Below are 56716 nucleotides of genomic sequence, written 5' to 3'. Positions count from 1 at the left end.
CAGGACGATCGGCTTGGGCGAGGACTTGACCTCCTCGATGACGGCCTTGAGGCGCTTCTCGAACTCGCCGCGCACGCCGGCGCCGGCCTGCATGAGGCCCATGTCGAGCTCGAGCAGCTCGACGCCCTGCAGCGCGGTCGGGACGTCGCCCTCGACGATCGCGCGCGCGAGGCCCTCGACGAGCGCGGTCTTGCCGACGCCGGGCTCGCCGACGATGATCGGGTTGTTCTTGCGCCGGCGGATCAAGATCTCCACCAGCTGGCGGATCTCCTGGTGGCGACCGAACACCGGGTCGATCTTGCCCTCGCGGGCCTTCTCCGTGTACGACGAGGTGAAGCGGCGCAGCGCCTGCTCGCCGGCGCCGACCGGCGTGGCCGCGACCGCTCCGCCGCCGCCCCCCGCGGCCGGAGCCGCGGCGGCGCGCACGGCCTCCTTCGAGCCGGCGGTGATGCCCTCGAGGTCCTTGCGCAGCGTCTCGAGGTCGATCGCCGCCAGCTCGGCCAGCGTCTCGGCGCTGTAGCGGTGGCCGCGGGCGCACCACTGCTGGATGAGGTGGCCGGTGCGGATCTCGCCGGCTCCCCACTGCAGCGAGGCGACGACCCACGCGTCCTCGAGCCACTGGAAGAGCGTCTCGGCGAACACGGGCCGGCCCGCGTTGCCGGTGCGCATCGACTCGAGCACACGCTGCACGCGCTGACGCAGGCGGGTCGCGTCCTGGTTGAAGTGCGAGAGGATCTTCGCCGCGTCGGTGTCCTCGCCGTTCAGGATGGCGGCGAGCAGGTGCTCCGGCACGATCTCGTAGTAGCGGGAGCCGGCGGCGTGGGACACCGCAGCCTCGAGCATCGAGGTGCAGGTCGGGTTGAGCCTTCGAACGATCGCTTTCGGGTCGACGCGCATGCGGGGTCTCTCGCGGGGAGGGGTGGGGAAGGAGGGGGATCGCTATAGTAGAAAGCCAGGCCGGCCAGGCGCGGAGACGAACTCACGCGCCAGGCCGTTTTATGTGCAACGAACGACGATCAACCGTCGCTGTTCGACCACGAGTCGACGAACTCGGCGCCGGTGGGGACGAAGATCCACGTGATGGTGTGGTAGACGATGCTCACCGTCTCGAGCGGCGGCGCCTTGGCCTCGGCCGGGTCGAGGGCGTTGGGCGACAAGCGCTCGATCGAGTCGACGCGGCCGTTCTCCAGCTTGACGGTGAAGAACTGCTCGGTCGTGCCGTCGCCGTTCGGGTTGGGCCGGAAGAACTTGAACTCGGCGTCAACTCTCTCGTTGCGGCACAGGGCCTTGGCGATCAGCGGCGAGCTCTTGTCGATGCGCTTCACGATCCGGATCGGGGCGTGCACGCGGCGACCGACGGCGGCGCGGCTGCCGTGCTCACGCGCCGTGCGGACGCTGTCTTGGAACTCCACGCACTCGATCGAGTTCTCGCGCCCCAGCGAGGTCTGCGAGCTCTCGCCCTGGATGTCTTGGCCATTCGCTTTCAGGTACAGATGGACGGTCTCAGCCATGCGGGACACCATATCAAAGGCCCCGCGGCCGGCTACGGGCTCAACACCGGTATTTTCGCGCCTGCGCGGGCTCCTGCGAGACTTTGGCTCGCGCGATCGCGCAGGTTCGAATCCGCGCCGGTGTCACTTTCGCGCGGGCGCGTGATGACGTCCGGAGGGCCCTTATCCACGTTACGACGGCGACATCCGCTGCGCCGTTTTTCGCGCGCGCGCGATCGCGGCGCTCGTCGCGGACCCTGGACGTCGGACGGCCCGCCGTCATATGGTCCTGGACGACGAGGCGCCGCTGTCTGGCGCACTGCGGGGACAGACGGGGCGAGGAAAACAGTAGTGTCCGCGAGGATGGTGCCTTCATGAGCAAGGGTAAAGAGGGATCGGTCGCGCCGAAGGAGCGCGTAAACATCACGTACAAGCCGGCCACGGACGGGGCGCAGGAGGACGTCGAGCTCCCGCTCAAGATCCTCATGCTGGGCGACTTCACGGGCCGACCGGACGACCGGCCGGTCGAGGAGCGCGTGCCCATCAACGTCGACAAGGACAACTTCGACAAGGTGATGGCGGCGCAGAAGCTCGAGACCTCGATCAGCGTGAGCAACAAGCTGACCGACGGCGACCAGGGCGACCTCTCGCTGAACCTGAAGTTCGATACGCTCAAGGACTTCCGCCCCGAGGGGATCGTCGAGCAGGTGCCGCAGCTCAAGGAGCTGATGGAGCTGCGCAACGCGCTCACCGCCCTCAAGGGCCCGCTGGTCGGCGGCAACGTGCCCGACTTCAAGAAGAAGCTCGTCGAGGCGCTGCGCGACCCGGACAAGCGCGCGCGGCTGATGAAGGAGCTGGGGATCGAGGACAAACCGGCGTCGTGAGACTTCACGCCACGGCTCTGCAAAAGGAGTTTTAGGACATGTCGGACACGAATTCGCAGACAGCCCCGCAGCGGCAGGCCGCCGAGGCGCAGGACTCGCTACTCGACTCGCTGCTCTCGGAGACCAAGCTCGGGCCGACCGACGGCGAGGCCTATGATCTGGTCCGCCGCGGTACCCGCAAGCTGATGGACGACCTCCTGCGCTCGACCGAGGTCGCGCCGAAGATCGACAAGAACCTCATCGACGAGATGATCGCGGACATCGACCGCCGCCTCACCGCGCAGGTCAACCAGGTCCTCCACCACCCGCAGGTCCGCCAGCTCGAGTCGTCCTGGCGCGGCCTCAAGTACCTGGTCGACCAGATCGACTTCCGCGAGAACGTCCGCCTCGAGATCGTCAACGCGACCAAGGAAGACCTGCGCATCGACTTCGAGGACGCCCCCGACATCACCAAGTCGGGCCTCTACAACACGATCTACCGCAACAACTTCGGCACGCTCGGCGGCAAGCCCTACGGCGTGATCTGCTCGACCTACGACTTCGGCACCGGCACCGAAGACGTGCAGCTGCTCAAGCAGTTCGCGGCCGTCGGCGCCATGGCCCACGCCCCGTTCCTCGGCAACGCCTCGCCGAAGATGTTCGGCGTGCAGTCGTTCACCGACCTGCCCAAGCTCAAGGACCTGCAGGCGCTGTTCGAGGGCCCGCAGTACGCCAAGTGGAACGGCCTGCGCGAGACCGAGGACGCGCGCTACCTCGGCATGTGCATGCCGCGCTTCATGCTCCGCGCCCCCTACGGCAAGCGCGAGAGCGAGCTGTCGGTCAAGGCCTTCGACTTCACCGAGGAGGTGATCGACAGCCACGACGCGTACCTGTGGGGCCCGGCCTCGCTGGCGATGGCCGCCAAGATCGCCGACAGCTTCGCCAAGTACCGCTGGTGCCCGAATATCATCGGCCCGCAGGGCGGCGGCTCGGTCTACAACCTGCCGCTCCACCAGTACGAGCAGGGCGGCGAGCTCAAGACCAAGATCCCGACCGAGGTCTCGCTCGACGACCGCCGCGAGTACGAGCTCGCCGAGCAGGGCTTCATCGGCCTGGTGTTCCGCAAGGACAGCGACAACGCGGCGTTCTTCTCCGCCAACTCGATCCAGCGGCCCAAGGTGTTCGCCAAGACCGCCGAGGGCATGGCCGCGCAGACCAACTACATGCTCGGGACGCGCCTCCCGTATATGTTCGTGATCACGCGCCTCGCCCACTACATGAAGGTCCTCCAGCGCGAGCAGATCGGCACCTGGAAGAGCCGCTCGGACCTCGACCGCGAGCTCAACAACTGGATCCGCCAGTACGTGTCCGACATGCCCGATCCGCCGGCCGCCACCCGCTCGCGCAAGCCGCTGCGCAAGGCCAAGGTGATCGTCGAGGAGGTCGAGGGGCAGGTCGGATGGTTCCGCTGCAACCTGGCCATCGAGCCGCACCTCAAGTTCGAGGGCGCCGAGTTCACCCTGTCGCTCGTCGGCAAGCTGGACAAGTCCTGACCCGGTGGCCGTCACATCGTCACATCGAGTCGGTGCCGTCGTCGGCGGCCGCTACCAGCTGCGCGAGTCCCTCGGAGGCGGGGGAGTCGGGCAGGTGTTCCGCGCCTGGGACACGCAGGGCCAGCGAGCCGTCGCGCTCAAGATCCTCGACCCTGGGCGCTCCGGCGACGAGGCGCTCGACCGCTACGCCAGGCTGATCGCCACCGTCGGGCGCGCCGGCCACTCCGGGCTCGTGCTGCCGCGCGGGCTCGGGCTGGCCTCGCGCAACCCGCCGATCGTGGTGATGGATTCGCTGACCGGCGACGACGTCGGCAAGCTGCGCGCGCGCCTCGGCCGCTTGCCGTGGATGCGCGCGCTCGAGCTGTGCGGACAGACCGCGGAGATCTTGCACGCGGTCTACGCCAGCACGAAGGCGGCGCACCGCGACCTCAAGCCGAGCAACATCTTCGTCACCGACCGCGGCGAGGTCCGGATCCTCGACTACGCGACGGCGGAGCTGGAGATCGTGTCGAGCGACAGCACCCGCGTCGACTCGGCGCTCGGCTCCGTCGACTACCGCACCCCCGAGCAGCTCGAGGGCGCGCCGACCGACGAGCGCACCGACGTGTTCGCGCTCGCGGTCGTGCTGTTCGAGCTGGTCACCGGCGCGCTGCCGTTCCAGGGCCAGTCGTACTACGAGATCGCCCGCAAGATCATGGGCGAGCCGCCGCCGCGGCTCATGGACGTTGCGCCCGACGCCGGCGTGCCGGTCGGCGTCGAGGGCCTCATCCGCCGCGCGCTCGCCAAGCGCCCGGAGGACCGCTTCTCCGACCTCAAGGCGATGGCCGACGCGATCGCCCACGTGCGCCGGTTCCCCGGGGTCACTCCCGGCGCGCCGGTGACCGCCGCGGGCACGATGATCGAGGTCCGCGGCCAGAGCAAGCCGGCCGTGTCCGCCGCGGAGGACGACGAGGACGACACGACGACCACGTTGATGTCGACGGCGCGCAAGCCGGGCCGGACCACCGGTTCGAACCTGCTGATGCAGCAGGCGGCCGTGCCGCTGAACGAGCGCACGGTGGTCGCCGGGAACATGCCCTTGAGGACAGGTCTGACGCAGTCGACCAACCTCGCGGCGCTGCGCCCGGTGAGCGCGACCGTCGTCGACCCGCAGGCGCCGGGGCGGACGATCGTGGCGCCGACGACGGGGGCGGGTCGCACGGTCGTGGCGCCGACGACGGGCGCGGCCGAGGAGGCGCCCGTCGACCGCACGGTGGTGTTCCGCACCGACAGCCACCCGGCCGTCGGCGCCGGTGGCACGATCGTGCAGGTCCAGCAGGGCGCGCCGCCGCCGAGCGAGTCGACGATGATCCTGCCGGATCCGTCGGCGCCGCCGCGGGGCGAGTCGACGATGATCCTGCCCGACCCGAGCGCGCCGGCGCGGCAGGACACGACGATGATCCTGCCCGACCCGAACATCCCACGCGGCGAGACGACCATGGCGCTGCCCGACGCGGCGGCCGTGGACTCGCGCGCGCGCCCGACCGAGGCGACGATGGCGCTCGACGGCCCGACGGCGGCCGCCGTGGCCCGGCGGCCGGCGGAGTGGTCGCTGCAGAAGACGCTGATCGTCGTCAACGTCGCCTGCGGCCTGCTCATCATGATCGGCCTGCTGGTCATGCTGCTGGCCAGCTGAGGGAGGACGCCGGTGGCCGACGGACCTGTCTTCAAGGTCATATCACCCGACGGCGACGAGCGCCGGGTCGCGTTCAAGGGCCCGGAGATGCAGGTCGGCAGCAGCGTCGACTCGAACCTCGTGCTCGGCGGCCACGGCGTGTCCGGCAAGCACTGCCGGATCTCCCTCAAGGGCGACAAGCTCGTCGTCATCGACCGCGGCTCGCGCAACGGCACCTACATCAACTCGCGCCGCTGCATCGAGCCGACCGAGTTCCGCGTCGGCGACCGCCTCAGCGTCGGCGCCTACGTGATCGAGATCGCCGACGACGAGCGCGACCGCAAGCTCGAGCAGAAGTTGAAGTTCGAGCCGGTCGCGCTGGCCCGCGGCGAGGACGAGCAGCGGGCCGCGGAGCAGCGCCGGCTGGCCCGCTACGCCCGCGAGTGGGTCGACCAGGGGCGGGCCCGGCGGATGCTGCTGCACGGGCGAGATCTGGCGCTGGCCGAGGGCTGGATGGGCGTGCCGGCCCAGCGGGCGGAGGTCGAGGCCGAGCCGCTGCTGCGCGAGTTCGTGGCCGCGAGCACGCGGGCGCTGCGGATCCGGCGGGCGCTGCAGTTCACGACCGCGGGGGTGCTGCTCGGCGCGCTGACGATCTACCTGTTCGCCGGCCCCGAGGCGCCGCCGCCCCCGCCGCCGCCGCAGCCGAGCGCGGACGAGCCGGATCGTGACGTGGTTGCAAAGACAGGTCCTTCGGGACAGTCGGCGCGCGAGGAGTGGATCGAGCACCAGGTCAGCCCGGGCGAGACGTTCGAGGACATCGCCCGCTACTACGAGGTGTCGCCGGTGCAGCTGCCGCAGTGGAACGGCGGGGTGACGACGCTGGTCCCGGACATGAAGCTCAAGGTGCGGACGACGCAGCCGCCGCGGCCGCCGCTGGTCGAGGAGTACTACACCGTCGGCGAGGGCGAGGACTGGCTGGCGGTGGCGAACCTCTACAACACGACCGAGGAGAAGCTGCGCCAGTTCAACCCCAAGGCGCCCGACCGCCTCAAGGGCGGCGAGGAGCTGCTGCTGTGGATCGAGGCCGGTCAGTTCGGGGCGAAGACGCCGAACCCCGACGACCTGCCGATCTTCATCGTTCCCGAGGGCGCCAGCTCGGTCGGCGGCGTGACCAGCGGGACGCTCGTCAACCCGGTGCAGCTGCTGCCGTCGCCGCTGGCCGACGTCCGCTGCGCCTCGCACGCCTACGCGACCAACTACACGCTGACGACGCTGCTCAGCGGGATCTCCGAGTTCCGCGCCCAAGGCTTCAGCAACCAGGTCATGATCGCCGACCTCAGCCTCAAGGACGGCGGCGGCTACGGGCGTCACAAGTCGCATCAGTCGGGCCGCGACGCCGACATCTGGCTGCTGGTCAAGCGCAAGCGGTTCAAGGAGGGCTGCAAGAACTGCAGCACCACCAGCTGCCGGCCGGAGCCCGACGAGGTCGACTGGCGGACGACGTGGCGGTTCATCCGCGCGCTCAACTCGAACAACAAGGTGCAGGAGATCTTCCTGTCACACTGGTTGCAAGAGGAGCTGTACAAGGCGGCGATCGCCGAGGGCGAGACGCCCGCGGAGTTGAAGAAGCTGATCCAGTGGCCGCGCCCGAAGGGCACGCCGGCGCTGGTGATGCACTCGGACGGGCATATCCACCACATCCACGTCCGCTTCAAGTGCGACCCCAACGACACGGCCTGCAGCAACGCCAAGTAGCGGCGGCTGCGCCGGCGCGGCGCGTCCGAGGTCGTGGTCGGCGGAGCGCGGCGACAGCGGGCGCGCGGGCCCGAGTCGACGTCGCGCGCGCGGGACGTCCTACGAGACGCCGCATGAACAGGACGAACGCGAGGACAGCGATCGTGACCGGGGCATCGCGGGGCATCGGCGCGGCGGTGGCGGCGCGGCTGGCGGCCGACGGCTTCAACGTGGTGATCAACTACTCGAGCGACGCGACGCCGGCAGAGGCGCTGGCGCGCCGGCTCGAGCACGAGGGCCGGCGGGCGCTCAGCGTCAAGGCCGACGTGCGCGACCCGCTGGCGGTGCGCTACCTGTTCGACGCCGCCGAGGCGACGTTCGGCGGCGTCGACGTGCTCGTCAACAACGCCGGCGTGATGGCGATGAAGACCATCGCCGACACCGACGACGAGACCTTCGCCCGCCAGGTCGACATCAACCTCAAGGGCACCTTCCACGCGCTGCGCGAGGCGGCCGGCCGGCTGCGCGAGGGCGGCCGGATCGTCAACTTCTCGTCGACCACCGTCGGCCTGCGGCAGCCGCTGTACGGCGTCTACGTCGCCACCAAGGCCGCCGTCGAGATGCTCACCAGCGTGCTCAGCAAGGAGCTGCGCGGCCGCTCGATCACCGTCAACGCCGTCGCCCCGGGGCCGACCGCGACCGACCTGTTCTTCGCCGGCAAGTCGCAGGAGATGATCGACCGCATGGTCGCGATGTCGCCGCTCGAGCGGCTGGGCCAGCCCGACGACATCGCCGCGGCGGTGTCGTTCCTGGTCGGGCCCGACGGCGCGTGGGTCGACGGCCAGACGCTGCGCGTCAACGGCGGGATCGTGTGACGGGCGAATGTGCGACCCTCGCGAGTCCGCACATTCGCGGGCGGGCGCCTCAGCGGCCCTCGCACAGCGGCTCGATCGGCTCGCCGGAGTAGAGCGTGCTCCACTCCTCGTCGCTGAGGTCGCGGCCGACGGTGCGGCACGCCAGCGCGAGCAGCAGGTCGTGCTTGAGCGGCCACACGCGGATCGCCCCGTCGGCGCCGGCGCTGGCGAGCAGGCGGCCGCCGCCGTCGACGCGCACGGAGGTGACGGGGCCGGCGTGACCGGTGAGGGGGATCGATCGCACCTCGCCGCCGCGGTCGAGGTCGTCGACGAGCCACAGCCGCAGCGTCTTGTCGGCGCTGGCGGACACGAGCAGCTCGCTGCCTGGCTCGAAGGCCAGGGAGGTGATCGCCGTCTCGTGACCCTTGAGCTTGCGGGTCTCGGTGGTCTTCTTGAGGTCCGTCATGTTGATGACGCCGTCGTCGCTGCCGGTGGCCAGCCAGCGCTTGTCGGGGCTGAAGGCCGCGGCCCGCACGCGCGAGTCGTGGGCGACCGCCGAGCGCTCGGGCAGCTCCGAGGTCTTGCCCTTGTCGACCGCGCGGAGGATCGCGCGCGCGTCGTCGCTGGTCGAGACCAGGAAGTCGCCGCCGCCGCTGAACGCCAGCGACAGCACGGTCTTGTCGTGCTGGAACACCAGGTGCTCGCCTGTGTTGCCGCTCATCGGCCACAAGGTGACGCGGTTGTCGGCCGCGCCGACGGCGAAGTAGCTGTTGGGCGCGAGCGCCAGGGCGCTGACCGAGCGGCCGAGCGCGATGCTGCGGGCCGGGCTGTCCTCGGGGCCATCCTGTCTCATCGACCAGGTGTAGATCGCGCCCGAGAAGTCGGCGGTGACCAGCCAGCGGTTGTCGGGGCTGAAGGCGACGTGGCTGATGTTGTCGTCGTGCTGGTTGCGCTCGATCGGCTTGGGCTCGCGGTCGCCGGCGCCGAGGCCGTAGACGAGCAGCTGGCGCTCGACGCCGACGGCCGCCCACGCGCCGTCGGGGCTGACCGCGAGCGCCTGCGGGGCGACCTCGAAGGCGCGCTCGAGGATCCGCCGCGGAGCGCCGCGCGCATCGAGACGCCAGGCGCGCAGCGCCTTGTCCTGGCCGAGCGAGGCCAGCCGCCCGCCGTCGCTGCTGAGGCCCAGGCCGGTGACGGGGCCGCGGTGATCGCTGAGGACCGCGAGGGCGCCGCCGGCGTCGGCGTTCTGCAGCGGCCACAGACGCACCGTGCCGTCGGCCGAGGCCGACAGCAGCGAGTTGCCGTCGAAGCTCGGCAGCATGGTCTCGATCTCGTCGGTGTGCTCGTCGAACACGACCACCGGCTGCGCCGATGTGTGGCGCTGCACGGCGTCCCACACGTAGATCTTGTTGTCGCGCGCGGCGACGGCGATCCGCCGGCCGGTGGGGTCGGCGGCCAGCTTCTCGGGCTCGGCCGCGAGGCCGCGCAGGCCGACGCGCAGCGGCTCGCTACCCTGGCGCATCATCTGATCGAGCTCGGTGACGATCAATTGCTTGTCTGCCCCGAGGGACAGGACGGCGCGCGCGCCCGGGAGGAACGCCAGATCGAGGACGGGGCCGTTGTGACTGGCGAGCGCGTCCTGCTGCGCGCGCGCGAGGGTGCGGACACGCCAGCGCACGACCTGGCCGATGCTGTCGCCGACCACGACCTCGTCGCCCTCGCCGTTGACCGCGAATGCGGTGGCGTCACCGCCGATGGCGAGGGTGATGTGCTTGCCCTTCTTGCGCCCGTCCTGCAGGTCGGTGGCGATCGCCTGCTTGCCGCCGAACGAGTACAGGCGCGTCCCGCCGTCGCGGAACACCAGCTGCTCGATCGCCCCGGTGTGCAGCCGCAGCTCGCCGAGCTTGCCCCCGGCGTCCGCGCCGCGCATGTCCCACACGGTGATGTTGCCGCGGCGGTCGCCGGTGGCGAAGAACCGACCGTCCTCGCTGAAGGCGATCGAGGTGACGGGGTCGCGGTGGCTCTCGAGCTGGCGCGTCAGCTTGGGCGCGCTGCGCTCCTTGAGGTCCCACAGATCGACCACGCCCTTGGCTGTCCCGACGACCAGCCAGCGACCCTCGGGCCCGAGCGCCGCAACCTTGCCCGCCCCCGAGCTCGACGGCATCTGCCGCGGCTGGCTGGTACCGGTGCGGTCGTAGAGGGTGACGGTGCCGGTGTCGTCGACGGTGACGACGTCGCGCTCGTCGCGGCCGACGTCGGCGTTGCGGATCGGCGAGGGGCCGCGCCCGAGGACGCGGCTGCGCTGGCGCGAGAGGGCGATCCGCAGCGCCCGCTCGGCGTCGGCCTGGCGCGCGCACGGGCCGTCGGCGGCGCTGACGGCCCGCACGCCGGCGAGGATCGCCAGCTCGAGGTCGGTCTGCTCGCTGGCTTTCTCGGCCAGCTGGTTGGCGCGCTGCACCGTCGGATGATCGGGCGTGCACTGGCCCGCGCCGGCCTCTCGACCGGCCGCCGCGTCCTTGAGCACGAGGTCGTCGTGGAGGACGTGGGCGGCGACGTTGCCGCCGACGAGCGCGACGGTCAGCGCCCCGGCGCGCAGGCCGAGGTCGCGGATCCGGTGGCGCCGGTCGCCGCGGCTGGCGTAGATGAACTCGCGGTGCAGCTCGCTCGGCCGCGGCCGCAGCTTGCGGTCGCTGGCGGCCCACGCCAGCCCTCGCTTGAGCAGGGGGCCGGTCAGCAGCAGGCTCTCCGGCTTGCCGAGGTCGCGCCACCGCCGGGCCAGCGGATCGATCTGGCTGCGACACGACTCGTTCTCGTCGTTGACCGGCCCGGTCGGCTTGCCCTCCGGCTCGGCGACGGGCGCCGGCTCGGGTTCGGACTGGCGCAGGTTGACCTTGATGCTGCTGTCCGGAAGGCCAGCTTCGGGCTCGGCCGCCGGCCGCGAGGCCCTGGTCGCCGGCCTGGCCGGCTCCGGCGCGGGCCTGGCCTTGGGGGCAGGTTCGGGCGCGGCCGCCCTGGCCCTGGGGGCAGGTTCGGGCGCGGCCGCCTTCGGCCTGGCAGCCGGCCTGGCGGTCGCCTGCATGGTGATCTGGTCGTCCTCGCCGGCCGGCCGCACGCGCGCCGTCCCGCGGCTGCCGGCGCCTGCCTGATCGACCAGGTGGATCTTGACCTTGCCGACCTCGATCTCGTCGCCGGGCTTGATCGCGGTCTTGGCGGCGATCCGCTTGCCGTTGACCTTGGTGCCGTTGCGCGACCCGAGGTCCTCGACGTAGTGCTGGCCGCGCTCGTTGCTCAGCCGGGCGTGCTGGCGCGAGGCGCCGTCTTCGAAGTTGAGCTGGAGGTCGTGCTCGGCCTCGCGGCCGACGACGACCACGTCCTTGGCGAAGCGGAGCTCTTTGCGCGGCTGTCCCTCGCGTTCGACGGCGATATGAAGCATGGAACGGCCAGGAGGATATCACTGCGGGCCGTCGAGCCCGCGGGCGCGAATGCACGCACCCGCCGCACGCGCATGCCGGGCCCGTGCGCGATGTTGCTCTGCTATGTTTCCGCGCATGCGCCGGTCGGCCCCGAAGAGCTCGCGCGAGGTCGCCGCGCTGCTGGCCGCGCGCTGTGTGGCCCTGCGCGAGGCGGTGCTGGCGGCCCTCGCCGCGCCGACGTCGCAGCTGCGCAAGCTCGCGGGCGAGTGGTCGCCGGCGGGGTGCGGCGGCGAAGCGGAGTTCGCCGACGCGTTCGCGCAGACGATCGCGTACGGGCTGTGGATCGATCGCCTCGATCACCCCGCGGCGACGTCGACGGTCGTGGGCGCGGGCCTGCACGGTGCGGCGACGCCGGGGCCGCTGGCGCGCGCGCTGACTGCGGCGGCGCAGCACCGGGGAGAGATCGCGGAGGCGCTGACGCAGCTCGAGACGGCGGTGGCCGCGAGCGCGACCGCGGCGCTGGGCGAGCACGGCGGGCTGTATCTGTACGAGGAATTTCTGGCCGCCTACGACGGACGGCTGCGCCGCGAGGCCGGGGCCTACTACACGCCGGCCGAGGTGGTGCACGCGCAAATCGTGGCAGTGCAGCAGCTGCTCGCCGCCGAGTTCGCGGCGCCGCTCGGCTTCGCGGCGCCGGAGGTCGTGACGATCGATCCGGCGTGCGGCACCGGGGTGTATCCGCTGGCGATCGTGGCCCACGCGCTGCAGCGCGCGCGGGAGTCGAAGGAGGACCTTGCGACGTGCGCGAGCGACCTGGCCGCCAACCTCACGGCGCACGAGTTGCTCGCCGGTCCGCTCGCGGTGGCGCACGCCCGCGTCACTCGAGCGCTGCTCGCCGCGGGAGCGCGTCTGCCTGCGGGCGGCGTGCGGGTGGTGCAGCGCGACACGCTGGCGCGACCGGAGCGCGGCGAGGACGACGGGCGACGGATCGTCGTGTGTATCGGCAATCCGCCCTACGACCGCCGCGAGCTGGCGGAGACCGACCGCGGCGGGTGGATCCGCCACGGCGATCGCGAGCACGGCGAGCGGGCGCTCCTCGCCGACTTCTTGCCCGACGCGGCGATCGGCAAGCACGCCAAGAATGTCTACAATGAGTACGTCTATTTCTGGCGCTGGGCGCTGTGGCGGGCCTGCGAGCAGGCGGAGCGCGGGATCGTCTGCCTGATCACGCCGTCGAGCTTCCTGCGCGGCCCGGGCTTCGCGGCCCTCCGTCGCCACATGCGCGCGGTGCTCGACGCATTGTGGATCGTCGACCTCGGCGGCGACGCCCTCGGGCCGCGACCGTCCGCCAATGTTTTTAAGAATGTTCGCACGCCGGTGTGCATTGCGGTCGGCGTGCGGCGGGGAGAGACAGTCGGAGCGCGGGCGGCGGCGGTGTGGTACGCGCGACTGCCCGAGACGGACAGCCGCGAGGCGAAGCTGCGGCGGCTCGGGGCGTTGCAATCGCTGGACGAGTTCGCGTGGGCGCGCGCCTCCGACGATTGGGAGGCGCCCTTCGTCCCCGCGACATCAGGAGACTATAGTGATTGGCCGCGACTCGTCGACCTGTTCCCCTGGCAGCACGCCGGCGCGCAGTGGAAGCGCACGTGGCCGATCGCGGTGACGCGTGAATTGGCAGAGAGACGCTGGCGCGCGCTGCTGCACGCGGACGATCGCGCGGCGGCGTTCCGCGAGACGGAGGCGTGGACGATCACCCGCGAGGGGATCGACCTGTTCGAGGGGTCGCCGCTGCCCGCGCTCGCATCGCTGCCCGCGGAAGCACCGACGCCGCGCATCGAGCGGATCGCCTGGCGCTCGCTCGACCGCCGCTGGTGCCTGGCCGACGCCCGTCTCGGCGATCGCCTGCGTCCGGCGCTGTGGCGCGCCCACGGTCCGTCGCAGCGCTACATGACGACGCTGCTGTCGAGCGGGCTGTCGCGCGGGCCGGCGGCGATGGCCTGCGCGGAGGTGCCGGACCTGCACCATTTTCGCGGATCGTTCGGCGACAAGGGGGTGATCCCGCTGTGGCGCGACCGCGCGGCGACCGAGGCCAACGTGACGCGTGGGGTGCTCGATGTTCTGAGAGACATGTTTAATAGGGCAGTGACGGCGGAGCAGCTATTTTCGTACGTGTACGGCTGCCTGGCGCACCCGGGCTATACGCGGATGCTGGCGGAGGAGCTGGCGGAGCCGGGGCCGCGGGTACCGATCACGCGCGACGCCGAGCTGTTCGCCCGCTGCGCGGCTCTCGGGGAAGAACTGCTCGGGCTGCACTCGTTTCGCGGCGGGGTGGTCGAGGGGCGGGCACGCTGCGTGGCGCCCGTGAGCGAGCAGCCGCGCGCGTTCGAGTACGAGGACGGGGTCCTCGTGGTCGGGAGCGGGCGATTCGCACCGGTGGCGCCGGCTGTCTGGGCGTACGAGGTGTCGGGATTGAAGGTGGTGCAGTCCTGGCTGGCGGGTCGGATGCTGCAGCCGCGCGGGCGCACGTCGTCGCCGCTCGACGCGCTGCGGCCCGAGGGGTGGACGGAGGCGCTGACGCAGGAGCTGCTCGAGCTGCTGTGGGTGCTCGAGCGCTCGCTGGCGCTGCACGACGTGCAGGCGGAGGTGTTCGCGCAGATCGTCGTTGGCGAGCTGGTGGCGGCGAGCGCTTTGCCGCCGCCGACGCCGGAGGAGCGGCGCGAGGCGAGATTTCCGATGCCGTGAGTCGCTGCCCGGCATCCATACGTTGAGCACGGTGACGGCGGGGATGCCGTTGCTGCCGGTGGTGACATGGGTCTTCGGGGGATTGACGGAGATGCTGGACATCGAGACCTCGTCACGCGGTGATTCGAGGGAGCGGTTAGGGAGTGAGGCGAGTTCGTCGACGGCGAGCGGCCCAGCACGTGAAGGTGTCGACTCGGTAGCGGCGATGGCGCGCGATGGAACAGGGTTGCGGTGGGCGAGGACCGCTTCCATTCTGGGCCGGTGCAGCTCTTCTTCGCGGCCACTTCGCCCTTCGCCCGCAAGGCTCGTATCGTCGCGCACGAACTCGGTCTGGTGGAGCGGATTGCGATGATCGAGATCGATCCCTGGACGGACCAGCGGCTGCGCTCGCTCAACCCCCTGGCCAAGGTGCCGACGCTGATCCGCGACGGCGGCGAACCGCTCTACGACAGCGCGGTGATCTGCGATTATCTTGATGCGCTCGCGGGGCGGCGGCTGATCCCGCAGGAGGGCGAGCGGCGCTGGCGCGCGCTGCGGTTGCAGGCGCTCGCTGCTGACACGTGCACTGCCGCCGGGCGGCTGTTCGCGGGAGAACGGCGCGGGGGGGAGGACCCGATGCGCGAGCGGCTCTTGGCGGCGGTCGAGGGGGCGCTCGACGCTCTCGAGCGCGAGCCGCTCGACGATGTGGCGCCGGACCTCGGGGACATCTGCGCGGCGGTGCTGCCGGGGTACTGTGATTTCCGCTGGCCCGATCGAAATTGGCGGCAGGGTCGGCCGCGACTGGCTGCCTTCAGCGCGGCGATGGAATTGCGAGCGTCATTTGTCGCCACGCTTCATCGCGTGGCGGATAGACGCCTTTGACGACCACCGGGCAAGCTTTATGAAGGCCTCAAACGTGGTCGTGGACGATGTGCGCTTCTGTCAGTTCTGAATGCAGTAGAGGTGGTGAGGCGTATTGCAGTCGACCTTGGATTGTGAATGTGTCCACATCTCGTTTATTGCGTTTGGATCTCCTGTGTTGCCGAAGCCGGTGTTCGAATCCCAGTTGTTGCAATGAGCGTCGAGCGAAAGAATTTTACCTTCGAGGTCAGTGTTGGTCCACACGAGGGCCTCGGCGGCGATGGGATTGCCGAATTCGTCTCGATTGACCGGGTGCAGCAACATGCCCGAGGTCAGACCCGCCCAGCCACGGGCGACGAGTACTGGCTCAGGGCCGGGTAGGACGTACCAGCCATTAAAGGTGGTATCCATGCGGGAGGTCGGAGATTCGGCACTGTCACTGAGCCATGCCTTCCATTTTGCAATGAGCGGAATGCTGGCGCTGTCGGCCGCAGCCGCACACTTAATGTCCGAGCCGCTGAACTTGTTCAAGTCGCCCTTGAACGTCAAAGATGTCACGAAGATGTATCGGTAAGGCGTCGCTATGCAGTTGTTGCAGAGGTCGTCACCGTCGGGGGTGCTGTCGTCGCACTGCTCGCCTTCGGCCTCCTGGACCACGCCGTCGCCGCACCGCGGGCCGAGCTCGCACTGGGTGGTGCAGCCGTCGTAGGCGCTGTCGCTGTTCTGCTCGCCGTTGTCGCAAGCCTCGACACCCATCTGGACGTGGGCGTCACCGCAGCTGGCGGCCCTGCAGGTCGACAGGCACTCGTCGGTGTCGTCGTCGTTGCCGTCGTCGCACTCCTCGTCGCCGCTGATCAGGCCGTCGCCGCAGCTGGCGCTGACGGTCTCGGTGCAGTTGTTCTCGCAGCCGTCCATGGCGACCTTGTTGCCGTCGTCGCACTCCTCGCCGGGATCGAGTATGCCGTCGCCGCAGTCGGTACCCGGCGTGGCTGTGCAGTCGTTCTCGCAGCCGTCGCCGGCGACGTCATTGCCGTCGTCGCACTGCTCGGCGCCTTCGGTCTTGCCATCGCCGCATACGGCTGTGCCGTCAGTCGTCGAGGTCGGTTCGCTGGCGGCGGTGGTGTCGGTCGTGATCGCTTCAGTGGTGCCGGCGGAGTGGGGAACTTCCGGATTGTAGAAGCATGCCGGCACGATGGCCGTGAGCAACAGGACCGTCGTGAAACGTGTATTCATGGGTGACGGAAACCGTTGGAGTGCTGAAGGCCGGTACCTGTTCGCTCCGGCTTCGCGTGGAACGTAAGAGTACGTCAAGGAAGGGGGCTGTTTTGGAAACAATAGAGGTGGAACGAATTCGCGCAGCCGACGGGATTGTCCATCAGAGCATCGCTCCATCCGCCGTCCATCGCGTTGACAGCGCCATGGCGCCCCTTGGTGGCCAGGGCGGCGGACGACCATCCGGAACAATCGTCGTTCCCCGCGCTCAGTCCTGCCGGGGTCGTATTCGACCACACGGCAAAGGGCTCCTCCTCGAGCGGCGCGCCGGTCTCGTCGAAATTGATCGGGTGCAACAGTGAGCCGTCGGTGAGGTCGCTCCAGCCGTGAGCGATGACGGTGCCGTTCGTCAGCTTGTAGTAACCCGTGAACGAAGTGTCCATGCGGCCCGGAGACGCGGGGGAGAGCGTGTCGTCGCTGATCCAGGCGAGCCAGTTCACGGTCTCGGGGAGCGGTGCGTCTGCTGCCGCTTGCGCGCACGTGGCATCGGCGATGAGAAGTCCACCCAGGTTCCCCTTGAAGTCGCCATGTGTGACGAACACCATTCTCGGGGCCCTGCAATCGTTGGAGCAGTCATCGTCGTCGATGTTGTTGGCGTCGTCGCACTCCTCGACTCCTGCTTGGACGAAGCCGTCCCCACAAGAGGCCGTCTTGCAGGAAACGCAAGGGTCCGCGTCGTCGAAGTTCTCGTCGTCGCAGTCCTCGACGCCGGCCTGCACCAGGCCGTCACCGCATACTGCATTCTTGCAGGTGTTGGTGCAAGCGTCGGTGTTGTCCTTGTTGCCGTCGTCGCACTCCTCGCCGGGGTCGAGCATGCCGTCGCCGCAGTCAGCGCCCGGCGTCGTGGTGCAGTCGCTCTCACAGCCGTCGCCGTCGACACCGTTGCCGTCGTCGCACTGCTCGGTGCCCTCGGTCTTGCCGTCGCCGCATGTGGATGGTGCACCCGTCGTCGTCGGGGTTGTTGACTGGTCCGTAGTGTCGATGGTGGTACCGGCTTCGGTGAGAGCCGTTACTTTCGGAGCGTAGAAGCACGCCTCCATGGCGAGGGCGAGAAGCACGGGGGCCGGGGAATGCAACCGCATGATCTGAGCAGTTTCTGGGATACGTCGTGGACGCGGCGCGACGCATTTTCGGTGGTGTCCTGTGCTTGTTACGGTGGAGGCGCGCTCTGGAAACAGTAGAGGTGAAATGAATTGGAGCATCCAGCGGGGTTATCTGCGGGAGCATCGCTCCAGCTTGCGTCGTTCGCAGACACTTCGCCGAAGCGACCCTTGGTGCTGAACATGGCCGACGTCCAATTATTGCAATGAGCACTGCCGGCGCTCGTGCCATCCGGAAGTGTATTGGACCACGCCTGGAGGGGATCGACGACCGCGTTGCCGTTCTCGTCGAGTTTGATGGCGGTACCGAGTGGCGGAGCGATCAGGGCAGCAAAGCCATGAGCAAGAATGGTCCCGTCTGCGAGCTTGTAGTAGCCAGCGTAGCCAGTCTCCATCCTGCCCGCAGACGAGGGGAATTTCGACTCGTCGCTGATCCACGCGACCCAGCTGAGACCGCTGGGGAGTTGCGAACCTTCGGCGGCCTGAACGCATTTTGCGTCGGCGCCGACGACGCCGCCGAGGTTGCCCGTGAAGCCGGTTGCGGTGGCGAAAACGAACCTGGGAGCGATGCAATCGTTCGAGCAATCGTCGTCGTCGACTTGATTGGCGTCGTCGCACTCTTCGGGGCCGTTGCGGGTGCCGTCGCCGCAGTTCTCGCCGGGGCCGCTGCACTCGGTGTTGCAGTGCCCGTACGTCCCGTTCATCGCGGCTTCGTCGCACATCTCCATTCCGGCCCAGACGATCCCGTCGCCGCAGGAGGCCGGGACACAGGAGGAGAGGCATGCGTCGTCGTCATCGGTGTTCCCATCGTCACACTGCTCGCCGGGACCCTGGATCCCGTCGCCGCACTTGGGGGTGTTGGTGCAGTTGCTCTCGCAGCCATCGCCGCTCATCGTGTTGCCGTCGTCGCACTGCTCGCCCGGGTTGAGCTCGCCGTCTCCGCACTCCATGGTGACGGGAAGCCGGCAGTTCGCCTCGCAGCCGTCGCCGTCGATGTTGTTGCCGTCGTCGCAGTCCTCGTCGGGATCCTTGGTGCCGTCGCCGCACTTCTTTCCAGGGGTCGTCGTGCAGTTGTTCTCGCAGCCGTCTCCGGCCACGTCGTTGCCGTCGTCGCACTGTTCGCCCGGATTGAGGTCGCCGTCGCCGCACACGGGGGTGGCGTCGGTCGTCGAGGTCGGATCGCTGGTGGCGGTGGTGTCGGTGGGCGCGCTGCTGGTGCCGTCGCTGGCCATCTCGACCTGGGTGAGGTCCTTGAGGCAGCCGGCGGAGAGGAAGGCGAGGGCGACGAGCGAGGAGCGGGCGAGCATGGCGGGTGCGCTTGGGGTGATGGTCGACGGTGGCGCCGCGGAGCGCAAGGGCGAGCCGGGTCGCGCGGACAGATCTCGCAGGAGGCGGCCCAGAAAGCTGCTGGACGGGGTTGCGGGCGTGTCAGGCGTTTTGGCTCGGGGCGGCCCGGCGGGTGTCACGGGGAGGTCGCATGGCGAGCGAGACCGGAGTATCCGGTGTTCAGGGGCGGGCTCGGTCGAGCGCGCGAGACTGGCCGTTGGAGCAGGTCGCGCGATCGGGCGCGAGCCACGGCGCGCCGGGCGTCACTTGGCCCGCGGGCCGGTGGGGCCTATACTCGCGGCCCGGCCGAGGAACGAGGGCGAATGCTGATCGTGCAAGGTGTCGCGCTGGCGATGGCGATGGTGACGGCGGATGCGCCCGCGGGGGCGGCTTCGTCGAAGGACGAGCGGGTCGCGGCGGCGTACCGGCAGTTCGAGAAGCAGCGGCACGTCGAGGCGGCGCTCGAGTTCGAGGGGCTGTGGCGCGACTTCAAGGAGCCGCGCTTCTTGTTCAACGCGGCGGTGACCCGCTACACGGCGCGGCACTACGCGCACGCGGTGGCGTACCTCAACGAGTACCTGGCGCTGGCGGAGGTCAAGGGGGCCGACCGCGACGAGGCGAAGGCGCAGCTCGAGGTGGCCCGCCGCGAGGTGACGAGCGTGCAGGTCCGCGTGCAGGCCGAAGGGGTCGGCGGCGAGCCGACGGTGACGGCGCGATGGGTCAGCGAGTTCGCGTCCGACATCCGCCCCGAGCTGCCGGTGCCGCTGGCGCCCAGCGGGACGGCGCAGGGCGGGGTGATCCAGCTCGACCCGGGGACGTGGGTGCTGCGCGCGCAGGCGCCAGGCGCCGAGCCGGCCGAGGTCCAGATCAAGGTGACGGCCGGCGCGGCGGTGACGGCCGAGCTGGCCTTGAAGCCAGTGCCCGCAGAGACAGGTCCGAAAGGACAGACGGGACCGGACGCCGGCAAGCCGCTCGACGGGCGCAAGATCGGGCTGGCGACGGTGGGGGTCGGGGCGGGGCTGTCGGTGATCGGGGTCGCGCTGACGGCGGTCGGCCAGGCGAAGGGGTTCGGGCCGGCGCTGAAGGCCGACGCGATGGCCTGCGCCGATTGGTCGGATCTGCAGGGCTGCTCGTCGGATCTGCGCGCGGGGGCGACGCTGCGCGCGGCCGGCACGGGCGTGCTCGGAGCGGGGCTCGGGCTGGTCGGCAGCGGGGCGATCTGGTTCATCCGCAAGGAGAAGTCGCGGCGGCTGGCGTGGTACGTCGAGGCCGGCGTCGGCGGGGCGGCGCTGATCGGCGGGATCGTCGGGCTGGTCGTCGGCGGGGGCAACTTCAACGAGGCCAACACGTCGCCCGAGGCGAGCTGGGCGACGCTGCCGGGCGAGGTGAAGGGGCCGGCGGCGATCTTCGCGGCGTCGTCGGCGGTCGCGGGGCTGGGCATCGGCCTGGCCGCCGGCGCCGGGCTCGGGCTCGGGCTGTCGCGCGGCAAGAGCTCGCAGTACGCGAAGGCGCTGCGGCTCGGCGGCGGGCCCGGGCGCACGGCGCTGGGGCTGACGCTCAGCGGCCGGTTCTGACGGCCCCGGCGAGGGGCGCTGCGACAGGCGCAGGCGCGTCCGCCTGGTCGCGGACCGGTGCCTGGCGTTCTGGCTGCGCCTCCGTGTGCGCCCGGAGGCGCGACGACGGCCGGATGCCGGCATCGGACCGGTGCCTGGCGTTCTGACTGCGCCTCGGTGTGCGCCCGGAGGCGCGACGACGGCCGGATGCCGGCGCTGGGGCGGATGTTCAGCGGGCGGTTCTGCCGAGGTCGGGGGCACGGCACGGGCCTCGAGAGGCTCGGAGCGGTGAAGAGCATGACTGTCGAGTCATGCCCTTTCGAGCATGATGTTTAAAACATGCTCAGAGGGGCATGCCCTCTCGAACATGCCTCTCGAGCCAGGCGCTACTTGAGGCCCTTGGCCTGGCAGGTGTGGCGGTCGCTGGCGTCGAGCTTGCAGACGAGCGGGGCCTCGCAGGCGCAGTCCTGGCAGCAGGTCTGGCTGCTCTCGCCGCGGGCGGGCTCGCACACGCCGTTGCCGCAGGTCTTGGGGCCCTGGGGCTTCTCGGGCTTGGTGACGACGGGGGCGCCCTTGAGGCGGGCGACGCAGCGGCCGTCGGCGGTGCGGATCTGGCCGGCGGCGCAGGTCGGGTCGGCGGGCTGCTCGGGCGGGAGGACGGGGGCCTCGACGGCGGGGCCGCGCTTCTTGAGCTCGCCGCAGTCCTCGGGGCTGTGGTGGGCGGCGGTGTTCTCCTTGCCCTCGCAGCGGCCGTTGCCGGGCCACGGCTTCTTACACCAGGCGTCGGGCGAGTCGTCGGCGAGCTCGGCGTGGAGCTGGTCGAGGTGGCGCTCGAGGTCCTCGAAGTCGGCCTCGGTGAGCTGCTCGAACTTGGCCCAGCGGACGCGGCGGTTGCAGTCGAGGACGAAGGTGACGGGCAGGTTGCCGCGGAACAGCTGGCGCTGCTCCTCGGCCTCGAGCACCTTGACGAACTTCTCGTCGTAGGTGCGGTCGGCCAGCTTGACGGCGGCGGGCGGCATGACGTCGGCGAAGTCCTGGTACGACTTGCGCGGGTCGGTGTTGTCCTTGAGCTGGACCGGGACGAAGCGGACGTCGCCGCCCCACGCCTCGGCCTTGCGCTCGAACATGGCCTTGAAGTCAGGCATCTCGGCCTTGCACGGGCCGCACCAGGTCGCCCACAGGTTGACGAGGTGGATGTGCTGCGACGGCAAGACCTCCTGCGCGCCGAAGCGGACCTCGACGGCCGGCTTGCTGGTGTCGCGGATCGCCTCGAGCTTGACCAGCATCGCCGGCGAGATCTGGGTCCCGAACCGGCCGACGTAGCCGCTGCGCGGCCGATCCTGCGGCGGCGCGACCTCCTCGGGGTCGACGATCAGCGCGGTCTTGGTCTCGAGCACCCGCGTGGTGTCGACGCAGCCCTGCTTCTCGCGCTGGAGGACGCGCGCGAGCTGCTTGCGCACGTCGTTCTCCTTGAGCCAGATCAGCAGGGCGAGGCCGCAGGCGAGGGTGGTCAGGAAGACGTTGACGACCGCCCACCGGACGTACAGCCGCGCCTTGGCCCGCGCGGGGTCGGTGTCCTTGAGGTCGAGGCGGGTCGGCTCGGACATGGTCTTCGGGTCAGGTCTTGGGCGTGTTGACCGGCATGTTGACCGGGGCGTTGACCGGCGGCACGACGGGCGCGGGCGGCGTCGGGGCCAGGGCCTCGTGGCAGCACGGGCAGGCCTGCAGCTTGCCCTGCAGCAGGTCGCGGGTCCTGTCGACGCGCATCATGAGCATGACGGCGACCAGCAGGCTGACGCCGGCGATGAAGGTCGTCAGGATGGCGACCAGCTTGTAGGCGAGCAGGGGGGGCGGCTGCGGGGCGCTGGACATGGCGGGGCTCGCTCAGCCGGCGGACTCGTCGAGGGCGGTCTTGGGGGGCTTGTACTCGGTGCCGTCGCAGGGGATCGGGACGACGAGGACGACGCGGTTGATGGCGTTGAACAGCTCGTTCCAGTCGCGCGAGCTCTGGTCCTTGAGGTCGATGGCGCCGTCGAGCAGGACCTGCATGCGCCGCTGGTTGACCTCGTCCCACGCGACCACCGGCGACGGGGTCTTCTTGTCGGGCTCGACGTCGAGGTAGCTCTTCTTGAACCGCTCGGGGTTCAGCGGCTTGGCGTCGCGCATGGCGAACGGCTGGATCGGGATCTGCTTGCGCTCGGTCTCGGCGAGGCCCTCGTTGACGACCTCGCCGATGATCTGGGTGACCATGTCCATGCGCCGCACGGCGAGGTCGTGGTTCTCCTTGCGGTCGCCGTCGGGCGAGGCGCGGCCGATCACGAACACCTGCTTGGCCTTGCCCAGCTGGTCCCTGAAGCGCCGGATCTGCGCCTTGTAGTGCTCGCGCACCTGCTTGGTCGGCCAGTTGGTGCCCTTCTTCGGCAGGCCGGTCGGGTAGTGGACCGAGAAGCGGCCGGGGAAGGCGGCGAGGATCAGGTCGAACTGCGGGTCGTCGATCGCCAGCTGCTCCCAGTCGGACGGGGTGCACGAGCGGGTCGAGACGAGGTCGCCGAGGCTCTTGTCGCGGCTGGCGCACTTGTTCTGCAGGTTGCGGACGGCCTTGGCCAGCTCCTCGTTGCGGGCGCACTCGAGCGGGGCCCGCTCGAGCTGGGCGGGGTCCTGGCAGCGCATCTGGTGGCAGACGAGCGGCATCTCGCAGTCGCAGTCGCGGCAGCTGTCGCCCTCGCCGCAGATGGCGAGGTCGTCGATCGGGGCGCACTTGTCGTGCAGGCAGTACTGGCCCGGCGGGCACTTGGCCGAGCCCTCGGGCGTGCTGGCGTCGCAGTCGGCGGCGGCGACGACGGCGACCGGCTGGGCCGCCTCACCGCCGGCCTGCGCGAGCAAGGGGTCCTCGGTGCGGAAGATCGCCACGTAGGCGATGAGCAGCACCATGAGGGCCATGAAGCCGGTCAGCACCAGCAGGAGCTTGGTCGTCGTGTCGAACTCGGAGGCCATGAGTGCCGGCTCGGATCAGGGGCTCTTGATGCTGCCGCGGATGATGTTGATGATCGCGCGGGCGGTGTAGTCGGACTGCAGGTAGCTGACGGCGTCGAGGCGCGGGGCGCCGCCCTCGATCGGGAACACGTAGCCGGTCGGCACCTTGTAGTCCTGCTCGACGGCGTACTTCTGGTGGGCGGTGATCCGCACGATCCCGTCCTTGTCGTTGTTGATGCACTGAAACAGCTCGTTGTCGACGTCGTCGGGGTCGATCTCGAGGCCGATGTCGACGGCCTTGCTGGCGACGCGCACGGGGCTGAACAGCGGGCCGCCGGCCGGGTCGGGGTCGGCCTGCAGCGCGAACAGGGCGGAGATCATGTCGAAGCCGGCGCCGGGGCGCAGCTTCTCGACGCACTCGGCGGCCCTGGCGGCCAGGCACGCGCCGCCGTTGAAGGCGTCGGCGTGGTGCTTGGGGTAGCCCGCCGGGAAGGCGTCGGGGTCGCAGGCGGCGCGCGGGGTGTGGAACACGTAGACGCGCGTGGGCACGTCGAGCTCCTTGCCGCGGACGGCCCGGCCGACGTTGCGGAACTCGTTGAAGCAGTGCGGGCAGCTGAGGTCGAGGAACAGGGCGATGCCGACCTTGGCGTCGGCGGGGCCGGTGACGATCGCGGTGGTCGGCAGGGCCACGGTCGGCGCGGCGCAGCCGGTCTGGGCGTCGACGAACCGGCGCGTGGCCTGGTAGCCGACCGACTGCACGCCGAGGCCGACGATGAACACGGCGCAGGCGACGAACACGGCGTCGAGCAGGTCGGCCTGGCGGCGCGTGGCCAGCCGCTTCCACAGGCCGCGCGGGGCGCCGTGGACGGCGAACAGGGCGCACATCAGGAACAGCGCGCTGATGACGTAGAGCGACAGGCAGTAGGGGCAGGGCGCCTTGAGGATGAGGAAGGCGTAGCTGCCGTAGACGGCGCTGACGGCCACGTCGAACAGGGCCAGGCCGAGCAGCAGCGGGCGGGCCGCGCCGCGCAGGAATTCGGGGCGCAGCAGGAAGCCGCCGGCGACCACCGCGGCGACCAAATAGAACGCCGAGCCCCACAGCGAGATCGGCAGGCCGAACAGGGTCGACCAACTGCTCTGCAGCGCGTCCTCGCACGACATGCCGCCGATCGCACACGCACCCTTGGTCGAGGCGCACGGCGTGAACGTCATGCGGAACTTGAGCACCGTGAGGTACAGGCCGACGCCGGCGCCGAGCAGGCTGAGCAGCAGCGCCGCGCCGGCGCCGAAGCGGGCGATGCCCGGCGGCTTGTCGTTTGGTGTCGTGGAGGACATGTCCCGAAGACCTAGTTGGAAGGGTTCGACAGCGGCAGCCGCTCGAAGGTCGCCTTGCCGTTGCTGTAGCTGTACGAGAAGGCGCCGCCGCGGGGGCTCGAGTCGAACGGGAACTGCTCGAACAGGCCGCGCACGCACGCGCGCACGGCCGCGTTGCTCGAGATGACCTTGATCTTGTGCGGCGGCATGCCCGACTTGCGGACCTCGATGGTGAACTTGAGCTTGGACGTGCTCTGGCCGGCGTCGTCGAGGCAGGTCTGGAAGAACTTGTGCTGGCTGCGCAGCTCCTTCTCGGCGTTGCGGTAGCCGAAGTCGGGGTCGGGCTGGCCGGCGGCCGGCGGGGCGGCCGGGGTCGGCTCGGGCGCCTTGGTGTCCTCGGGGACAGGTGGCGGCGCCTCGACCTTGGTCGGCTCGGGCGGCGGGACCTCGACCTTGGTGTCGGCGACCACGGGCGGGGCGTCGGTCTTGGTGTCCTCGGGGACAGGCGGCGCGTCGACGTTGGTCGGCTCGGGCGGCGGCTCCTCGACCCGGGTCGGCTCGACGGCGGCTGCGGTGCTGTCCGAAAGGGCAGGTGGCGGCTCGTTCGGCGGCGAGGCCGGCTCCTCGGGCTTGACCGGCTCGGGCTCGGGGTCGTCGGCGGCGGCCGCAGCGGCGGCGGCGTCGGCCGGCGAGGGCGCGGGCGCGGCCACCCACGAGGCGAGGCCGAACACCAGCGCGAGCGACAGCAGGGTGCCGCCGCGCGCGGCGACGTCCTTGCCGGTGATCGGGCGCGGGGCGACGGTGTCGTACTGCTGCGAGCGCGACACCTCGTCGCGCACGGCCGGCTCGCCCGAGTGGGTCGCCCCCTCGGCGTCGTCGAGCGTCGGCGTGCCGAGCGGCGTGGCGCCGGGCCGCGGCGTGCCGCCCTGCGGGGTCGGGTTCGGGGCCGGCGTGCCGATCGGCGTCGTGCCGGGCCGCGACCGCTCGGGGATCGCCACCAGGAACGGCTGGCTCCGGTGGCGCACGACCGGGCCGCCGACGACGGCGTCGAGCGACTCGAGCAGCGCCTGGCCGAACTCGTCGGCGGTCTGGTAGCGCTTGTCCGGGTCCTTCTCGAGCGTGCGCAGGAGGATCTGGTCGGCGATCGGCGGGATGCCGCGCTCGGGCGCCCGCTTGCTCGGGGCCTCGGGCGCGGTGTGCTTTTGATGGTAGAGCAGGTCGAGGACGTTCTTGCTCGAGAACGGCGGCGTGCCGGTGATGAGCTTGTAGAGCGTCGCGCCGACGGCGTAGATGTCGGAGCGGGCGTCGGGCGTCGCGTTGGTGGCGATCAGCTCCGGCGCCATGTACTCCGGCGTGCCGAGCAGCACGCCGTCCTGCGTCAGCTCCTGGCCGCTGTTGGTGTCCTTGGCGATGCCGAAGTCGATCAGCTTGACGTGGTCGGGGTTGCGATCGAGGGTGACGCGGAAGCAGTTCTGCGGCTTGATGTCGCGGTGGTAGGTGCCCTTGGCGTGGGCGGAGCTGAGGCCGCTGCAGATCTGGACCGCCATGTTGGCCAGCCGGTGCCACGGCAGCGGGCCCTCGCGCTGGAGCAGGTGATCGAGGTCCTCGCCCTCGAGGTACTCCATGACGATGTACACCTGCCCCGAGGGGGTCTGGCCGACGTCGTAGGCGCGCACGACGTGGTTGCTCGAGATGTCCATCATGGCCCGCGCCTCGGCGAGGCAGCGCTGCTGCATGTCGGCCTTGCCCGACAGGCGCGGGTCGAGCAGCTTGATCGCCAGCTTGCCGCCGGTGCGCGCGTGGGTGCCCCGGTACACCGTCGACATGCCACCTGACCCGAGGGGCTGCTCGAGCTTGTAGCGGCCGTCGATCACCGAGCCGGGGCCGATCGGCGCCGGCGGCTTGGCCGGGGCCGGTCGCGCCGCCGCAGCTCCCGTCGACGTCACGGGCCGCGCCGCCGCCGGGGTCGCGCCGGTCAGGGACGCTGTTCCGGACCGCGTCGGCGAGCGCGCCCGGCCGGGGGCGGGCTTGGCAGGCTCGCCGCCCAGCGACGCCGGCTGCTTGCTGCGCATCTCGCCGGTGGTGGCGCCGGGCGGCTTGACGGGCGCCCTCATCTCGCCGGTGCTGCCCGGCGGCTTGACGGGCGCCCTCATCTCGCCGGTGCTGCCCGGCTTGGCGGGTGCCCTCATCTCGCCGGTGCTGGCAGGACGGGGCCGCGGCGCCGGTTTCGCAGGCGGCCTGGGATCGTTGGGCGGCATATCAGGGGGTTCATCTTACAGGACACCGAGGCGCGACGGCGACAACGCGGCGAAGAGTTGTGTGCGCCGCGCCGGCAAGATGTCCGAAGGGTCATGCCGCGCGGCGCGATCACGCCCGCCCGGCGATCGCAGAGGCGAGCGCGATCGCGCGACATGAGATGTCCTTCGGGACAGATGAACGGCGCTCGCCGCGATCCGCGGCACAACGGACGGGGACGCGCGGGAACTGATGGGGCCCGGCCCGAGGGCCGGTTCGCGCACGCTTGATCGCGCGCGCCCGTGCGGCGGCGCCGGGCGAATCTTTCGCGGCGAGATCCCGGCTCCGGCGCCGTCGCGCCCCGTCGGCGCCGGTGCGCGGGCGGCGGCGCGTCCTCGTGGATGTCCCGGAGGGCAGGTGCAGACGCTCGCTCGGCGCGCGTGAGAGGGCCGTGTGGCGGCGATCGGGGGACGAGGTTCGCCGAACCGGCGGTCGTCGATCGCGAGAGATCGTCCTGGCGCGGCGGCGGGCGGCGCCGGCGTGGATGTCTGAAGAGACAGGTGATCGCGGGCGCAGTCGGCCGTCCGGCGCGGATGTCCGAACGGACATGTCACGCGAGGCGCCGCGCTGACCTGCGGGCGTGCGAGCGCCGCCCGCAGGTCAGCCGGGGATCGGGTCCTCGTCGTCGGGGATCAGGCAGGCCGACAGCTCGAAGAACATGAACACGAGCGCCTTCTCCTGCGGCGACAGGTCCGCTGTCTCGCAGCCGGTGGGGAACGGCTCGCCGATGCTGTCGCCGGAGGAGACGTGGATGTCGCTGTCGACCACGCGGCCGCACTGCTGCTCGGCCGGCGCGCCGACGGGAGCGTTGAAGGTGAAGTACTGCACCGTGTCCTCGGGCGAGTCGGTGTAGACCCACCGCGTCGAGGTCATCTCGTTGACCGAGTCGACGGTGTACTGCGCCTCCTTGATCTGCATCTCGCCGGGGACCATCGAGCCGCCGACGTTGATCATCCAGTCGGCCAGCGCCTGTCCCTTGGGGAAGGTGGTGTCGATCTTGGCGGTGACGGGGTTGGGCAGGTCGGGCTCGCTGACGAAGTCGGCGGTGCTCGGCCAGGGATCGGGCCCGCCCTCGATCCAGATGTTGTGCCAGTGCGACAGGAAGATCCGGCCGCCGAGGCCGGCGTAGTCGACCAGGTTCTGGCGCATCGCCGCCGACTTGGAGCCGCCGTTCTGGCCGCCCTCGCAGGCCATCAGGACCATGTCGTACTTCTTGTAGTTGTCGAGGCTGCCCCACAGCGTGCCGGCGCCGGTGAAGTCCGCGCCGCCGTTGAGGCTGTCGTCGTACTGGTCGGCCCCGCCGTTGCCCTCGTAGAGGTTGACGCGGCCGTCGCCGGCCTCGGGCGTGAACTCGCTGTCCTCGAGGCCGATCTTGCGCAGCAGGCACTCGAGCGGGTCGGCGCCGCCGGTGACGAGGGCGATCTTGGGGATGTGGCCCTCGCTCTGGTTCTTCGGCAGGCGCGTGAGGTCGTAGGGCGCGAGGTTGTCGGCGCACGGGACGATCTCGGGCAGGACGATCTCGCGGCGCCACTTGCCGACGCTGACCACCAGCGGGATGTTCTGCCCCGAAGGCACGCCGGTGAGCTTGAACTCGCCCTTGGTGTCGGTGAGAGCGGCGACGATCGGGTCGCCGGGCAGGCCGTCGCCGCAGGTGTCGCAGGTGACGCCCTCGACCACCGGCTCGAGCGGCCCCCCGGGCACGTACACGGTGATGTTGTAGAGCGGCAGCGTGCCCTCGGGCGCGTACACGATGCCCGACAGCGTGGTCATGTCGGGGTTGCCGTTGCACTGATCGATCTGGCACTCGAGGCCGACGCACGGCGGGCTGGTCGTGCTCGTGTCGGTGGCCGTCGGGTCGGTGGTGGTCGTCGTCGACGTCGGCGGGTTCGTGGTCGTCGTGGTGGTGCCCGCGGTCGGCTCTTCCGTGGTCTCGGCGTCGGTGGTGCCGGTCGATGTCCCGGTGGCGGTGATCGGGTCGGTCGTGAGCGTGGTGGGCGAGGTCGAGGTCTCGGTGCCGGTGGCCTGGGACGGGTCGCCGCAGGCGGCGAGGTCGGCCACGAAGGTGGATGCAAGGCAGGCGAAGGCGATGCGCTCGGCGCGATGTGCCATGGGGCTCTCCTATGCCGGCGATGCTACGCGATCTGCTTCTCCGGTGGCCACGCGCGCGGGCGATCGGGTAGAAATCTGGCGATGCGGAGGAGCGCGTTGATCGTGACGATCGTGTGCGGGTGCGCCCGCGCGCACGGGTCTGCGGTCGTCATGCCTCCGCGTCAGCCCCCAGCTGCTCGCGCGGCGGTCAGCGAGCGCGGCGACGTCGAGATCGGGCTCGGCGCGGTGACGGCCGCGGTCGCGGGGGCGCTGGTCGGCGTGGGCAGCTACGAGGCCTACCGCGCGGTGCGGACCCGGAACTACTGCACGCTCCAGAACTGGTTGCGGGACCCCGAGTACTCGACGCACTGCATGGGTCCGCTGGGCGGCGACCCGTTCGTCGCCGCTGTGGTGTCGAGCTCGCTGTCGTTCGCGTTCGCGGTGCCGATCGCGGTCGCCAGCGGGTTCCTCCTGCGCCGCGGGATCGTCACGCGACGCGCGTGGAAGGCCGCGCGACCGGCGAATAAGATGTCTTTTCGGCCATGGTCGAACGGTCAGACGACGTTCGGACTGACGTTCGGCCTGGCGTTCTAGCGCGCGGCGATCGCGAGGAGGTCGCTCAGGGCATGGTGGCGGGGACGACGGCCAGCGGGGGGACGTCGCTCGCCTCTTCGGGCGCGGGCTCGGGGGCGGGCGCGGCGGGGACGGCCCCGGCGGGCACGGTCGGGTCCGGTTGCGGGGCCTCGCGGGCGAGCAGGGGGTCGCCGCCGGGGGCCGGGCTGCCGCCGTCGAAGTCGAACATCAGGGCGTCGGTGAGGGCCATGCCCATGCGGGTGTAGCCGCGGCGGTTGAGGTGGAGGTGATCGGACATCGCCATGGCGGGCTGGGCGGTGGCCCAGTAGGCCATCGAGCCCTCGCCGCCCATGAACTGGACGGCGTCCCAGAAGGCGCAGCCGGCCTCGCGGGCGAGCTCGCGCTGGGCGGTGACGATGTCGGCGACGCGCGGGCGCGGGCCGAGCGAGTTGTCGGGGCGCTTGAGCGGGAAGTCGCCGGGGCCGACGAGCACGCAGCTGGTCTCGGGCGAGGCGCGGCGCAGGCGGGCGAGGACCTCGCGCAGGTTGTTCTTGTACACGCCGATCGGCTGGTCCTCGTCGACGGACTCGTTGGAGCCGTAGGCGAGGATGACGAGGTCGGGGGCGCGGCGCTTGTAATTGTCGGCCCACACGAACTCGTCCCACTTGAGGTGGTTCGAGGCCCGCGTGCCGCCGATGCCGAGCGTGTCGACGACCACGCCCCTGGCGTCGTTCTCGACGGTGACGCCGAACAGGCGCACCTCGCCGTCGCCGACCGGGCGGATCTCGATCGTCTCCGGCGGGCCGGGGCGCTCGAAGGTGTGGTAGCCGGGGCCGGGCTGCTTGGCCTTGGTGTCGACGGTGAACGCCTTCTTGCCGGCGAACAGCACCTGGAACTTGCCGCCGCCGGGCTGGCGCAAGAAGTAGAGGTCGTAGCGGCTGAGGGCCGGCGGCTCGGCCTTGCGGTCGAGCGGCGGATTAAAGGAGACCCGCGTCACCTCGCGCTTCTTGCTGGTCGACGCGCTGGCGCCGAGGAGGCCGAAGTAGCCGTCGGCACGCGACTCGGAGCGCTGGGCGTGCTCGATCTTCCAGCCGCGCGAGTTCTCGATCGTGCACGCGAAGGGCCGGGTGAACTTGCTCGGCTTGACGAGCGGGTAGAAGCCGAGGCCGCCGTCGCCGAAGCGCTTCTGCAGGTAGGCGCGCAGGTAGGTCGGGTAGATGTCGGCCGCTGTGTGCGAGGCGCCGTACACCAGCACGCGGACCTTGCCGTCGTCGTCGAGGCCCTGGTCGAGGCGGCGCAGGGCCTCGTGGAAGTGCTGCAGCGGATCGTCGGCGCCGCGCTGGAGGAGGATGAACTGGCCGAGCGCGTTGCCGTTGATCGCGGGAGCGACGCCGGTGCCGCCCGGGCCGACGCCCTCGGAGCCGGGCAGGGCGTCGAGGTTACCGGGGCCCGCGCCGGGCATGAGCGCGGCCTGGAGGTCGCCGCCGGCTGCGATCGGGATCACAGGGAAGGGTTGCCCGGCGCTGTCTTCCAGCAAGGCCGCGCGCTCGCCGAGGATCGCTCGCTGGGCCCACAGCCGGGCGTCCCGCGCGGCGTCGGTGAGCGCGGGGGTCGGGCCGGGCGGCGGTACTTGCACCTGCACCGGCGCGGGACCGGTGGTCGGACCGGGCGCGGGATCGGAAGGGGGGACCGCCTGTGCTGGTTGCGCAGGGCCCGGCGTGACGCAGCCAGGCCCGCAGGCGAGACCCACAGATGCGACGACGGCTGCCGCGAGGAGCCGCATGTTCACCGGCCTCACCCGAGGAACATTGGCCGCTCGCGCCGAGGGAGTCAAATTTGCCGGAAACGGGCTCCTGGAGGGGGCTGGGAGGGGTCTGCGCGATATCGCGCGGGCCGCTCGGCCGTGGGCTTGCACGGAGGACAGGACCCGAGGGGCAGGTGAGCGTGCGGCCTCGCCGTGGGCCACGTGAGGCCGGTGAGGCCTGTCGCGCACGGGATTTCACGGGGCCCGCACGGTCTGCGCCTGACGAGAATTTTGTTGCGCGCGAGACCCGGTCCACGGTTAAAAGGCACGAGGGAGCATGCCTGCAGCGCATCACAAACCGGGGAGGCGGCCGTGTTGAGCCGGTCGGTCCGCTGGTTTGAAGCGTGCGCTGCGTTCGTCGAATTTCTGTGTGTCGTGTTGCGTTGTCTGGTGACGGGTCCGCGTTACCTGCGTGAAACGTTGCGAGTGATGGACCTCCTGGTCCGGCGCTGCCTGATCCCGGTCGGGTTGGCGGTCGCGCCGGTGGGCGCGGTGATCTCGCTGCAGGGCGCGGGGCTGTTCCGCATGTTCGGCGCCGAGAGCCTGCTGTCGTCGCTGCTGGCGACCGCGATCTTCCGCGAGTACAGCCCGGCGCTGGCGTCGGTGATGGTGGCGGCGCAGGCGGGCTCGTCGATCGCGGCGCGGATCGGGACGATGAAGGTGCGCGGGCAGATCGACGCGCTGGCGGTGATGTCGGTCGACCCGGTCCGCTACGTGGTGGTGCCGGGGCTCATCGCCTGCGTGATCGTGACGCCGCTGCTCAGCGTGCTGACGACGCTGCTCGGGCTCGTCAGCGGGTGGTTCTTCGCCGTGCCGGTGATGGGCGTCGACCACGGGTCGTTCCTCGCCAACCTCTACGCGCAGGTGTCGCTCGTCGACCTGTGGGTCGGGCTCGGCAAGTGCATGGCCTTCGGGACAGCCGTGGGCCTGATCGCCGGCTTCCTCGGGCTGCGCACCACCGGCGGCGCGACCGGGGTCGGCAAGGCGGCCAACGACACGGTGACGATGACGATCGTGCTGATCCTCGTCGCGGACTACTTCGTCAGCATGCTGCTGCTGAGTTTGGGGGTGTAGGCGTGGAGTTCCTGCACTTCGTCCGTCGCGCGTTCGTCGCCCAGTTCAGCGGGCCGCCGCCGCGCGACGAGTTCGTGCGCCACGCGCTCGACGCGGGGGTCGGCAGCCTGCCGCTGCTGACGCTGCTGACGATCTTCGCCGGCATGAACCTGTCGGTGCAGGCCTACGGCACGTTCGTCCGCTTCGGCGGGCAGGACCTGCTCGGGCTGTTCTGCGGGGTCGGCGGGATCCGCGAGCTGTACCCGGTGATGGCGGCGGTGATCTGCGGCGCGCGCATCGGCGCGACGCTGGCCGCCAGCCTGGCCAACATGCAGATCAGCGAGCAGGTCGAGGCGCTCGAGGTGATGGCGGTCGACCCGATGCGCCTGCTGGTCGCGCCGCGGCTGTGGGCGGTGACGCTGATGCTGCCGCTCTTGTGCGGCTACGCCGACGTCGTCGGCCTCGCGGCCAGCTACTACGCGGCGACCGAGCAGATGGGGGTCAACGGCGGGACCTTCATGGAGCAGGTCCGCGACATCGTGCACCTCAGCGACCTGGCCGCCGGGGTGTTCAAGGGCGTGGTGTTCGGCTGGCTGGTGGCGATCGTGTCCTGCTACCACGGCTACCGCGCGCTCAAGCGCGACGGCGCCGAGGGCGTCGGGGTGGCGACCAACCGCGCGATCGTCCACTCGGCGGTGCTGTGCATCGTCCTCAACATGTTCCTGTCGGCGCTGCTGTACGTGAGGTGATCATGGCCGAGCAACAACCAGCGATCACGCTCGAGAGGGTCTGCAAGTCGTTCGGGACCAATCACGTGCTGCGCGACGTGTCGCTGGTGCTGCCGGCCGGGAAGATCCTGGTGGTGCTCGGGCCCTCGGGCACCGGCAAGTCGGTGCTGCTGCGCTGCCTGGTCGGCCTGATGAAGCCGGACTCGGGCCGGATCTTCGTCGAGGGCCAGGACATCACCGCGCTCGACGAGCGCCGCTCGGCCGACCGCGAGCAGATGTTCGCGCTGCGCCGCAAGTTCGGCATGCTGTTCCAGGACGGCGCGCTGTTCGACGACATGTGCGTCGGCGACAACGTGGCGTTCCCGCTGCGCCAGCACGAGAAGATGTCGGAGAAGGCGATCGCGGCGCGGGTCGACGAGTACCTGTGCGCGGTCGGGCTGGCGGGGGTGCAGCGCAAGATGCCGTCGGAGCTGAGCGGCGGGATGCGCAAGCGGGTGGCGTTCGCGCGGGCGATCGCGCTGCGGCCGAAGATCGTGCTGTGCGACGAGCCGTCGTCGGGCCTCGACCCGGTGATGTCGGCGACGCTCGACGAGCTGATCCTCGACCTGCACCGCAAGTTCGGCATGACCTTCGTGGTCATCAGCCACGACACCGCCGAGGCGCGCACGATCGCCGACTACATCGGACTCCTCTACAAGGGCGAGCTGCAAGAGTACGGGCCCAAGGAGCAGGTGCTCCGCTCGAGCCGCCGGGCCATCAATCAGTTCTTCGACCGATCCACGGACGGGCCGATCCAGGTCCTGTGAGGTGAAGCCATGAACACGCGCTACCTATCCCTCGCCATCTTCGTCTCGGTGACGCTGGCCGCGCTGGCCGCGTTGGCGTGGACGCTCGGCGCGTTACCCAAGGCCGGCACGCACTATCGCCTCCACCTCGACGACGCCGGCGGGCTGGTCGAGGGCAACGCGGTCCGCATCGCGGGGGTGCAGATCGGGCAGATCAAGAAGATCGGGATCGACGGCAACCAGGCGCTGCTCGAGCTGCGCATCGACCCGGAGGTGCAGCTCTTCGCCGAGACGTGCGCGTCGCCGCAGATGAAGGGCCTGCTCGGCGAGAAGTTCCTGCACCTGCGCCAGCCGACCGTCGGGACGCCGCTGCCCCCCGGCTCCGCCATCCCCTGCGTCGACCCGAGCGTCGACATCGGCGAGGCGCTCAACGCGATGAACGGGGTGGTCGAGGGCGACGAGGCGCTCTACGGCCACGTGGTCCGCATCGTCAAGCGCATGGACACGCTGACCAAGGCGCTCGACGAGGGCGGCCTGCCGAGCGAGCGCCTCGACCGCATGCTCGGCGAGGTCGAGACGATGCTGACCAGCACGAAGGAGATGCTGGCCGAGAACCGCGAAGACCTGCGCGCGATCGTCAAGGCGACGCGGGCCCACCTCGAGAACCCGAACGTCGGGCGCATCATCGACCGCGGCGGGTCGATCCTCACTGTGCTCGACCAAAAGCTGCCGGGGCTGCTCGACAGCGGCAAGAAGCTGCTCGGCGACGGCGAAGAGGCGCTGGCGAAGGTCGAGAAGCTGGTCGACGCGGTCGACGCCGGCAAGGTCGAGGCGATGCTGGCCGACGGCGGCGCGGCGGTGAAGAACCTGCGCAAGCTCAGCGAGGAGTTCCAGGGCGTCGGCAAGTCGATGATGCCGATGCTCAAGGACCTGGCGACGATCGCCCACCGCGGCGCGGCCATCAACGAGAAGCTGATCCGCGACTTCTTCCAGATCGAGGGCTTCCGCGTGCGCCTGGCGGTGCCGTACGGGGTGCGCGGGAAGGTCGAGAAGCTCGAGGAGTAGGTCCGCTCGCCGGCTGGGGCGACGATCACGGGAGGGCCGGAGCTCGTCGAGCTGCGGCCCTCGACGCGTACGGCGGGCGGTGTGAGCAGCGCGGGGGCGAAACGATGGTGGCGCCCCGAGCATCGGGACTTTGAGACATGCGCTTACGACCATGTTCGAGCGAACATGCGTGCAAGGGCATGCCCTCTCGGGCATGCCCTCGCGGACAGGAGTACGCGCTTCAGCGCGGGCGCAGGCCGGCGCAGGCGGGGCCGGGGCCGAGGCGGGCGAGGGCGCCCTCGACCTCGTCCGCGAGCTGCTCCTTGGCGGGGTAGCGCTCGAGGTAGAGCGCGTAGGCGCAGCGGGCCTCGTCGGTGCGGGCGGCGGCCTTGAGGAGGCGGGCGAGGTCGAGCAAGGCGGCGCGGGCCGGCGGGCTGTCGGGGTGGTCGGAGACGAGGCGGTCGAGCACGCGGATGGCGGCGTCGCGGCGGCCGGCGGCGAGCAGGGCGTCGGCGTGGCGGGCCAGCTCGGACGGGCCGGCCGCGGGGTCGATCGCGTCGTCGTCCGCGGCCGGGGCGACGGCGAGCGGGGTGCGGGCGCCGTCGGGGGCGATCCAGGTGGCGACGCCGGTGCGCAGCTCGGCCTCGGTGCGGGTGCCGGCGACGACGATGAGGACGCGGCCCTGGGCGATCTCGACGGTGCCGCCGGGCGTCTCGACCTGGAGCAGCTCGGGGCCGGCGTGGGCGGCGACGGTGACGTCGTAGCGGCCCTCGGTCAGCTCGACCTGCCACGGCCCGCGCACCACCGTCGGCGGGCCCTCCTCGGCGACCACCCGGACGCTGGCGGCCAGCGCCGGCGGGGCGGTGTGGGCCGCCTCGACCGTGGTCGCTGCGACAGGTTCAAAAGTACCTGTCTTGGAGGACATGAACGAAGGGCGGGCCCACAGCAGCGCCACGGCGGCCGCGGCGGCCAGGCCGACGCCGACGTAGAGGCGGCGAGAGTCGCGGCGGCGGGCCTGGAAGCCGGCGAACACGGCGTCCGAGCTGACCTTGAGGACAGGTGCCGGCGCGGTCCGGGCGGCCTGCACCAGGCGCAGCAGCTCGGGCGAGCGCACGGCGGGCTCGTCGGGGTCGGGGGGGCGAAGATCGATGCTCATTCGTCCCTCCAGGGGATCCCCAGGGCTGCGCAGAGGAGCTGCTCGGCGCGGCGGGTGCGGTAAGAGACGGTGCTGATCGGGACGCCGAGGGCGGCCGAGGCCTCGTGCAGGTTCATGCCCTCGATCGCGCGGGCGACGAAGGACTCGCGGAGCTTGTCGGGCAGCTCGCCGAGCGCGCGGTAGAGCCGCTCGCGCTGCTGGGTGGCCTCGAAGTCGGCCTCGGGGGTGGCGACCACGTCGCCGGCGGCGTGCGACGAGGCGATGTCCTCGCGGCGACGGCGGCGGCGCTGGGAGTCCCACCAGTTGCGCACGCGGTTGGCGGCGATGGTGTAGAGCCAGGTGCCGAGCTGGGCGTCGCCGCGGAAGCGCCCGAGCGCGGAGAAGGCGGAGATGAAGACCTCCTGGACCAGGTCGTCGACCGACGAGGCGTCGCCGGTCATGCGGAAGACCTGGCGGGCGACCCTCTCCTTGTAGGCCTCGAAGATCGCCGCCTGGGCTGCCCGGTCGCCGTCCTGCGCGGCTGCCAGGACGGCAGCGCTCTCCACGTCCCTGACTGCGGCCCGGGTCGTCATGGCCGGCCAGAGTGTAGCGGAGGTGAGCACGGAGCTATAGACCGTGCGGGCCGTCGCGATTACAAGCCCGCGCTAATTGAACGCGACGCCGATCACCAGGCCCAGCATCCACTGCGCCGGACCGCGGCGGAACCGCGCTCCGTGGCGGGGGACCGTCCGCGAAGGCAGCACGAGATCGATCCCGGTGCGGGCGCCGAGGAACAGGCGCCGACCGCGGTATTGCACCGTCGCGCCGATCTCCGTCGCAGACATCCAGTCGACCACGAAGCGGTCGAGGTCGCGGGCGCGGGACCTCAACACGTGGGCAATCACATGTCCTCCGAGCCAGATGCGCCGATCGGGCAGGGCTGCGCCCGCGGCGATGCCGCCGCCGAAACGGAGGTGAAACAGCGACACGTGTCCGGGCGCGGCGCCCCCGAGCGAGAGGCTGGCGATCGGCTGCAGGTGCTCGCGCAGGAGCCACGCGCCGCCCATCACGTCGACGCCGCCCTCGACCAACTTCGGACCGACCTCGATGCGCGGGCCGAGGCCGAGCCAGCCGGACACCGGCGCCGGGCGCGGGGCTGGAGGAGCGATCGCGGGCCTGCCGGAGCGTGGGGGGCTCGGGGCCTCGTCCATGAGGAGCGCGAGGCTGGCGGCGAGCTCGCGGCTGCGGTCGTCCCGGTTGGCGCCAGAGAGCGCGACGCGGCGCTGGCGCGTGGTGCCGTCGGGGGCGCGCAGGTGGACGTCGACCTGGTCGGCGGTGGGACCGGGGTGGACGCTGATCGTCCAGGCGTCGAGGTCGTCGCCGACGCGGGTGCGCAGGCCGGACTCGGTGCGCCGGGGGTCGACGGCGTCGGTGTGCAGCTCGAGCGGGGGCGACAGGAGCATCAGCGAGGCGAGCAGCGCGAGCTGAGGCGCGAGGGCCACGGGCCGCAGTGGTGCCAAAAATCGCGGCGTTTGGCCAGCGATGATGCAGTTCGCGGGCGAGGGGTGCGCGGCACGCCCGTGAAGTCGTGAAGGAAGGAGGCGGTCGAGCGCTGCCCGGGGCGTGGACAGCCGCGGATCGCCGCGGCACGCTCGCGCCGTGCCCGTCGACCGCGACCGCTGGAACGCCTGCCGCTTCGATCCGACCGCGAGGGTCGGGCACTACGAGAGCTACTTTCAGCGGGCCAACCATCCGACGCGGCCGCTGGCGTGGTGGATCCGCTACACCGTGTTCTGTCCCAAGGGACAGCCGGAGCGCGCGGTCGGTGAGCTGTGGGCGATCTGGTTCGACGGCGAGCGCGGCACCATCGCCGCGGCCAAGCAGGTGGTGCCGTGGCCCGACTGCGCGTTCGCCCGCGATCGCCTGGCGGTGCGCGTCGGCGCGGCGACGCTCGACGATCGCGGCCTGCGGGGGGCGGCGACCGGCGCGGCCCACTCCTTCGCGTGGGAGCTGGCGTACACCAGCCCGGAGCCGCCGCTGCTGCTGCTGCCCGCCAACCTGTACGCGGGCGGGTTCCCGAAGGCCAAGGCGTTGGTCGGTTCGCCGAACGCGGCGTTCACCGGGACGATCACGGTCGACGGCGAGGCGCACGCGATCGACGGGTGGGTCGGCAGCCAGTGTCACAACTGGGGCTCGCGCCACACCGACCGCTACGCGTGGGGCCAGGTGGCCGGCTTCGACGGGGCGCCGGACAGTTTTTTCGAGTGCGCGACGGCGCGGCTGAAGTTCGGGCCGCTGTGGACGCCGCCGATGACGCTGCTGGTGCTGCGCGTCGAGGGCGAGCAGATCGCGCTCAACTCGCTGGGGCAGGCGGCGCGCGCGAGCGGGCGGGTGGCGATCGGCGGGCCCGAGTTCACGTGGGAGCTGCGCTCGCGGCGGGCCGGGGTCGAGGTCGAGGCGCGGATCTTCGCCCCGCGCGAGGCCTTCGTCGGGCTCGCGTACGGCAACCCGCCCGGCGGGGTCAAGACCTGCCTCAACAGCAAGATCGCCGGCTGCGAGCTGCGCCTGCGCCGGCCCGGGCGCCCCGAGCTGGTGCTGCGCAGCGGTCGCGCGGCCTTCGAGGTCCTGACCGACGAGACCGGCCACGGGGTGCCGGTCGTGGCCTGAGGGACATGTTATGAAAGACATGCTCGAAGGGGCATGTTCTTGCGAACATGCCCCTTCTTGCAGGAGGTTACGGGCGCGGGGACGGGGTCACTCGCCGCGGGCGGCGGCGCGGCGGGCGAGGACCTGGTCCATCTTGGCCGGGTTGAAGATGTTGGCCCGCTTGTGGTGGTTGGCGTGCATGTAGAGGCCGAACCAGATGCGGTTGCCGAGCCAGTAGAGGCCGTGGTCGAGGTTGACGGGCTTGTAGTCGCCGGCCGGCGAGAGGGCGTTGTGGGTGACCCAGTTGAAGTGGGCGACGTGGACCCAGCCGACGGCTTGGGCGGGCAGCCACAGGCAGAAGAACGCCTCGGGGCCGAGCAGCAGCCAGAACGCGAGGTTGAGCGGGATCATGACCGAGAAGCTGAGCACGCTGCGCAGCTGCTCGCGCCGGCGCATCTCGGGGGTGTCGCCGAACTGGTCGTAGGCCTGGTTCTGCAGCTGCTTCTCGACGTTGACGAGCATCGTGCGGGCGAGGAAGCGCCAGAAGCTCGGCATCACGTGGTGCGGGTCGCGCTCGGGGTCGTCGGAGTAGCGGTGGTGACGCTGGTGGATGATCTCCCACGAGGCGTAGCGGGTGATCACGAGGACGCCGGCGATCTCGCCGATCAGGCGGTTGACGGCCCGCGGGAAGTTGCCGTGGCAGCAGTTGTGGATGAAGACGTTGAGCAGGATGTGGACGTAGATGACGACCGGCAGCAGCGCGAGGTACCACCACTGCCACTCGACCAGCGGGGCCTGGCCGGTGGCCAGGATCCACGCGTCGAGGGCGAGGAAGGCGGCCAGGTACGCCCCGTCGTAGAGGAAGTAGAACCACTCGTTCCTGCGGTACTGGACCGAGGGCTGGGCGGTGAGCCAATACGAGAGGGAGTTGGCGAGGCCGGTGTGAGCGGTCACGGTGCAGACGGGCGCGGACGGGCGCGGGGGCAGGGATATCACGCGGGCCGGGGGCCGTCGAGATTGTCCCCACGCGCGTGAAGATTGAGGCGGCCCGGCCCCCGCAGTATGGTGCCGCGGCGATGGCCTCTCAGGGCGAGTTCGCCGGTGCGAAGCCGGCTGCGCAGGCGCGGGAGCGCGAGCGCGAGACCTGGCTCGTGCGCCATCCGGCGGAGTGGCGCCAGGTCGGGATCGTCGGCGCGTACCTGGGCCTGCTGGCGCTGATGTTCTTCGCGCCGGCGTGGCGCCACCCGCTGCCGTTCGTGCTGGCGTGCCTGCTGAGCTTCCTCAACGCGGTGGTGATCCACAATCACATGCACCGCGGGATCTTCCACTCGCACCGGCTCAACCTGATCTGGCGCGGCGTGCTGTCGTTCGGCGCGCTGTACCCGGCGTCGGCCAACGTGCCGGCGCACAACCTGGTGCACCACCACTTCGCCGACGACGGTCAGCCCGACTGGGCCGACCCGTCGCACGTGGCGTTCCGCTGGCACCTGCTCAACCTGATCCACTTCCCCAACATCGCCGGGCCCAACACGTTCGCCGGGGTCGGCCGCTGGGCCCAGGTGACGAAGCAGCAGGGCTTCGTCCGCCAGTACGTGACCGAGCTCGTGGTCGCGTTCGGGCTGACCGGCGCGGCGCTGCTGTACGACTTCTGGGGCGCGCTGCTGTTCATCGTCCTGCCGCAGCTGTACGGGGCGCGCTGCATCCTCCGCATCAACCTGATCCAGCACGACGCGACCGACCCGTCGAGCGAGTGGAACCACTCGCGCAACTTCGTCGGCCGGTGGTTCAACTGGATCATGTGCAACAACGGCTACCACACGATCCACCACAACCGCGCCGGGCTGCACTGGACCGAGCTGGCCGAGGCCCACCGCCGCGAGGTCGCGCCGCACATCGAGCCGCGCCTCGACGAGCCGAGCATGGTGCTGTACCTGCTGCGCACGTTCGTGCTGCGCCCGCGCCGGCCGGTGATGCGCGCCCGCGCCGGCGGCGAGGCCGAGCTGCTGGCGCGGACCGAGCGGCGCGCGGCGGCGGAGAAGCAGGCGGCGCGCGAGCAGGCCGGGCCGGAAGGAGCGGCGGCGTGAGCGGGTTCCCGGCGGCGCTGGCGTACGCGGCGCTGGCGATCTTCTGGCTCAACACGCTGCTCGTCATGGCCGCGGGCTGGGGCGAGTGCGCCCGCCTGCTGCGCCGCTGGGGCGCGCGGGCGCGGCCGGGCGTGGTGGTCGAAGGGACAGGTCCCGAAGGACAGATCGCGATCCACCGCGTGCGCCAGGTCGGGCGCTCGAAGGGCGACGCGAACATCTGGTTCCACGACCGGGCCCACGAGGGCGAGGTGCTCGGCGGGGTGGTCGCGGTCGGGGCCGAGCGGCGAGCGCTCGCCGACGCGACGGTGTGGGTCAGCCAGGCGCGCCAGCGGGCGGCGGCGGCCTGCCCGGACGCGCAGGCGTTCGCGGCCGCGAAGCCGCCGGCGACCCGCGCGGCCGGCTGGGCGCGCGCGGTCGAGGTGTCCCTCGGGACAGGCGATCGCGTGTGGCTGTCCGAAGGGCCAGATGGCCTGTTGCTCGCGGACGCCGACCCGGCGCGGTGGCGGCGGAAGGTCGCGGGGTTGACGGTCGCGCTGGTGCTCGGCCTCGGGCTCGCCGGCGCGCTGTGCACGGCGCTGTGCCTGTGGCCGCCGGTGTTCGGGACGGTCAGCAAGCTGGGAGCGCTGGCGTCCCTGGTGGTGTTCAACCTGTTCCAGCTGTTCGGCAAGCTGCACCACGAGGCGATCCAGCCGCCGGGCAACCTGGCGCTGCGGGGCGTCTGGCGCGCGCCGGGGTAGCGGCGCGACCGGGCCACGTCGAGCGGGCCTCGCCGGGTCGCGGCGCCGCTATCGAGCGCGCGGCGGCGCGCGAGGCGGAGTCGATCCGCGGCGGCGAGGTCGAGTAAGGTGAGGGCGATGCGAGCGTTCGCGCAGGTCCTGATCTTCGTCGGTGCGTCGGGTTGTTTCTCGCCGGCGGGCACCAGCTCCGCGACGACAGAGGGCGGCCCGGGCAGCGCGTCGGAGACCGAGGGGATGAATTCGACGTCGCCGACGAGCACGAGCACGAGCACGAGCACGAGCACGAGCACGAGCACGACCGGCGAACCGACGACGGGCCCGGCGGCGACGGTGACGGCGACCAGCCTCCCGACCGACGCGACCACCGCGGTGATGACAGACCCGAGCGAGGGGACGACCGACGCGACCGGCATGACCGGCGAGCCGGTCTGCGGCGACGGCGTCACCCTGGCCCCCGAGGAGTGCGACGACGGCAACCTGAACGACGGCGACGACTGCCTGAACAGCTGCATGTTCGCGTCCTGCGGCGACGGCGTGATCCACGAGGGCGTGGAGCAGTGCGACGACGGCAACCTGTCCGAGGGCGACGGCTGCGATGCGCTGTGCGGACAGGAGGAGCCGCCGCTGACGCCGCGCTACGTGTTCGTCACCAGCAAGAAGTACACCGCGGCGAAAGTGGGGAGCCTGGACCATGCCGACATGGAGTGCGAGGCGCTGGCCGGGGCCGTCGGGGCCTCACCCTCGCTGGCGGGCCGTAACTTCAAGGCCTGGCTGTCGGACACCGACGAGACCGCGCAGCAGCGGATCGGCGACTGGCTCGGCGCGTACGTGCTGCCCGACGAGTCGCTGGTGGTGATCGGCTCGGCGGGGTTGGCCGCCGGCGTGCTGATGAACCCGATCGGCGTCGACGAGCACGGCACGTCGTTGCCGACCGAGATGGAGTCGTGTGAGAGCAGCAGCGAGGGCGTGTGGACCGGGACCACGGCGCTCGGTCTGACCGCGGAGACGTGTGGCGACTGGACGGCGGACGCCGGCCTCGGGCTCATCGGCAGCTTCGCGGCCAAGGACAGCACGTGGACGGAATGCGCGTCGCGCCAGTGCGCGCTGCCGTTCCGCCTGTACTGCATCGAGGTCGAGTGATCGCGTGACTGCGGGGCTCCGGTACCGGCGAGTTCAAGGCGGTTGCCGGGGGGCGAAATCGCACTGAACACCCGTGGATCTTGGCGCGCGTCCGCGCGCAGGTAGCCTGTGCAGAAATGCGCATCGGCCGAGCCGCGGGCTCCGGACAGGACATGTGGGGGGTGCTGCCGGGCTACGGGCTGGTGCTGTGGGTGCTGGCGGCGCTCGCGTGCGCGCTGCTGCCGCTGCCGCGCTGGCTGGTCGACCTGCTGCTCACGGCGAGCCTGGCGGGCTCGATCATCGCCCTGGTCGCGAGCGTGACGGCGCGACGCAGCGCGGAGCTCCTGGGGTTCCCGCGGCTGTTGCTGCTGATGACGCTGACGCGGATGGCGCTCAACATCACGACGACGCGGCTGATCCTGCGCGACGCCGACGCGGGCGAGGTGATCGCGGCGTTCTCGACGCTGGTGATCGAGGACGACCTGCTGGTCGGGGCGGTGGTGTTCGCGATCGTGACGGTCGTGCAATTCGTGGTGGTGGCCCGCGGCGGCGAGCGCATCGCCGAGGTCGCGGCGCGCTTCGCCCTCGACGGTCTGCCGGGGCACCAGGCGGCGATCGAGGCCGATCTGCGGGCCGGGGCGATCTCGCCGGCGGAGGCGTCGCGGCTGCGGGCGCGGCTGCGCGAGCGCTCGAACTTCTACGGGGCGATGGACGGCGCCGCGAAGTTCATCCGCGGCGACGCGATCCTCGGGCTGGTGCTCACGAGCATCAACGTGATCGGCGGCCTGGCCGTGGGGCTGCGCGACGGGCTCGGGCTGGCGGCGTCGCTCGAGCTGTACGGGCGCCTGGCGATCGGCGACGGCTTGCTGGCGCAGGTGCCGGCGCTGCTGGTCGGGCTGGCGGGGGCGCTGCTGATCGCCCGGGTCGACCGCGAGGAGCCGGCGACGCGCCGCGCGTCCTGGTGGACCCCGGGGGTCGTGGCGGCGCCGGCGGGGCTGCTGGCCGGGCTGGCGCTGGCGCCGGGGATGCCGGCCGCGGCGTTCTTGACGACGGCGGCCGGGCTGGCGGCGCTGGCGTGGGGGCTGCGCGGGCGGGCGCCGGGGCGGCGCATCATCGTCTGTCTTCCGGGACATGACGCGAGGGACATCCAGGCGTTGCAGCGGCCGCTGGCGGAGCTGCGCCGCCGCTGCGCGGTCGCGCTGGGGGTCGAGGTGCCGCCGATCGTGGCCGCGCCGGGGCCGGCGTTCGCGGTGCGGCTCGGGGAGCTGGCGCTGGCGGGGCCGGAGGACCTGCCGGGGCCGGCGCGGGCGCTGAGCGTGCTGCCGGATCCGGGCGAGCGCGGCGGGGATTCGCAAGATGATTCTTCGGACAGGGTCGATAGGTCCTGGTCTTCAGGGCATGCCGCGACGGACAGGATCGTGATGGCGACGTTCCGGGCGGTGATGCGGGGGGCGGAGGCGCTGGTCGACCTGCGGACGATCGCGGCGGCGCTGGAGCAGGCGCGTGGGCGGGAGCCGGCGGTCACGCGCGAGGCGCTGGCGGCGATCGGGCCGGCCGACCTGCTGGGGCTGGTGCGCGGGCTGGTGCGCGAGCGGGTCCCGCTGCCGCCGTTCACGGCGCTGCTCGAGGCGGTCGCGTCGGAGCCGCTGCTCCGCCAGGCGAGCGAGCGCGGGCGCTGGCTGGAGGCGCTGCGCGAGCGGCTGGCGCCGCAGTGGGTGCGCGAGGTGGTGGCGGCGCACGCACGCCTGGGGCCGGTGACGTGGGCGCGACCGGAGGCCGACGCGGAGGCGGCGCTGCTGTCACGGGCGGTCCACGGGGAGCGCGGGCTGCGGCTGGCGATCGACGGGCGGGCGCGGCAGGCGTGGCGGTCGCGCGTGACGCTGCAGAACGTTGTCGCGAGCGGTGAAACCGAGGAGAGGCCGCCGCCGATCGTGGTCTGTTCGCCGCGGGCGCGACCGGTGTTCGCGCTGTTGCTGGCCCGCGGAGCGCCGCACGTGACGGTGCTGAGCACGGCGGAGCTGCAGGAGGTCGACCTGCCGCTGCCGGGCGAGCCGGACGGGCCGGCGGTGCGGTGGTTCGAGGCGCCGGCGCACGCGGGCGGCGCCTCACGCGGGCGGGCGTTGCCGGGCGAGCGCGACACGGCGTAGCTTTCGCGGCCTATGGGCGGCAAGGCGACGCTTTACTGGGATTACATCAAGCTCGAGGAGCTGCTCGCGCTGCAGACGGGCGTCGAGCCCGACGAGTCGGAGCTCGAGAACGACGAGGTGATGTTCATCGTCATCCACCAGATCGACGAGCTGTGGTTCAAGCTGGCCATCCGCGAGCTGGTCCGGGTCCGCAACCTGTTCGCCCAGGAGAAGGTGCGCGAGCAGTCGCTGTCCGACGCGGTCCGCGGGATCCGCCGCACCGCCTTGCTGTTCGACCAGGTGGCGCATCACTTCCGCCTGATGGAGACGATGACGACGCGCGACTACCTCGGCTTCCGCGACAAGCTGAGCCCGGCGAGCGGGTTCCAGTCGGCGCAGCTGCGGGAGATCGAGATCATCATGGGACTCCAGGTGAACGACCGGATCCCGCTCGGCCACGACAACGACTACCTGCGGGCGCTCCGCTACCCCGACGGGCGCGTGTCGCCGGCGTCGAAGCGGGTCGAGGCGCGGCTCAAGGACGTGCCGACGCTGCTCGAGGCGATCAACGAGTGGCTGCACCGCACGCCGATCCAGGGCTCGACGCCGGAGCAGGACGGCGACACCGAGAACGTGCGCCGGTTCGTCGAGAACTACCTCAAGGCGCAGGCGATCGAGGCCGAGGAGGCGATGATCCTGGTGCGCGACTCGGCGCCGGGCGAGGCCGACCGGCGCCGCATCGAGGAGCGCTACCACAAGGAGCGGATCAAGGCGCGCGAGTTCTTGCTGGCCGAGGAGGTGCCGGAGGAGGACCGGCCGCGGGTGGCGCGGGTGCGGGCGGCGCTGCTGTTCATCGAGAGCTACCGCGAGCTGCCGCTGCTGGCCTGGCCGCGCGAGGTGCTCGACGGGCTGGTGGAGCTCGAGCAGGCGTTCGTGATCTTCCGCCAGCGGCACGCGCGGATGGTCGAGCGGGTGATCGGGCGCCGCACCGGCACCGGCGGCTCGGCGGGGGTCGACTACCTCGAGCAGACGGCGCTGCGGTACCGGGTGTTCCGCGAGCTGTGGGCGGTGCGCACGTTGATGATCCGCAAGACGGCCCTGCCGCCGCTGCGCGGGCCCGACGTCTACGGCTTCGTCGCCAAGGAATAAGGCATGGCGCGCGGTCCGAAGGTCATCGTCATCGGCGGCGGCACGATGGGCTCGGCGACGGCTTGGGCGCTGGCGGCCCGCGGCGCCGCGGTCACGGTGCTCGAGCGCTTCTCGCACGTGCACGAGTACGGCAGCCACTCCGGCTTCACCCGCATCACCCGCGAGTCGTACCACGAGGGGGCCGGCTACGTGCCGCTGGTCCGCCGCGCCGACGCGCTGTGGCAGGCGCTCGGCGAGCGGGTCGGCGAGCGCCTGCTGGTGCGCACGGGCATGGTCGAGTTCGGGCCGGAGAGCGACCCCGAGTACGCGGGGGCGATCGCGGCCTGCCGCGCGGCGGCGGTCGCCCACGAGCTGATGGACGCCGCCGAGGCGCGCCGGCGCTTCCCGATCGCGGTGCCGGACGGGTGGACGGCCTGCTTCACCCCGTCGGGCGGTTACCTGCGCGTTGGGCCATGTCTCGAAGCGCTAAAACGAGAGGCCATATCCCTCGGGGCAGATTGGCGCACGGGCGCGCGGGTCCGCGAGGTCGCGCTCGGCGAGCGGCCGCGGGTGCTGCTCGACGAGGGGACGCTGCTGCCGGCCGACCAGGTGGTGGTGACGGCGGGGGCGTACCTGCCGGGGCTGCTGCCCGGGTTCTTGCCCGGCAGGCTCAAGGTGCTGCGGCGGGTGCTGGCGTGGACGCGCCCGGACCCGCTCGAGGTGCCGCGGCTGGCGGCGATGCCGGTGTGGGCCGGGTTCACGCCGCAAGGCTTCATGTACGGGTTCCCGCACGGCGACGAGGGCGTGACCGGCTTCAAGCTGGCCTGTCACGCGCCGACCGCGGACCCGTCGGAGGCGGCGGTCGATCCGGAGCGCGTCGACCGATCGATCCACCCGGCCGACCTGGCGCCGCTGGCGGGCTTCCTCGACGCGTATCTGCCGGCCGGGCGCGGCGAGTTCGTGCACGCGACGGTGTGCCTGTACACCTGCACGCCGTCGACGGACTTCGTGATCGATCGTGTCCCCGGGGACAGGCGCGTGTGGGTGGCCGGCGGGTTCTCGGGCCACGGCTTCAAGTTCGCGCCGGCGATCGGCGAGCTGGTGGCCGAGGCGGTGGTCACCGGCGAGGCGCCCGAGGCCCTGCGAGCGTTCGCGCGCGCGCGCCACGGGGGGTGATCGGCAGTCGGCGCCGACGACGCGGGGGCGAGGCGGGCGTCTGCGGTCGCTCGCTTGCAGTGCTCGCGCGTGGTGGTACTCCCGCGGCGGTATGCGATTCAGGTACGGGGTGTCGATCGTGGCAGCGATGCTGATCGCCGATGTCGCCGCGGCGGCCGAGGAGACGGTGCACGCAGTCGCGGCGTGTGCCGTCGAATCGACGGGGGCCGACGAGAAGCCGCTCGAGTGCGAGGCGACGGTGTGCGTCGCGGCCGAGCCCGGGCATTACCTCGACGATCCGAGCATCGTCACCGAACTGTACTGGGGCAGCGGGAATGGTTGTGGTGCGCCCTACGTCGCGGAGACCAGCGGCGACCTGGCGACGAAGATCTGCGCCGACATGCACGCGCAGGGCGTGGACGGTCGGGTCCGCTGCGCCCTGTACGCGAGGCAGCGCCCGCGGCCGTGATGATTGCGAGCGGCCCGGCGATCGACGCGGCCGGGCGGGGCCGGCCATACTCGCTGCATGCACGCGCCGGCGATGAAGCTGTTCCCCATGCTGTCGGCGACCGACTTCGAGCGGTCGCTGGCGTTCTATGCCACGTACCTGGGCGGCCGGCAGACGTATCGGTTCCCCGCCGACGGTGAGCCGATGTTCGTGACGCTGCAGTTCGCGGCGGGCTCGGAGCTCGGCATCGGGCGGATCGTCGCCGGCGCGACGGCGCTGCACGGGCAGGCGCTGCGGCCGGCCAGCGGGCACCGGATCGAGCTGTGCGTGTACGTCGACGACGTCGACGCCACCGCGGCGAGGCTGGAGGCCGCGGGCGCGCCGATCGTCCTCGCGCCGACGGACACTCCGTGGGGCGAGCGCGTGGCCTACGTCGCCGACCCCGACGGCAACCTGGTGATGTTGACGCGCGAAGCCTCGGCCTGAGCCGGGCGAGTCACGATTGCGCGGCGCCGCGAGCATTTCGCGCGGTCCTCCGACGACTTCGGGCGCGCGGGGGCGCGGGACGGGCAAGGCATCGAGAGGCGCCGCTCCCCCGCTCCGATCAAATTTTTCTGCCGGCGGCGCGATCGAAACGAGAGGCCGCGACACAGAAGACATGCCCGGAGTCGAACGCAGATTACCCGGAGAACATGATGAGAAAGATCAACCTACGGTCCTCACTGATTTGTGCCGCGCTGGTAGGCGGCTGCTCGCCCACGTCGAGCTCGACCGCCGACGCGCTGACGGCGGATTCGCCCAGTTCGTCGAGCTCCGACGCGAGCGGCGATGCGCCGACGAGCAGCGGCACGACGACCGACGGCGGCACGACGGCGGAGCCGACGGGCGGCGACATCGGGATGTGCGATCCGTGGATGCAGGATTGTCCCGACGGTTACAAGTGCATGGCCTTCGCCGAGGAGGGCGAGCCGGCGTTCACGGGGACGAAGTGCACGCCGGTGGTCCAGAACCCGGGCCAGGTCGGCGATCCCTGCAAGGTCGACGGCGGCTGGTGGACGGGCGTCGACGACTGCGATCACGGCCAGGCCTGCTGGAACATCAACCACGACGACAACACCGGTCAGTGCGTGGCGCTGTGCACCGGCACGGAGGATGCGTACAGCTGCCCCGGCGCGGCCGACATCTGCGTGTTCTGGGTCCCCGGCCTGGCCCACGTGTGCCTGCAGGGCTGCGACCCGCTGCTGCAGGACTGCCCGGACGGCCAGGGCTGCTTGCCGGACTGGGCCAGCAACGGCCAGCGGTTCGTGTGCCTCGCCGAGTACTCGTTCGACCAGGGCCAGGAGTTCGACCCGTGCGAGTTCAGCAACACGTGCGATCCGGGCCTCATGTGCTGGAATCCAGAGTCGGCGGTGGAGTGCGACCAGAGCGCCGGCGGTTGCTGCATCGCGTTCTGCGACATCAACGATCCGCAGTGCACCGGCGACGGAGCGCAGTGCACGTCCTTCCACGGCGAGGTCGGCGAGGAGGCGCCGCCGCCGTTCGCCGACGTCGGGATCTGCGTGATCCCGGGGTGATGGCATTCGTCCGGATCGGCGGGTACATCGATTGCGCCCGCTGGCCGGCGAGGTCGATTCACATGACTCGCGTCGATGCGATCGCGGGTCGCATGCGATGATCTTCGCCGCATGAGTCCGGTCCTCGAAGCACGCCTGACGGATCCGCTCGCACATGGAGCGACGTGCGGATGCGCCCGTCTGCGTGCGCGTTGCCGCGCGCGGCTGTTGTGTAAGATGTCCGGGTCGATGTCCGAGCCAGAAGTCAGCGGGATCCCCGAGGCCCTGGTGGCGGCCGCCCGTGCGGTCGACGTGCCGCACGATCTCCGGACGCTCTTCGAGCGGCTCGCCGTGCCGCTCGCGCTCGAGGTCGAGGCGCCGGCCGAGGGGGCGCCGACGCTGGCCCTGCAGCTGTTGCGGCTCGCGAGCCACGGGTCGTCGCTGCGGCTCACAGGGGCCCGTACGGGGGCCGCGAGCCCGAAGGTGCGCTTGGTTCATGGCTCGAAGGACCTGGTCCTCGGGACAGCCGAGTTGGCCGAGGGGATCCCCGCGCTGGCGCGGCGGATCGCGCAGACGCTGCTCGACATCGGCGAGGTCGCCGGGGCGATTGAGCGCTTCGCGCGCGAGTCGCCGCGGCAGGACGCGCTGCGGCAGCTGACGCGGGCGATGCTCGAGACCGGCAGCATCGACCGGCTGCGGACGATCCTGTTGTTCGGACTGACCTCGGGGCTGGCCCTGGGGTTCAGCCGCGCGGCGCTGTTCGTGTACGACGAGGACGGGCGGGCGCTGGTCGGCGAGTCGGCGATCGGGCCGGCGGACGTGGGCGAGGCGGCGCGGGCGGAGGGTCTCGCGGCGCTCGGGCTCGAGCAGCGGATGGCGGCCGTGGCCGCGTTCGAGCCGCGCTTCGAGAATTTCGTGCGGACGATCGCGGTCGACGTGACGACCGACCCGCGCGACGAGATCGGGGAGGCGCTGGGGGCGAGCGGGCCGCTGTTGTTCTCGCGCGATCGGCCGGTCAACCCGGCGCTGGCGGCCCTCGAGCCGCCGCGCGAGTTCCTGGTGGCGGCGATCCGCCTGCGCGACAAGCCGATCGGGATCGTGGTCGCCGACGATCCTTACGGGCCGGCGCCGATCGACCCGGACTGCCGCGAGTTCGTCGGCTTCCTGCTCGACACCGCGGCGCTGGCGTCGGAGAACCTGCGCCTGGTCGAGAGCGTGGAGACGCTGGCCCGCCACGACGCGCTGACCGGGTTGTTCAACCGCCGCGAGTTCGAGTCGCGCATGGCCGACGAGCAGTCGCGGGCCCAGCGGCTCGGCTCGCAGTGCGCGCTGCTGCTGTTCGACGTCGACCGCCTGCGGCAGGTCAACGAGTCGCGCGGGCACAAGGCCGGCGACGAGCTGCTGCAGTCGGTCGGGGTGCTGCTGCGTTCGACGCTGCGCTCGCACGACATCGTCGCGCGCCTCGCCGGCGACGCGTTCGCGGTGCTCGTGACCGACACCAACCACGAGCAGGTGCTGGCGATCGTCCGCCGGGTCGGGGCGCTGGCGCTGGGGATGGGGGTCTCGCTCAGCGCCGGCGGCTCGCTGTGGCCGCGCGACAACCACGAGCAGTCGGTGCTGTTCTCGGAGGCCGAGGCGGCGCTGATCGAGGCCAAGCGCGGCGGCCGGGGCCGCGCGGTCATCGACGGGGCCGACGAGCCGATGGTGTTCGCGGCGCCGGGCGACGACGACTCGCCGGCGTGAGCCCGGGGGGCTGGACATGTCCCGAGGGGCAGGTGGCGCGGTGAACCTCGCGCCGCGGCGGTCGTCGCGGCCGGCGAGCGCGGATCATGAGGTGGCGAGACGGACATGTCCGCCGGGACATGACTGAAGCGAGGCGAGCGCGGCGCGGTGCATGGGTTGTCTCGAAGGACATGTCTCCGGGAGCATCTCTGCGCGAGGCGAGCGCGGCGCGCCGGACGGCCGGCGGGCGGAGCGAGGCGAGCGCGATGAATGCCTCGAAGGACATGTCCCATGAAGCTGGCTCACGCGAGGCGAGCGCGGCGCGCCAGGGAGGCTACCAGTCGGCATGGCGAGGAAGACATGTCTGAACGGTCATGATCTGTCCGCGAGGCGAGCGCGCCGCGCCCGAGGACGCGCTCCCGGGTAGCATGGCGATGAGGGCATGTCCGAACGGTCATGTGCCGGCAGCGAGGCGAGCGGCGCGCCAAAGCGAGACGGACATGCCCGCGGGACAGATGCGAGCGAGCCGAGGGCGGGCCGCCGGAGCTGCTCCCGGCGCGCGTTGGAGCGGGGTGGCGATGCGGACATGTCCTTTGGAACAGGACGCGAGCGAGGCGAGCGCGGCGCGAGCGAGCGGTCGATCGCCGCGGCGCGACGGCCTGCGGCGAGCGAGCGGTCGATCGCCCGCGAGGCGAGCGCGACGCCTGACCGAATGGACAGGTCGCGGGGCGGCCGGTCGCGCCGCCTGGGTCGCGGGCGCGGCGCTTTCGTCCCTCGGGACATGCCCCGAGGGTCATGTCCCCTTCATTAAAAAAGATGGAAGAAGGCGAGCCGCCTCAGGCGTCGCAGCACTTCTTGTACTTCTTGCCGCTGCCGCACGGGCACGGGTCGTTGCGGCCGATCTTCGGGGCGGCGCGGACGTAGGGCGCGGGGCCGTGGTCGTGGTCGCAGTCGGGCCCGTGGACGTGGCCGTGGTCGTGATCGTGGTCGCAGTCGGGGCCGTGGACGTGCTCGTGGCCGGGCATGGGAGGGACTATGCGCGAGCGGGCCGGCGGGCGGCAAGGCGCGCGAGAGGGGGCGTGCGAGCGCCCGCCCGCGTGTGGCCTTTCGCATAGTTCGACGCCGCGGCGGCGATCCGGACGCCGGGCCGTGACCCCGGCGGGGCTAGCGGCCGAGGGTTTTGACGTCGAGCCAGCCGTTGGCGTGGGCGGCGAGCACGACCGTCCCGTCCCACCCGGTCGCATAGATCGCGCGGTCGATCGTGCGGCGCTGGAAGATCTCCGTCACCTTGTCCTGGAATGCGCCGCGGAAGCCGACCATCACCGGGATGGGGGCGCGGCGGCCGCGGACGCCGTAGTCAGGGTGCACGAGGTGCTCGAGCGCGACGATGTGCGGGTGGCCGTACTTGCGGGCGGTCCACGGGATGTTGCGTTCGTAGGGGCCCATCGAGATGACGGCCACGCGCGGGCTCATCATCGCCATCTGGTAGTGGATGGTGGCGTTCTTGCTGCCGTGGTGGCCGACCTGATAGATGTCGACGTCGAGCAGCTCGGGCCGCTTCTCGTAGCGGTCGGCGAGGCGGGACAGGCCGATGAGCTCGAGGTCGCCGGTGAAGAGGGCGCTGCTCTCGCCGTAGTCGACGCGGACGACGACGCTGTGGTTGTTGGGGTTGTCGCCGTAGGTCGCGAGGTCGTGCGTGACGGTGCCCCACAGCGCGGTGAGCTTGGGGTCGGTGGGCGCGCGGGCGCAGCCGGCGATCGGGTCGAGGATGGGCCCGGTGAGGCCGCCTTCAGGCACGTCGCCGGCGCCGACGGCGAGGTAGTTGACGCCCTTGTCGGGGTGCTCCTGCAGCCACGCGTGCACCTTCATCTGCTGCGTCGCGCCCGGGTCCTCGGTGCCGTCGTTGTGGCTGTGCGGGGCGTCGGCGCCGTTGTCGACCACGTTCTTGACGGTGTAGCGCTCGAGCACGCCGAGGGCGCCGCGGTTGTGGTCGATGTGCGGGTGGGTGACGAGCAGCAGGTCGAGGGTGCGATTCAGGTCGGTGCGGCGGGCGAAGAAGGCGTCGAGGTAGGCGTAGAGCGCGGCCTCGCCGTCGAACAGGTCGTTCTTCTCGCCGCCGGTGTCGATCAGCGCCGCGCCGCACGGGAACTCGAGCAGGGTCGCGTCGCCCTGGCCGATGTCGATAAAGTGCAGCGTCATCGCGTCGGCCGGGTCGGTGCCGGACGGGCGCGAGGTCGGGTCGCGGTCGCGGGCGATCCGCGGCAGGACGAGCCCGGGGTCGGCCTTCACCTCGATCGGCGGCGCCTCGTCACGCGGGCCGCAGCTGCAGGCGAGCAAGGCGAGGGCGCACACGCGGAGTCGCACGCGCGCATGATAGCAGCGCGGCGCAGCCACGAACTCGTGAGCTGCGCCGCGGTCGGAGGTGGAGTTGCCCGGTGGGCTCGGGGTCCAGACGGCCAGGGAGAGCGTCCGGTGGTGCTTGGGGACAGGTCAGGCGACCTGTCGGAAGAGACACGTCAGACGTGATCGCCGCTCGAGAGGCGAATCGTTCCAGGTGCGCCCATCACGCACTCCGAGCGGAGGCGCGCGCCGAGGCACGCGCAGGTGGGGTCCAGCAGGCCCAATGGGCCCCTGTCAGGCCGCCTCCGGTCGATCGAGCGGCGGCGTCTCGGAAGTGCCGCCCTGCGGCGCCTCGGCCGGCGTCTGCGGCGGTCGCGCGGTCGTGACCGGGCCGCGCTCCTTCTTGGCCAGGCGACGGATCATGCGCCGGAGCGACTTGGCGATCGCGTGCCCGGTGGGCAGCACGACGGCGACGGTGTCGCCGTGCTCCTTCTGGATGATGACCGTGTGCTGGCCGATGACGAGGCGGATGGTGTCCTCCCCGGTCTGGCCGAACAGCTGCAGCGAGGCGTCGAGGACGGGCGACCAGCTGTCGACGCCGCGGAAGCCGCGTGGATGGTTGGGTGAATCGATCGTGACGGCGACGACGCCCGGGGCGGCCGCCAGGTGTTCGATGTTGGCAAAGAGGCTCATGGCTGTGTCTCCTGAAGGTCGAGCCGCGCTGGGCTGCGGGCGCCGCGCTCGACGTCTGGTCAACCATGGTCCGGCTTGGGGGACGGTGCCACCGGCGCCCCGCGGGCATGCATCACACTGAAGGTTTGTAGAGGGTCGTCCGGACATCGTTCCAGACCCCCCCTGCACCCCGTATGGCCTACCTACGGGGGGTCGCCCAGGGGTCCCCAGGGGGTGGGGTCTGAAAACACCAACCCAAGTGGAGCATGCTCACCGAGCTCATGCGGATGCGAGACTTCGCACGATCTCGAGGGCCTCGGCCACGTGTTTCTTGGGCCGGACCTGGGACGAGAACACGTGCCGCACCACGCCGCCGCGGTCGATGATGAAGGTGACGCGGCCGTCGATGAGGCCGAGCGTCTTCTTCACCCCGTAGCTCGCGCGCACCGCTCCGCCGCGATCGCTGAGGAGGCGGAACGGGAGGTTGTACTTGTCGGCGAAGGCCTTGTGCGCGGCCACGCCGTCGCTGCTGATGCCGAGGACCTCGGCGCCGGCGTCGGAGAAGACGGTGTAGGCGTCGCGGAAGCTGCAGGCCTCGACGGTGCAGCCGGGCGTGTCGTCCTTGGGATAGAAGTAGAGGACGACGCAGCGCTCCTTGAGCAGATCGGCGAGGGCGACGGTGCGGCCCTCCTGATCCTGCAGGCTGAAGTCGGGGGCGACGTCGCCGACGGCGATCTGGGTGCTGCGACTCATGCGCGGCGAGTGTACCGCCGGCCACGGGAGGCCGGAAGGGTCTGTCTTCGGTGCGGTTTTTACCGTATCAGTGAAGGTCTCCATGCGCCTCGTTCGCCTGTCGCCGCTGTACTTCGTCGCCACCACGGCGGCGCTGGTGTGGCCGCTGTATCCGCTGCTGGGCGACCACATCGAACCGCGTGTGCTCGGGATGCCGTGGTCGCTGGCGTACGTGCTGCTGATCATCCTCGCCAACACGGCGGTGCTGGTGGGGCTGTACCTGAGCCGGGCGGTCGACGCCGTCGAGGCAGAGGACGACGGCCGTGGCTGACATGGGCGCCGTCGCGCCGTACGCCGTGTTCGCCTACCTGGCGGCTTCGCTCGCCCTCGGCCTCGTCGCCGGGCGGCGCGGCAGCGGCGGTACCGACGACTTCGTCACCGGCGAGCGCTCGTTCGGGCCGGTGCTGATGTACTTCGTCATGGGGGCGATGATCTTCAGCGCGTACGCGCTGCTCGGCACGCCGCAGCGGGTCATCAGCAAGGGCTCGGACGCGTTCTACATGCTGGCCTACGGGGCCGCGGCGTTCGTGCCGGTGTTCTACTTCGGGGCCCGCGTGCGGCGCATGGGCGCGCGCCTCGGGCTGGTGACGCAGGCGGAGCTGATCGGGGCCCGCTACGACAGCCGGCGCGTGACGACGGTGATGGGCGCGGCGTCGCTGCTGGCGTTCATCCCGTACCTGGCGATCCAGTTCAAGGGCGCGGGCATCGTCATGAGCCTGGCGCTCGGCTGGTCGCCGCTGCTCGGCGCGGCCACGGTGTACGCGGTGGTCGCGACCTACGTGATGTTCGGCGGCATGCGCGGGGTCGGCTGGACCAACGTGCTGCAGGGCGTGGCGATGCTGGCGGTGGTGTGGTGGCTCGGGCTGGCGATCCCCGGGCAGCTGTTCGGCGGGGTCGCGCCGATGTTCGACCGCGTGATCGCCGAGCACCCGGAGTACCTGACGCTGCCCGGGCCGCCGCCGGGCACCAGCTCGTTCCAGTACACGGCCGAGATCGTGATGTCGACGCTCGGCTTCGCGATGTGGCCGCAGGTGTTCATGAAGTGCTTCACCGGCCGCAGCGCGCGGGCGGTGCAGTACGCGGCGGTGACGTACCCGAGCTTCCTGGTGTTCCTGGTGCCGCTGCTGTTCCTCGGCTACGCGGCGCTGCTGCTGCCCGGGGCGCCGCGCGACGAGAGCGTGCTGCTGTGGCTCGTCAGCCGGCCCGAGATCGGCGGGCCGTGGGTGTTCGCGGCGTTCTGCACCGCGGTGCTGGCGGCGTCGATGTCGACCGGCGACGCGCTGCTGCACGGCGGGGCGTCGATCTTCGTCCGCGACGTGCTCGTCTCGGGGCTCGGCGTGCCGCTGTCGGAGCGGGCCCAGACGCGGCTGATGCGAGGGGGCGTGGTCGTGCTGTTCGGGCTCGGGCTGGTGATGCTGGTCGTCGCCAGCAAGGTGTCGATCGTCGACCTGCTGCTGCTCGCGTACGCGGTGCCGGTGCAGTTCCTGCCGCCGGTGATGCTCGGGCTGTACTGGCGGCGGGCCAACCGCGTGGCCGCCGAGGCCGGCCTGTTCGTCGGGCTCGGGGTCGCGTTCGCGCTGTTCCTGGCCAAGATCCTGGCGCCGTCGCTGTACGCGTGGTGTAACCCGCTCGACCTGCAGATCGGCGCGGTCGGGCTGGTGCTCAACGCGGCGACCATGTTCGTGCTGTCGCTGGCGACCCCGCCCATGCCACAGTCCCACCTGCAACACTTCGAGTTCCGCCAGCCATGACCACCCGCGTGCTCCTCGTCGTTTCCCTGGGTCTCGTCGCCTGCGAGGCCACGAGCCGCCGCTACGCCGCGCTCGACGCCCCGCCGCCCGCGCCGGTGCCGGTCGGCGACGCGCGGCCGCTGACGGAGCTGACGAAGGTGACCGAGCTGTCGGAGGCCGAGAAGGCCAAGGCGGCCAAGGAGAAGCCGGCGTGCGGGCGCGGCAGCGGGCGCGACATCCACGGCGAGTGCGTGCCGCTCGCGCTGTGGGACACCGAA

General features: G+C 71.3%; 50 protein-coding genes (2 of these 50 cut by a window edge). 27 read left to right on the top strand and 23 right to left on the bottom strand.

The annotated features are described in order from the left end of the window. On the bottom strand, positions 1–897 hold the 5' end (the start) of the coding sequence (gene tssH / locus K7C98_RS17920; protein WP_224192901.1) for a type VI secretion system ATPase TssH. 1737 nt of this gene lie to the left of the window's left edge; only the first 897 of its 2634 coding nucleotides appear in the window; it begins with the start codon at positions 895–897; its stop codon lies beyond the left edge, outside the window. A gap of 119 nt (positions 898–1016) precedes the next feature. After that, positions 1017–1511, bottom strand: a complete 495-nt coding sequence (gene tssD / locus K7C98_RS17915) for a type VI secretion system tube protein TssD (RefSeq protein WP_224192900.1) — start codon at positions 1509–1511, stop codon at positions 1017–1019. Positions 1512–1864: 353 nt separating this feature from the next. On the opposite strand from tssD, the gene tssB reads away from it, so the two are divergent. From tssB to K7C98_RS17890, 5 genes are all read left to right on the top strand, one after another. Then, complete coding sequence (gene tssB / locus K7C98_RS17910) at positions 1865–2374, top strand: type VI secretion system contractile sheath small subunit (protein ID WP_224192899.1); 510 nt, start codon at positions 1865–1867, stop codon at positions 2372–2374. Between the two features lie 38 nt (positions 2375–2412). After that, entirely contained in the window at positions 2413–3906 is a 1494-nt protein-coding gene (gene tssC, locus K7C98_RS17905) for a type VI secretion system contractile sheath large subunit (protein ID WP_224192898.1), read from the top strand. Positions 3907–3910: 4 nt separating this feature from the next. Beyond that, complete coding sequence (locus K7C98_RS17900) at positions 3911–5581, top strand: serine/threonine protein kinase (protein WP_224192897.1); 1671 nt, start codon at positions 3911–3913, stop codon at positions 5579–5581. 12 nt (positions 5582–5593) lie between these two features. After that, complete coding sequence (locus K7C98_RS17895) at positions 5594–7315, top strand: penicillin-insensitive murein endopeptidase (protein WP_224192896.1); 1722 nt, start codon at positions 5594–5596, stop codon at positions 7313–7315. Between the two features lie 113 nt (positions 7316–7428). Then, positions 7429–8169 (top strand): SDR family oxidoreductase, encoded by a 741-nt coding sequence (locus K7C98_RS17890; RefSeq protein ID WP_224192895.1) that lies wholly within the window; start codon positions 7429–7431, stop codon positions 8167–8169. A 49-nt stretch (positions 8170–8218) separates the two neighbouring features. Here the strand turns inward: K7C98_RS17890 and K7C98_RS17885 are convergent, their stop codons facing one another. Continuing rightward, positions 8219–11581, bottom strand: a complete 3363-nt coding sequence (locus K7C98_RS17885; protein WP_224192894.1) for an FHA domain-containing protein — start codon at positions 11579–11581, stop codon at positions 8219–8221. 49 nt (positions 11582–11630) lie between these two features. Here K7C98_RS17885 and K7C98_RS17880 point away from each other — a divergent pair, with 49 nt between their 5' ends. Beyond that, positions 11631–14303 (top strand): type ISP restriction/modification enzyme, encoded by a 2673-nt coding sequence (locus tag K7C98_RS17880; RefSeq protein WP_224192893.1) that lies wholly within the window; start codon positions 11631–11633, stop codon positions 14301–14303. A 261-nt stretch (positions 14304–14564) separates the two neighbouring features. Continuing rightward, a complete protein-coding gene (locus tag K7C98_RS17875) occupies positions 14565–15164 on the top strand; it encodes a glutathione S-transferase (RefSeq protein WP_346660292.1) in 600 nt (199 codons plus the stop codon). A 60-nt stretch (positions 15165–15224) separates the two neighbouring features. Here K7C98_RS17875 and K7C98_RS17870 read toward each other — a convergent pair whose 3' ends face one another. The 3 genes from K7C98_RS17870 to K7C98_RS17860 form a co-directional block, all read right to left on the bottom strand. Further along, positions 15225–16376, bottom strand: a complete 1152-nt coding sequence (locus tag K7C98_RS17870) for a DUF4215 domain-containing protein (protein ID WP_224192891.1) — start codon at positions 16374–16376, stop codon at positions 15225–15227. Positions 16377–16450: 74 nt separating this feature from the next. Beyond that, positions 16451–17473: a DUF4215 domain-containing protein gene (locus K7C98_RS17865; RefSeq protein WP_224192890.1), complete on the bottom strand. Its 1023-nt coding sequence runs from the start codon at positions 17471–17473 to the stop codon at positions 16451–16453. A gap of 92 nt (positions 17474–17565) precedes the next feature. Beyond that, positions 17566–18822: a DUF4215 domain-containing protein gene (locus K7C98_RS17860; RefSeq protein ID WP_224192889.1), complete on the bottom strand. Its 1257-nt coding sequence runs from the start codon at positions 18820–18822 to the stop codon at positions 17566–17568. 342 nt (positions 18823–19164) lie between these two features. Here K7C98_RS17860 and K7C98_RS17855 point away from each other — a divergent pair, with 342 nt between their 5' ends. After that, positions 19165–20415, top strand: coding sequence for a hypothetical protein (locus K7C98_RS17855; protein ID WP_224192888.1), 1251 nt, complete (start codon positions 19165–19167; stop codon positions 20413–20415). Between the two features lie 365 nt (positions 20416–20780). Here the strand turns inward: K7C98_RS17855 and K7C98_RS17850 are convergent, their stop codons facing one another. From K7C98_RS17850 to K7C98_RS43700, 7 genes are all read right to left on the bottom strand, one after another. Next, complete coding sequence (locus K7C98_RS17850; protein ID WP_224192887.1) at positions 20781–22001, bottom strand: TlpA family protein disulfide reductase; 1221 nt, start codon at positions 21999–22001, stop codon at positions 20781–20783. A gap of 10 nt (positions 22002–22011) precedes the next feature. Then, positions 22012–22266 carry a hypothetical protein gene (locus tag K7C98_RS17845; protein ID WP_224192886.1) on the bottom strand — a complete coding sequence of 85 codons (255 nt, stop codon included), beginning with the start codon at positions 22264–22266 and terminating at the stop codon, positions 22012–22014. Between the two features lie 12 nt (positions 22267–22278). Next, positions 22279–23388 (bottom strand): hypothetical protein, encoded by a 1110-nt coding sequence (locus K7C98_RS17840; protein ID WP_224192885.1) that lies wholly within the window; start codon positions 23386–23388, stop codon positions 22279–22281. 15 nt (positions 23389–23403) lie between these two features. Next, positions 23404–24702 (bottom strand): vitamin K epoxide reductase family protein, encoded by a 1299-nt coding sequence (locus tag K7C98_RS17835; RefSeq protein WP_224192884.1) that lies wholly within the window; start codon positions 24700–24702, stop codon positions 23404–23406. 11 nt (positions 24703–24713) lie between these two features. Continuing rightward, on the bottom strand, positions 24714–26870 hold the full coding sequence (locus K7C98_RS17830; protein ID WP_224192883.1) for a serine/threonine-protein kinase: 2157 nt from the start codon (positions 26868–26870) through the stop codon (positions 24714–24716). Positions 26871–27576: 706 nt separating this feature from the next. Beyond that, positions 27577–29085 carry a carboxypeptidase regulatory-like domain-containing protein gene (locus tag K7C98_RS17825; protein ID WP_224192882.1) on the bottom strand — a complete coding sequence of 503 codons (1509 nt, stop codon included), beginning with the start codon at positions 29083–29085 and terminating at the stop codon, positions 27577–27579. Positions 29086–29108: 23 nt separating this feature from the next. Then, positions 29109–29237 (bottom strand): hypothetical protein, encoded by a 129-nt coding sequence (locus K7C98_RS43700; protein ID WP_263429581.1) that lies wholly within the window; start codon positions 29235–29237, stop codon positions 29109–29111. Here K7C98_RS43700 and K7C98_RS17820 point away from each other — a divergent pair. Beyond that, positions 29236–29658 carry a hypothetical protein gene (locus tag K7C98_RS17820; RefSeq protein ID WP_224192881.1) on the top strand — a complete coding sequence of 141 codons (423 nt, stop codon included), beginning with the start codon at positions 29236–29238 and terminating at the stop codon, positions 29656–29658. The genes K7C98_RS43700 and K7C98_RS17820 overlap by 2 nt on opposite strands. Before the next feature lie 25 nt (positions 29659–29683). Here K7C98_RS17820 and K7C98_RS17815 read toward each other — a convergent pair whose 3' ends face one another. Beyond that, complete coding sequence (locus K7C98_RS17815; protein ID WP_224192880.1) at positions 29684–31279, bottom strand: GDSL-type esterase/lipase family protein; 1596 nt, start codon at positions 31277–31279, stop codon at positions 29684–29686. A gap of 591 nt (positions 31280–31870) precedes the next feature. On the opposite strand from K7C98_RS17815, the gene K7C98_RS17810 reads away from it, so the two are divergent. The 4 genes from K7C98_RS17810 to K7C98_RS17795 are packed head-to-tail and all read left to right on the top strand — an operon-like array spanning position 31871 to position 35072. Next, complete coding sequence (locus tag K7C98_RS17810) at positions 31871–32515, top strand: MlaE family ABC transporter permease (protein ID WP_224192879.1); 645 nt, start codon at positions 31871–31873, stop codon at positions 32513–32515. A 2-nt stretch (positions 32516–32517) separates the two neighbouring features. Next, positions 32518–33243 (top strand): MlaE family ABC transporter permease, encoded by a 726-nt coding sequence (locus K7C98_RS17805; protein WP_224192878.1) that lies wholly within the window; start codon positions 32518–32520, stop codon positions 33241–33243. A gap of 2 nt (positions 33244–33245) precedes the next feature. After that, positions 33246–34028: an ABC transporter ATP-binding protein gene (locus tag K7C98_RS17800; protein WP_224192876.1), complete on the top strand. Its 783-nt coding sequence runs from the start codon at positions 33246–33248 to the stop codon at positions 34026–34028. 9 nt (positions 34029–34037) lie between these two features. Beyond that, the gene (locus tag K7C98_RS17795; protein WP_224192875.1) at positions 34038–35072 is read left to right on the top strand and encodes an MlaD family protein; all 1035 of its coding nucleotides are present in this window, start codon (positions 34038–34040) and stop codon (positions 35070–35072) included. Positions 35073–35292: 220 nt separating this feature from the next. On the opposite strand, the gene K7C98_RS17790 is transcribed toward K7C98_RS17795, so the two are convergent. The 3 genes from K7C98_RS17790 to K7C98_RS17780 all read right to left on the bottom strand — a co-directional run bounded on the left by K7C98_RS17790 (position 35293) and on the right by K7C98_RS17780 (position 37688). Continuing rightward, on the bottom strand, positions 35293–36207 hold the full coding sequence (locus K7C98_RS17790) for a tetratricopeptide repeat protein (protein ID WP_224192874.1): 915 nt from the start codon (positions 36205–36207) through the stop codon (positions 35293–35295). Beyond that, complete coding sequence (locus K7C98_RS17785) at positions 36204–36779, bottom strand: RNA polymerase sigma factor (protein WP_224192873.1); 576 nt, start codon at positions 36777–36779, stop codon at positions 36204–36206. Before K7C98_RS17785 ends, K7C98_RS17790 begins: the two co-directional genes overlap by 4 nt. A gap of 72 nt (positions 36780–36851) precedes the next feature. Continuing rightward, on the bottom strand, positions 36852–37688 hold the full coding sequence (locus K7C98_RS17780) for a hypothetical protein (RefSeq protein WP_224192872.1): 837 nt from the start codon (positions 37686–37688) through the stop codon (positions 36852–36854). Positions 37689–37845: 157 nt separating this feature from the next. Between K7C98_RS17780 and K7C98_RS17775 the strand changes: the two genes are divergently transcribed. Further along, on the top strand, positions 37846–38853 hold the full coding sequence (locus K7C98_RS17775; RefSeq protein ID WP_224192870.1) for a hypothetical protein: 1008 nt from the start codon (positions 37846–37848) through the stop codon (positions 38851–38853). An 87-nt stretch (positions 38854–38940) separates the two neighbouring features. Here the strand turns inward: K7C98_RS17775 and K7C98_RS17770 are convergent, their stop codons facing one another. Then, positions 38941–39786, bottom strand: coding sequence for a fatty acid desaturase family protein (locus tag K7C98_RS17770; protein ID WP_224192869.1), 846 nt, complete (start codon positions 39784–39786; stop codon positions 38941–38943). Positions 39787–39908: 122 nt separating this feature from the next. Between K7C98_RS17770 and K7C98_RS17765 the strand changes: the two genes are divergently transcribed. The 8 genes from K7C98_RS17765 to K7C98_RS17730 all read left to right on the top strand — a co-directional run bounded on the left by K7C98_RS17765 (position 39909) and on the right by K7C98_RS17730 (position 48115). After that, on the top strand, positions 39909–40916 hold the full coding sequence (locus K7C98_RS17765; RefSeq protein WP_224192868.1) for a fatty acid desaturase family protein: 1008 nt from the start codon (positions 39909–39911) through the stop codon (positions 40914–40916). After that, positions 40913–41653: a hypothetical protein gene (locus K7C98_RS17760; protein ID WP_224192867.1), complete on the top strand. Its 741-nt coding sequence runs from the start codon at positions 40913–40915 to the stop codon at positions 41651–41653. The genes K7C98_RS17765 and K7C98_RS17760 overlap by 4 nt, the downstream gene beginning before the upstream one ends. A gap of 117 nt (positions 41654–41770) precedes the next feature. Beyond that, entirely contained in the window at positions 41771–42793 is a 1023-nt protein-coding gene (locus K7C98_RS17755) for a DUF4215 domain-containing protein (RefSeq protein WP_224192866.1), read from the top strand. Positions 42794–42909: 116 nt separating this feature from the next. Next, positions 42910–44919: an FHIPEP family type III secretion protein gene (locus K7C98_RS17750; protein WP_224192865.1), complete on the top strand. Its 2010-nt coding sequence runs from the start codon at positions 42910–42912 to the stop codon at positions 44917–44919. A gap of 12 nt (positions 44920–44931) precedes the next feature. Further along, the gene (locus K7C98_RS17745) at positions 44932–46047 is read left to right on the top strand and encodes a tryptophan 2,3-dioxygenase family protein (protein WP_224192864.1); all 1116 of its coding nucleotides are present in this window, start codon (positions 44932–44934) and stop codon (positions 46045–46047) included. Between the two features lie 3 nt (positions 46048–46050). Then, entirely contained in the window at positions 46051–47202 is a 1152-nt protein-coding gene (solA, locus tag K7C98_RS17740) for an N-methyl-L-tryptophan oxidase (protein ID WP_224192863.1), read from the top strand. Positions 47203–47329: 127 nt separating this feature from the next. Then, a complete protein-coding gene (locus K7C98_RS17735; RefSeq protein ID WP_224192862.1) occupies positions 47330–47650 on the top strand; it encodes a hypothetical protein in 321 nt (106 codons plus the stop codon). Positions 47651–47707: 57 nt separating this feature from the next. Further along, entirely contained in the window at positions 47708–48115 is a 408-nt protein-coding gene (locus K7C98_RS17730) for a VOC family protein (protein ID WP_224192860.1), read from the top strand. Between the two features lie 193 nt (positions 48116–48308). Here the strand turns inward: K7C98_RS17730 and K7C98_RS17725 are convergent, their stop codons facing one another. Further along, the gene (locus K7C98_RS17725) at positions 48309–48524 is read right to left on the bottom strand and encodes a hypothetical protein (RefSeq protein WP_224192859.1); all 216 of its coding nucleotides are present in this window, start codon (positions 48522–48524) and stop codon (positions 48309–48311) included. Positions 48525–48543: 19 nt separating this feature from the next. Between K7C98_RS17725 and K7C98_RS17720 the strand changes: the two genes are divergently transcribed. Together K7C98_RS17720 and K7C98_RS17715 are read left to right on the top strand one after the other, a co-directional pair. Continuing rightward, positions 48544–49203, top strand: coding sequence for a ribulose phosphate epimerase (locus K7C98_RS17720; RefSeq protein ID WP_224192858.1), 660 nt, complete (start codon positions 48544–48546; stop codon positions 49201–49203). A 228-nt stretch (positions 49204–49431) separates the two neighbouring features. Further along, positions 49432–50925: a GGDEF domain-containing protein gene (locus K7C98_RS17715; protein ID WP_224192857.1), complete on the top strand. Its 1494-nt coding sequence runs from the start codon at positions 49432–49434 to the stop codon at positions 50923–50925. 815 nt (positions 50926–51740) lie between these two features. Here K7C98_RS17715 and K7C98_RS17710 read toward each other — a convergent pair. The 4 genes from K7C98_RS17710 to K7C98_RS17695 all read right to left on the bottom strand — a co-directional run bounded on the left by K7C98_RS17710 (position 51741) and on the right by K7C98_RS17695 (position 54669). Then, complete coding sequence (locus K7C98_RS17710; RefSeq protein ID WP_224192856.1) at positions 51741–51929, bottom strand: SEC-C metal-binding domain-containing protein; 189 nt, start codon at positions 51927–51929, stop codon at positions 51741–51743. 139 nt (positions 51930–52068) lie between these two features. Continuing rightward, a complete protein-coding gene (locus tag K7C98_RS17705) occupies positions 52069–53268 on the bottom strand; it encodes a ComEC/Rec2 family competence protein (protein ID WP_224192855.1) in 1200 nt (399 codons plus the stop codon). 270 nt (positions 53269–53538) lie between these two features. Next, positions 53539–53937: a hypothetical protein gene (locus K7C98_RS17700; protein ID WP_224192854.1), complete on the bottom strand. Its 399-nt coding sequence runs from the start codon at positions 53935–53937 to the stop codon at positions 53539–53541. A 258-nt stretch (positions 53938–54195) separates the two neighbouring features. Beyond that, positions 54196–54669 carry a peroxiredoxin gene (locus tag K7C98_RS17695; RefSeq protein ID WP_224192853.1) on the bottom strand — a complete coding sequence of 158 codons (474 nt, stop codon included), beginning with the start codon at positions 54667–54669 and terminating at the stop codon, positions 54196–54198. A gap of 82 nt (positions 54670–54751) precedes the next feature. Here K7C98_RS17695 and K7C98_RS17690 point away from each other — a divergent pair, with 82 nt between their 5' ends. The 3 genes in view from K7C98_RS17690 to K7C98_RS17680 are tightly spaced (at most 1 nt apart) and all read left to right on the top strand, a layout consistent with a single transcriptional unit that may run on beyond the window. Beyond that, complete coding sequence (locus K7C98_RS17690; protein WP_224192852.1) at positions 54752–54979, top strand: hypothetical protein; 228 nt, start codon at positions 54752–54754, stop codon at positions 54977–54979. Position 54980: 1 nt separating this feature from the next. Further along, complete coding sequence (locus K7C98_RS17685; protein ID WP_224192914.1) at positions 54981–56459, top strand: sodium:solute symporter family protein; 1479 nt, start codon at positions 54981–54983, stop codon at positions 56457–56459. Then, a protein-coding gene (locus tag K7C98_RS17680) for a formylglycine-generating enzyme family protein (RefSeq protein WP_224192851.1) crosses the window boundary here: on the top strand, positions 56456–56716 show its start. It continues 1185 nt past the right edge of the window; the window shows 261 of its 1446 coding nt (coding positions 1–261); it begins with the start codon at positions 56456–56458; its stop codon lies beyond the right edge, outside the window. Before K7C98_RS17685 ends, K7C98_RS17680 begins: the two co-directional genes overlap by 4 nt.

It is taken from the genome of Nannocystis pusilla, from assembly GCF_020073745.1.
GTDB classification, from domain to species: Bacteria; Myxococcota_A; Polyangia; order Nannocystales; family Nannocystaceae; genus Nannocystis; species Nannocystis radixulma.
Note: the sequence above shows the minus strand (reverse complement) of the source record. Positions and strands in the feature narration are given on the sequence as shown.

Bases quoted from the DNA above. Each gene is read 5' to 3' on its own strand.
- tssD (WP_224192900.1), bottom strand. From the start codon at position 1,511: ATGGCTGAGACCGTCCATCTGTACCTGAAAGCGAATGGCCAAGACATC.
- tssB (WP_224192899.1), top strand. From the start codon at position 1,865: ATGAGCAAGGGTAAAGAGGGATCGGTCGCGCCGAAGGAGCGCGTAAAC.
- tssC (WP_224192898.1), top strand. From the start codon at position 2,413: ATGTCGGACACGAATTCGCAGACAGCCCCGCAGCGGCAGGCCGCCGAG.
- K7C98_RS17890 (WP_224192895.1), top strand. From the start codon at position 7,429: ATGAACAGGACGAACGCGAGGACAGCGATCGTGACCGGGGCATCGCGG.
- K7C98_RS17885 (WP_224192894.1), bottom strand. From the start codon at position 11,581: ATGCTTCATATCGCCGTCGAACGCGAGGGACAGCCGCGCAAAGAGCTC.
- K7C98_RS17880 (WP_224192893.1), top strand. From the start codon at position 11,631: ATGCACGCACCCGCCGCACGCGCATGCCGGGCCCGTGCGCGATGTTGC.
- K7C98_RS17870 (WP_224192891.1), bottom strand. From the start codon at position 16,376: ATGAATACACGTTTCACGACGGTCCTGTTGCTCACGGCCATCGTGCCG.
- K7C98_RS17860 (WP_224192889.1), bottom strand. From the start codon at position 18,822: ATGCTCGCCCGCTCCTCGCTCGTCGCCCTCGCCTTCCTCTCCGCCGGC.
- K7C98_RS17855 (WP_224192888.1), top strand. From the start codon at position 19,165: ATGCTGATCGTGCAAGGTGTCGCGCTGGCGATGGCGATGGTGACGGCG.
- K7C98_RS17850 (WP_224192887.1), bottom strand. From the start codon at position 22,001: ATGTCCGAGCCGACCCGCCTCGACCTCAAGGACACCGACCCCGCGCGG.
- K7C98_RS17845 (WP_224192886.1), bottom strand. From the start codon at position 22,266: ATGTCCAGCGCCCCGCAGCCGCCCCCCCTGCTCGCCTACAAGCTGGTC.
- K7C98_RS17840 (WP_224192885.1), bottom strand. From the start codon at position 23,388: ATGGCCTCCGAGTTCGACACGACGACCAAGCTCCTGCTGGTGCTGACC.
- K7C98_RS17835 (WP_224192884.1), bottom strand. From the start codon at position 24,702: ATGTCCTCCACGACACCAAACGACAAGCCGCCGGGCATCGCCCGCTTC.
- K7C98_RS17830 (WP_224192883.1), bottom strand. From the start codon at position 26,870: ATGAGGGCACCCGCCAAGCCGGGCAGCACCGGCGAGATGAGGGCGCCC.
- K7C98_RS17825 (WP_224192882.1), bottom strand. From the start codon at position 29,085: ATGGCACATCGCGCCGAGCGCATCGCCTTCGCCTGCCTTGCATCCACC.
- K7C98_RS17820 (WP_224192881.1), top strand. From the start codon at position 29,236: ATGCCTCCGCGTCAGCCCCCAGCTGCTCGCGCGGCGGTCAGCGAGCGC.
- K7C98_RS43700 (WP_263429581.1), bottom strand. From the start codon at position 29,237: ATGACGACCGCAGACCCGTGCGCGCGGGCGCACCCGCACACGATCGTC.
- K7C98_RS17810 (WP_224192879.1), top strand. From the start codon at position 31,871: ATGGACCTCCTGGTCCGGCGCTGCCTGATCCCGGTCGGGTTGGCGGTC.
- K7C98_RS17800 (WP_224192876.1), top strand. From the start codon at position 33,246: ATGGCCGAGCAACAACCAGCGATCACGCTCGAGAGGGTCTGCAAGTCG.
- K7C98_RS17795 (WP_224192875.1), top strand. From the start codon at position 34,038: ATGAACACGCGCTACCTATCCCTCGCCATCTTCGTCTCGGTGACGCTG.
- K7C98_RS17790 (WP_224192874.1), bottom strand. From the start codon at position 36,207: ATGAGCATCGATCTTCGCCCCCCCGACCCCGACGAGCCCGCCGTGCGC.
- K7C98_RS17785 (WP_224192873.1), bottom strand. From the start codon at position 36,779: ATGACGACCCGGGCCGCAGTCAGGGACGTGGAGAGCGCTGCCGTCCTG.
- K7C98_RS17765 (WP_224192868.1), top strand. From the start codon at position 39,909: ATGGCCTCTCAGGGCGAGTTCGCCGGTGCGAAGCCGGCTGCGCAGGCG.
- K7C98_RS17755 (WP_224192866.1), top strand. From the start codon at position 41,771: ATGCGAGCGTTCGCGCAGGTCCTGATCTTCGTCGGTGCGTCGGGTTGT.
- K7C98_RS17750 (WP_224192865.1), top strand. From the start codon at position 42,910: ATGCGCATCGGCCGAGCCGCGGGCTCCGGACAGGACATGTGGGGGGTG.
- K7C98_RS17745 (WP_224192864.1), top strand. From the start codon at position 44,932: ATGGGCGGCAAGGCGACGCTTTACTGGGATTACATCAAGCTCGAGGAG.
- solA (WP_224192863.1), top strand. From the start codon at position 46,051: ATGGCGCGCGGTCCGAAGGTCATCGTCATCGGCGGCGGCACGATGGGC.
- K7C98_RS17735 (WP_224192862.1), top strand. From the start codon at position 47,330: ATGCTGATCGCCGATGTCGCCGCGGCGGCCGAGGAGACGGTGCACGCA.
- K7C98_RS17730 (WP_224192860.1), top strand. From the start codon at position 47,708: ATGCACGCGCCGGCGATGAAGCTGTTCCCCATGCTGTCGGCGACCGAC.
- K7C98_RS17725 (WP_224192859.1), bottom strand. From the start codon at position 48,524: ATGTCGCCGCCCGTCGGCTCCGCCGTCGTGCCGCCGTCGGTCGTCGTG.
- K7C98_RS17720 (WP_224192858.1), top strand. From the start codon at position 48,544: ATGCAGGATTGTCCCGACGGTTACAAGTGCATGGCCTTCGCCGAGGAG.
- K7C98_RS17715 (WP_224192857.1), top strand. From the start codon at position 49,432: ATGTCCGAGCCAGAAGTCAGCGGGATCCCCGAGGCCCTGGTGGCGGCC.
- K7C98_RS17710 (WP_224192856.1), bottom strand. From the start codon at position 51,929: ATGCCCGGCCACGAGCACGTCCACGGCCCCGACTGCGACCACGATCAC.
- K7C98_RS17700 (WP_224192854.1), bottom strand. From the start codon at position 53,937: ATGAGCCTCTTTGCCAACATCGAACACCTGGCGGCCGCCCCGGGCGTC.
- K7C98_RS17695 (WP_224192853.1), bottom strand. From the start codon at position 54,669: ATGAGTCGCAGCACCCAGATCGCCGTCGGCGACGTCGCCCCCGACTTC.
- K7C98_RS17690 (WP_224192852.1), top strand. From the start codon at position 54,752: ATGCGCCTCGTTCGCCTGTCGCCGCTGTACTTCGTCGCCACCACGGCG.
- K7C98_RS17685 (WP_224192914.1), top strand. From the start codon at position 54,981: ATGGGCGCCGTCGCGCCGTACGCCGTGTTCGCCTACCTGGCGGCTTCG.